The sequence below is a fragment of the Nocardia sp. CNS-044 genome (assembly GCF_059570515.1).
Map to the genome: position 1 here is coordinate 1 of NZ_JCANSX010000013.1, position 55,593 is coordinate 55,593.

Genomic DNA, 55,593 nt, shown 5'->3' on the forward strand with positions numbered 1-55,593 from the left:
TCCCGAAGTGCGAGGCAGATCACCCACGTGTTACTCACCCGTTCGCCGCTCGTGTACCCCGAAGGGCCTTACCGCTCGACTTGCATGTGTTAAGCACGCCGCCAGCGTTCGTCCTGAGCCAGGATCAAACTCTCCGTTGAAGACTCACAATCACACCCAAAAGGTGCAATCAGATCTAAACTAGAGTCCGAAAACCTAGCAAAACAATCGCCAGCCGGAAATTAGCTGACTTAAATGTCCAGCCCTCCACACGGGGGGTGAAGAGCCGGAACCAAATTTCAAAATTTGGCACTGACATTCATCGACACACTATTGAGTTCTCAAAGAACAGGCGCACACCCGTCCGCGCCGGTCTCACCCGGTGCTTCTGAGAGGCAACTTTCCCAGCCTAACCGGCCTCTCGTCTGGAGTCAAGTCCATTCGATTGTCCTGGTCCTTGCGGGCCGTCAGGCGCTCCTCGTACTACCTCGTGTCCCGGTCCACGCTCAGCCTCTCGGCTTGGCGTCTCGGCTCCGGGTCGGTGTCCGTGTCGCTCTGACGTTGAATAAGTTACGCGGCGACGAACGCGGCGTCAAATCCGCACTACACCGATGTAATTCCGCAGGTCAGAGGCTTGCAATGGGGCAGAAAACGGGCTTGGGCCACACGAATGTGACCCAAGACACCAAGATCAACTGGCGGTGGCCCGCCGGACGCCCGCGATATTGCGCTTACCCCTGCGCACCACCAACCAGCGTCCGTGCAGGTAGTCGCCCTCGGCGGGGGTCCATTCGAGGTCCGAGATCTTCTGGTTGTTGACCGACGCGCCGCCCTCGTTGACCGCGCGACGGGCGGCGCCGCGGCTCTCGGACAGCCCGGTGGCGACGAGCAGATCGACGATCGTGTCCAGCTGACCGGGCGCGACCTCGGCCAATTCGCCGTCGACCGCGGCCTCGCGCAGGGCGGCGGCCAGCGTCGGCTCGTCCAGTTCGCGCAGCTCGCCGCGGCCGAAGAGGGCCTGGCTCGCCAGCTGGACGGCGCGGGTGTGCTCCTCGCCGTGCACCAGCGTCGTCATCTCGGCGGCGAGCCTGCGCTGGGCTTCCCTGGCGTGCGGACGTTCCTCGGTCGCCTTCTCCAACTCGGCGAGTTCCTCGCGGGTGAGGAAGGTGAACCAGCGCAGGTAACGGACTACGTCGGCGTCGGCGGTGTTCACGAAGTACTGGTACCAGGCGTACGGGCTCGTCATCTCCGGATCCAGCCAGAGGCTGCCGCCGCCGGTGGACTTACCGAACTTCTTGCCGTCCGCGGAGGTCACCAGCGGCACGGTGAGCGCGTGCACCGATTCCCCGTCGACGCGGCGGTTCAGCTCGACGCCCGCGATGATGTTGCCCCACTGGTCCGAGCCGCCGACCTGCAAGCGGCAGCCGTAGTTGCGGCGCAGCTGCAGGTAGTCGTTGGCTTGCAGCAGCATGTAGCTGAACTCGGTGTAGGAGATGCCCTCGCCGTCGAGGCGGCGCTTGATGGTGTCGCGGGCCAGCATGACGTTGACCGAGAAGTGCTTGCCGACGTCGCGCAGGAAGTCGACAGCGGTGAGCTGCCCGGTCCAGTCCATATTGTTGGCGATGACCGCGCCGGTGGGCGAATCGTCCAGGTCGACGAACCGCTCGAGCTGGGAGCGGATCCGCTGCGCCCACTCGGCCACCGTGTCGGTCGAGTTCATGGTGCGTTCGCCGACGTCGCGCGGGTCGCCGATCAGGCCGGTCGCGCCGCCTGCCAGGACGATCGGCCGGTGACCGGCTCGCTGGAAACGCTTCAACGCCAGCAGCGGGACCAAGTGGCCGGCGTGCAGGCTCGCCGCGGTCGGGTCGAAACCGGCGTACAGCGTCAGCGGCCCGTCGGCCAGCGCCGCGCGCAGGGCGTCGAGGTCGGTGGACTGCGCGATCAGTCCGCGCCAGGTCAGTTCGTCGATGATGTCGCCGCTCACGCCGTCCCATCTTTCCGCACCGCTGTCCTGCGCCGATGCGCAGGTACCGGGGGCGATTCTCCGCGACGCAGAGCGGCAGGGCCAGGGGATTACCGAGGACTATCGCGCCTCCACAGCCGAATCCAGACCCGCCCGCGCGCACTCGGGCACGAACACCGACTTCGGTACCTGTCCAACACAGCCGTTTCGGCCATGGCGTCTCCGGCGATATCCCGCCCGACGCATCCGCGACTGCCGAGTCGGGCTCGCGGCGGCAGCTGCTACGCCGCCCACACGACAATTCCGGCGATCGACAGGAACATCTGTCGATCGCCGGAATTGTCGAATTGCTCAGCGGGACAACCGATCCCGCAGTGCGGTCAGGCTTTCGCGACGCTCCAAGGCCAGCCAAGCGAACACCGCTGCGAGAACAAGGGGGAAGACGGAGTACGAAGGCGCGTCCATGACGAACGCCTGGGTGGCCGCGGCGAAGACCATGGTGATCGACAGTCCTGCGGCGGCCGCTCCGGCAAGGCGCGGGACGAGCAGGCCGATGCCGCCCGCGACCTCGACCAGGCCTGCGAAGTACATGAACCAGTCGCCGAAGCCGATCGCGTCGAAGATCCGCACGGCGTCCGCTTGGGCGACGAACTTCGGGATGCCGGAAGCGAGGACGAAGAACAAGCCGAGCAGGATTTGCACGGTCCACAGGATGCGGTTGCGGACCGCGCCGGGACGGGTGGTCGGGGCGGTGGCGGTGAGGGCGGTCATGTCCGTGTCCTTCGGTTCGGTCGCGCCGGGCGCGGCGGGTTCTACCGATAAGACGGCGGGCTCGCGACCAATTAATCGCTGCCGGACGAAGTCCGCTGATTCAGCGCACCGCCGCGCCGAACCCGTCCACCCGCGCCGGGGACGACCGCGGGGGCCGCGGCGGCGAGAGGCGCCCGCGGACTGCGCCGGTACGCCGAGACCGCGGGCGAGGGCGGCAGCCAGAACCGCCACGGACGATCGGCGGCCGTGCTGACGCCGACGCGCGGACCGCTGGCGATCTGGGCGTCGTCGACCGCGCCGTCGAGTTCCAGCCGGATCGGCGAGGCCGGATCGAACAGCGGCGTGCCGTAGTCGGCCATGGTGATGCCGAGGACAGTGCCCAGATTTCCCGGCCCTCGACCCAGATCGCTGTCGGAGCGCGCCGCGGGCCGACGGGAACGCGCGACATCCAATCCCTCGACGACCTCGCCCGCCCGGACCAGTACCGCGCTGGCCGTGCCGTCGGGTCCGCTGGTCACATTGATGCAGGTGTGCATGCCGTAGCTGAGGTACACGTAGAGGAAGCCCGCGGGGCCGAACATCACCGCGTTGCGTTTGGTCCGCCCGCGCCCGGAGTGCGAGGCCGAGTCCGGCCACGGCCCCGCCGGATCGCCGCCGTACGCCTCGACCTCGACGATCCGGACGGCCACCGGCCCCGACCGCAGCGTTGCGCCGAGCAGGCGACGGGCGGCGGCGGGCGGTTCGACCACGAGATCATCGACAGACACAGCGGCCATTCTCCTCGACCGCACCGACAGCCGCCCAACCGCTGGTCAATCGCCGCGCGGTGAACGCGGCCCGGACAGCAGCGGAAGCACTACACACTCGTTCGGCCGGAATTTCGCACGCCCCACGCGGGCAAGCCGTCCGATCGGGTGCCGCGCTGAAGTCGTCGGCGCTGGGGCATCCCGCACCGCCACACCGCGAACTCGCCTAGGCCCTGTCTCGAAGTCTCATCCGGCACCCGGCCGGACTTCGAGACAGGGCCGAGCGGAACCTTGGCGCGCACCGCTACGACGGGCCGATGCGGGACCGCCGCGCGCTCACCGCGCACCACTCTGCCTTCGCCGCCACCGAGCACTCCGGCACCGCCACACCGGGACTGCCCGGCGGAACCCAGTGCATGTCGCCACAGCGAGTGGACGCAATCCCGCGGTTTTCCGACCGTCCGCGCTTCGATCGCTGGCACTGGTCCGAGTCGTGCAACCGACGCGGATGGCCCCATCGACGCAGTCGGCACCGTGGGGCCCGAGCAGCATTCGGTCGACCCGCGACAAGCTACGCGCTCAGCCCAGCGTCGACGTGCCCAACGTCAGTCCTTTCAACTTCCCCGGGTTGACCTGGAAGCGCAGGTTTTCGATGCGGCCGTCGATCAGGTCGTAGGTGAATGCCGCGACCGGGACGCCGCCGATGCGGGCCAGCGCGCCGACTTCGCCGTTGATATGGGCGAGTTCGAGGGCAATGCCCGCCGACTCGGGTTTGGCGAGCACGCCGAGGATCCAGCGGGCGACGTGGTCGGGGCCGTGTAGCGGACGGCGGGCTGCGGTGACGACGCCGCCGCCGTCGGACCAGCACGTCACGTCGGGGGCGAGCAGGTCCATCAGGGCGTTGAGGTCGCCGCCCGCGCAGGCCGCCATGAACTGCTCGGTGACGTGCGCGCGTTCGGTCGTGTCGGTGTCGAAGCGCGGGCGCCGGGACCGCACGTGGTTTCGTGCGCGGTGCGCGATCTGGCGGATCGTGGCCTCCGGCCGGTCCAGGGTCTCGGCGATCTCGGCGTGGCTGTAGCCGAACACCTCGCGCAGCAGGAACACCGCGCGCTCGATCGGAGTCAGCGTTTCCAGGACCACGAGCATGGCGGTGGAGACGGTGTCGGCCAACTCGGTGCGCTCCGCGAAATCGGGTGTGGTGAGCAGGGGTTCGGGCAGCCAGGGCCCCACGTAGCTCTCGCGGGTGGCTGTGGCCGAGGTGAGCCGGTTGAGCGACAGGTTGGTGACGGTGCGCACCAGGTAGGACTTGGGGTGACGCACCTCGGACCGATCGGCTTCGTGCCACTTCAGCCAGGCGTCCTGTAGGACGTCCTCCGCGTCGGTGACGGTGCCGAGCATCCGGTAGGCGGTGGCGAACAGCAGCCGCCGGTGCTCGACGAAGGGATCGGATACCTCTGTCATCAGCCCATGCTCCTTGGTGCGGGACCGAGTCGGCAAACCGGTCAGTCTTTTGTGCGGGTCGCCCGGCCACCGCGCGAGAGCTGCACCGCGACGGTCATCCTCTTGCTGAGCCGGAAGGCCATCGGCGGTGTGCTGCTGACGGTCTCCTTGTACAGCGCCGCGGCGCGTCCAGTGAGGTGGAAGCGGCGCGGAGTATCGTCGGCGTTGGTGAACTGGATGACCGCGTCGCGGCGGCCGAGGCTGACCGGCTGGTGGAAGTATCCGAAGCGGAACGGCCGAACCCGCTTGCCGCGCAGCTCTTTCGCGATGGCGTCGGCGGTGTAGGCGGCGGTCGGCATGCCGCTCTGGCAGGTGCCGTGGATCGTGCCCCAAGTCTGGCGGACCGCGGCGGCGTCGCCGATGGCGCGAATGGTGGGGTGCGACACCGACTTCAGCGTCGGATCGACGACGATCAGCCCGCGTTCGTCGGTCTCGATGCCCGCCCGCGCGGCGAGGGGCGATACCCGCACGCCCGCGGTCCACAGCGTCAGGTCGGCGGGAACCAGTGTGCCGTCGGCCAATTCGACGGCGTCGGGCAGCACCTTGGTGACCGACTGGCCGGTGTTGCGGGTTATAGCGAGCCGGTCCAGCGCGCGGTGCAGGTAGACGCGGGCCCGCTCCCCCATCATCGCGCCGGGCTCGCCCGTGCTGATCAACGTGACCCGCAGACCGGGGTGCCGCTCGGCGATCTCGGCGGCGGCTTCGATGCCGGTGAGTCCTCCACCGCAGACGGCGACCGAACCGCCCTGGGCCGCCACCGCCGCGAGCCGTCCGGCGAACCGGTGCGCGGTGCGCGGATCGTTCAACGTCCAGGCGTGTTCGGCGACCCCAGGACCTTGTCGGTGTCGGTGGCGCTGCCGAGCGCGTAGACGAGTTCGTCGTAGGGCAGCACGCGATCGCCGTCGACGGTGACCAATCGCGCCTCGGGATCTACGGAAGTGACCCAGCCACGGACGAATTCGACGCCGGTGCCGTCGAGCATCTCGGGGATCCGGTGGTCGGCCAGTTCCTGCCCGGCGGCGATCTGGTGCATGCGCAGCCGCTCGATGAAGCGATCGGACGGATTGACCAGCGTGATCCGCACGGGCAGGCGGCGGGTGCGGCGGGCCAGCCGCACCGCGGTCAGCATCCCCGTGTAGCCCGCGCCGAGGATGACGATGCGGTGTTCGGTGTTCATGGCGGTTGCTCCGATCCGTTGCACGGTCGCTGGTTGGTGACGACCATGGGACAGACGACCGGCGCCGAACGTGACACCCAAGCAAGTGACCTGTGTCACACACCGCTCAGGGCTGGATCCAGGGTCGAAATGGGGACGCTCCCCGATGTCGCCGCGAGCGTGAAATTCCTACCGTCGGTGCATGTCTTCGGTTTCCCGCCCGCGTCGATGGCGGCGGTTGTTCGTCGTTCTCGCGTCCTTCGTCGTCGTCGTGCTCGCCGCGATCGGCGGCTGCGTCAGCTGGGTGTACGTGGACGCGGCGGTCTCCACCGTCGGTCGCACGGAGTTTCGCAACGAGCTCGCGGTGCCACCGCTGGCCGAGTCCCGCGTCGAGCCCGACGGGACGCGCCTGTTCGAGCTCGACATGCGCGCGGGCAGTAGGGAATTCCGACCCGGCCAGGCCACGGAGACCTGGGGTTTCAACGGTGACTACCTCGGACCGACGCTGCGCGCCCGGCGCGGCGAACAGGTTCGGGTCCGCGTCCGCAACGGCTTGCCCGAGGCCTCGACGGTGCACTGGCACGGCATGCACCTCCCGGCGGCCATGGACGGCGGCCCGCATCAGATGGTCGAGGCGGGCGCGACGTGGACGCCGCAGTGGACGGTGGACCAGCCCGCCGCGACGCTCTGGTACCACCCGCATCCGCACGGCGCGACGGAGGATCACGTGCGCCGCGGCCTGGCCGGGATGTTCCTGCTGGACGACGAGCTGACCGAAACCCTGCCGCTACCAAAGAATTACGGCGTCGACGACCTGCCGGTCATCGTGCAGGACGTGACCTTCCGCGGCGCGCGCTTCGAGGACACCCACCGGATCTTCCGGGAGGTCGGCTTTCTCGGCGAGCAGACGATGATCAACGGCACATTGGCCCCCTACCGCGAGGTCGGCGACGAACTGATCCGGCTGCGACTGCTCAACGCCTCCACCGCGCGCGTCTACACCTTCGGCTTCGACGACGCCCGCGCCTTCTCGCTCATCGGCACGGACGGCGGCCTGCTCGAACGCCCCGCCACCCTGCACGAGCTGCCGCTCTCGCCGGGCGAGCGCGCGGAGATCGTGGTGCGCATGCGCCCCGGTGAGCGAACGGTGTTGCGCAGCAACAAGTTGAACGCGGGCCTCGGCTTCTGGACCCAGCGCTTCAACGGCGGCGACGACACGTTCGACCTGCTGGAACTGCGCGCGGCGGCGACTCTGCGCCCGTCCCCCGCGCTGCCCACGACGCTGGCGCCCGCCGCCACGCCCGACGGCGGCGACTCGGTGACCGAACGCCGCTTCGAACTCGACCTGAGCGGCATCAACGGACAGCCGATGGCGATGGACCGCATCGATTTCGCCGTCACCCGAGGTTCCACGGAGACCTGGATCGTGCACAACCGCGACGGCATGCCGCACAACTTCCACATCCACGACGTGCAGTTCCGGGTGCTCGCGGTCGGCGAGAACGCGCCGCCGCCGCACTTGACCGGCCCGAAGGACACCGTCTTCCTCGCGCCGAACGAGACCGTGCGGCTCGCGGTGCGCTTCGACGGCCCCGCCGATCCGGACACGCCGTACATGTACCACTGCCACCTGCTGTGGCACGAGGATCTCGGCATGATGGGACAGTTCGTCGTCGTGGAGCCCGGTGGCGTGCCCGGACGTCCCCCGCACCGGCACGGCCATTGACCCCCTTGCCGCGCCGGGTGCGTCGGCGGTAAATTCATCACACAGTGAATTCAACACTCGATGAATTGAGGCCGTCATGTCTCATCCCTCGTCGTCTCCGGCCGTCGAGATCCGGAACCTGACCGTTCGGCGCGGCAAACGCGAAGTCCTGCACGACATTTCGCTGACCATTCCGCGCGGCTCGATCACCGGGCTGCTCGGACCGTCGGGGTGCGGCAAGACCACGCTGATGCGCTGCATCGTCGGCACCCAGATCGTGGCGTCCGGCGAGGTCACCGCGCTCGGCCTGCCCGCGGGGTCCGCCGAACTGCGCAGGCGCATCGGCTATGTCACCCAGGCGCCGAGCATCTACCCCGACCTCAGCGTCCGCGACAACGTCGCCTACCACGCCGCGCTGTACGGCCGCGATCGCGACGACACCGACACCGCCATCGCCGCCGTCGGCCTGCTCGAACACGCCGACCAGCGCGGCGACGAACTCTCCGGCGGCCAGCTGACCAGGGCCTCGCTGGCGTGCGCGCTGGTCGCCCAGCCGGACCTGCTGGTGCTGGACGAACCGACCGTGGGGCTCGACCCGGTCCTGCGGGTGGATCTGTGGAAGCAGTTCCACGAGCTGGCCGCCAACGGGACGACGCTGCTGGTCTCCAGCCACGTCATGGACGAGGCCGAGCACTGCGACAAGCTGCTGCTGATGCGCGAAGGCGACGTCCTCGCCCAGCTCAGCCCCGACGAACTGCGCGAACAGACCGGCGAGCAGAACCTCGAACAGGCCTTTCTCACTCTGATCACGATGGGACGAGCCGCATGACCACCACCATCGCCCCGGCCCGCTGGACGCTGCGCCCGTACGCCGCGACCACCACCCGCATCCTGCGCCAGCTGCGCAACGACCACCGCACCGTCGCCATGATCCTGGTGGTCCCCGCCCTGCTGATGACGCTGCTGTACTTCATCTACGCCGAGGCGCCGACCGCGCCGCACCAGCCGCTGACGCTGTTCGACCGGGTCGGCATCAGCATGCTCGGCATCCTGCCGTTCATCGTGATGTTCCTGATCACCGCGATCGCCATGCAGCGCGAACGCACCTCGGGCACCCTCGAACGGCTGCTCACCACACCGCTGTCCAAGCTCGACCTGCTCGGCGGCTACGGCACTGCCTTCTCGCTGGCCGCGGCGGCGCAGGCGACCGTCGCGTGCCTGGTGTCGTTCGGACTGCTCGACCTGGAGGCGGCGGGCAACCCGGCCTGGGTGGTGCTGATCGCGGTCGTCGACGCGATCTGCGGTGTCGCGCTCGGCCTGCTGGCAAGCGCGTTCGCGCGCACCGAGTTTCAGGCGGTGCAGTTCATGCCGGTCGTCGTCGCACCGCAGATCTTCCTGTGCGGCTTGCTCGTTCCGCGCGACCAGCTGCCGAACTGGCTGGAACCGATCAGCAATCTGATGCCGCTGAGCTACGCGGTCGATGCGCTGCAACAGGTTTCGACCAACCCAGAGGCGACCGCGGAGATGTGGCGCGATCTCGCCATCGTCGCCGCCTTCGCCGTGGTGGCGCTCGCGCTCGGTGCGGCGACCCTACGCAGGCGGACCGCATGAGCGAGCGAATCACGTGGCAGCGCGCTTCGCGCACGCCGGAGCCGAGCGCCAGCGAGGCGCAGGTATGAGCGATGAAGGCGTCGCGGCGCACAGCCCAGACTCGAAACGGCGGGCCGCGCCCCGACGCCGAGCGTCGAAGAGCCCGGAAGGGAAAAGCGTCTCGCGGGACGACGCGGCGCCGCGATCACGCGACGAGTCCGGACGTGCCGATGCGATCGAAGCCGAAGAGCGGCAAGGGCGTTCGGGACGGCGGCCGGGCAGATCCGGCGCGCGGGAGGCGATCCTCGCCGCCGCACGCGCTCGATTCGCCGAGGCGGGCTTCGACAAGACCTCGATCCGGGCCGTCGCCGCCGACGCCGGAGTGGATCCGGCGCTGGTGCACCACTACTTCGGCACCAAACAGCAGTTGTTCGGAGCGGTGGTCGAGCTTCCGACCGACCCCGAAGTGATCCTGACCGTCATGGAGAACGCGCCGATGGACCAACTCGGCGCGACGATCCTCGGTGCGGTGGTCGGCGTATGGGACTCCCCCGCCGGTCCCGGCATCGTCGCCGCGGTGCGCGGCCTGCTCACCGGCGGCGATCCGGTGCTGGCCCGCACCTTCGTGCTGGAGGTGGTGCTCGAACGGGTTCGCAAGCGCATCGCCACCCCGGAGGACGACGGACGCGCGCGGGTGGCTCTGGCCGCCTCGCAGCTGATGGGTGTGCTGGTGGCGCGCAAGATCATCGGCGTCGAACCGCTGGCCTCGATGCCGATAGCGGAACTCGTCGCCGCCGTCGGCCCGACGCTACAGCGCTACCTGACCGGCGACATCGGCTCGGCCGCGAACGAAGCCGCGGCGTGCGGCGAGACGGTCCCCGGGCGACTGCCCGCGACCCCGTCGTCGTCGTGACGTGCACTCAGGCGGTGAACGCCTCGTGCTCGGCCTCGGTGACGTCGCGCGCCTCGTCGATCAGCAGCACCGGAATCCCGTTCTCGATCGGGTAGGCGCGGCGCAGGCGCGGGTTGTAGAGCAGTGCGGCGCCCGCGGCGTCGCGGACCAGCAGCAGCGGGCCCTTGTCCTGCGGGCAGGCGAGCAGGCTCAGCAGGGTGGCGTCCAACGCGGTTTCCTCGGGCATGATCGAGAACCTACCCGACCGGTTCGCCCGCTTCGACGGCCGGGCGACGGCGGAACGAGATGTGCCGATGACCGAAGAAACTCGCCACCGCGACCAGTCCCATCACCACCACCGCGGAGGGCTGCGCGGGCAGGTGCAGCACCGTCACGGCCAGGTAGAGCAGCGCCGTGTTCAGCGCGAGCCCACCGGAGTTGACCGCCACGAACCCCGCGAAATCGCGCAACACGTGGCCGCGCACCCGGAACACGAGGGTGCGGTGCAGCACGAACGCGACGGTGATGCCGAGGGCGTAGGCGAGCGGGACCGCGGCGAGCGGCGCCCATCCCGCGTCCGGCAGCATGGTCAGCCAGCCCACGGTCAACGCCATGCCGAAGACCGTGTTGAACGCGCCGATCAGCGCGAAGGCGACCTCCTGCCGCCGGACCAGCCGCAGCAGCAGACCCGAAGCGGCCGTGTCGGTCGTCGCGACCGAACCCTGGTCGGTGCTCACGCGTTCGCCTCGCGCGCGCTCACGAGACCACGTCCGCGAGCTCGCGCTCCGGCTCGCCCGCGGGCCGTTCTTCGGTCTCCGCCTCGTCGTCGCGCCGCCGCGACCGCACGTACATCCACTGCAGCATGCCGAGACCCGCGAGCCCGGCCACCATGGTCGCGATGCCGATCTTCCAGCCCGGCGGACGCCAGGTCAGCACCAGTTCGGCGTCCTTCGTGCCCGCGGGAACCTCCACCGCGACGAAGGATTTGGCCACGGTGGTGATCGGAATCTGCTTGCCGTCCAGGGTGACTCGGTATCCGGGCCAGCCGAGGCGGGCGAAGACGACGCGTCCGCCCTGCTCCGAGCTCACCCGGACGCGGCTGGTGGTGTCGGTCTCCGCGATCGACGTGGCCGTCACGTTCTTCGTGTCCGAGACCCGCCCGTTCACGGTGGACGCCAGACCGACGACACGTTCCAGCACCGCGATGTAGCGCTCGTGGCCCGGGTAGTCCACCCACTTCCAGCCCTCGGGAGCGGCTTGGTCGCGCGCGTCGGGGTACAGCGCGCGCTGCAACACCACCCGATCGAGCTTCATCAGGTCGACCAGCGGGCGGCCGGTGCTCGGCTCCGGCGCGAACACCCTGCGGTAGGCGTCCGGGCAGACGCTGCTGTCCCAGCGCATGCACAGCAGCTCACCGAAGTAGAAGTGCCCGGTGGGCGTGTAGCCGTTGACGTACTTCAGCTCCAGCGCCCTGGCGTAGTTGCCGAAGACCAGGGAGCCGTAGGCGGCGTCGATGTCGCGGTCGGCCGGTTGCAGCAGGCCGCGCTCGCCGAGCTGAAGGGTGGTGCCGGTGAAGTCGGGGTACTTCGCCATCGCCTCGGTGCGGTCGGCGGGCAGGTTCCACGGCATCGGCGTCGGCTGGGCGGCGCTCACCTGGAAGTAGGCGATCGGGAACATGGCGACGATGGTCAGCGCACATGCCGCGGCGATACCCCGCTCGCGGGCGAGCCACACCACTGTGGCGCCCACCGCCGCGATGGCGAGCGCGGCGGCCACGTGCCAGAGCGCGTGGTGCGGGTCGGCCGAGAAGGACCGCACCCACAGCGCCAGGATCAGCACACCGGCCGCGAGACCGCGGTTCTTCCAGTTCTGGAATGTCCCGTAGCGGCCGAGCAGGACGCACACCAGCACCAGCAGACCGATGGCCAGCATCGGCAGTACGCGCACCGGCCAGCGCAGCGGACCGATCGAGCCCGGTCCCGCGGTCCACATCAGCATGATCATGGCGAACAGCGCGACGGCGCTCAGCTCGCGCCACGACTCACGGGCCCGCTTCCAGTCGATGAACGCCAGCGCCGGGATCAGGAACCACGCGATGTAGGTCAGCGGCATCGGCTGCACGTAGCCCCACCAGGAGGTGAAGGCGGGCAGCGAACTGGGCAGGCTGGCGTTGAGCGATTCCGACCACGGCACGGTCAGGAACTGGTCGTTGTTGATCTGCGCCGTGCCGCGCCAGGTCACCTTGGCCGAGAGCATGCTGGGCAGGAAGGTCAGCAGTCCGGCCAGTCCGGCGCACAGCGAGACGGCCGTCAGCCGCGCGACGGGCTGCCACTTGCGTTGGTACACAAGCTCGCCGACGGCCACCGCCAGCAGCATCAGCGCCGCCTCCACGGCCGGGAAGATGTACTGCGTGGAGATCGTCAGGTACAGGAAGACGAAGACCGGAATCGGCCCGCCCAGCCCGCGGGTGTAGCGCACCGACGACGCCCACGCGTGCACCAGCCAGGCGGTGCCGGTGAGCGCGGTCATCCAGCTGGCCTGATCGAAGAACAGGAAGAAACCGGACAGCGGGAACGCGATACCGGCCACCGCCGACCAGGCCGGGCGCGCGCCGTAGACCAGGCAGATCCGGTAGACGCCGGTCGCGGCGAGAATGGAGAAGATCAGTTTGACGACGGTCGCGTACAGCGCCACGTTGTCCACCGAGGGCGCGATCAGATCGATCAGCAACTGCGGCGGATTGAACAGGCCCGCGTCGTCCATCGTGTTGTTGCCCGACATCCACTGTTCCGGGACCATCACCGGGAATTGGCCGTCGCGCAGCGCGCGGCCGAGACCCACCCACAGCGCGGTGTATTGGGATTCGGTGTCGTCGGTGAAGTAATGCCGGACATTGGCGAGCAGCACCGCCGCGTATCCCGCGATCACCCCGATCACGGTGATGGCGGCCCAGCGATGGACGTCCCGTCGCGAGTGCGGCCGCGAGTCGAGTACTGCACTGTCGGTCACGAGTTCCAGACCCTACAGCCCAAGGCAGCGCTTGGCATCGGCCGCCGAGGTGTTGATGATGGTCTGATGAACTGCAACGGAAGGCCTTGTTCGCACCGTGCTAGAGTTCACCGCGGCTCGGGGCCCGCTGTCCAGCGGGCAGTACCGGCACGCACCGTCATCGAAAGTTGATCCAGCTGATGCCGATTCCCTCCGCTCGCCCGTACCGCTCCGACCCCGTCGCGAACGGACGTCCCGGCGTCGACCGGCCGCACGGCATTTCCGTTGTGGTGCCGGTGTATCGGGGTGAGAACACCATCGGCGGACTGGTCGCCGAGCTGCACGCGCTCACCGCGGGCGCCGAGACGCCGGGCGGTATCGCGTTCACGGTCGAGGAAATCATCCTCGTGCACGACAACGGGCCCGATCGCTCCGATGTCGTCCTGCAGGAGCTCGAGCAGACCTACCCCGAGGTGCGCACCGTCTGGCTGAGCCGCAATTTCGGTCAGGACGCCGCCACCATCGCCGGAATGTCGGCCGCGCACGGCGACTGGATCGTCACCATGGACGAGGACGGTCAGCACGATCCGCGCTTCATCGGCGCGTTCCTCGACGCGGCGCTCACCGGACGCGCGGACCTGGTCTACTCCAAGCCGACCAACACCCGCCCGCACGGGTTCCTGCGCAATCTGACCTCGCGCGGGGCCAAGATCGTGCTGGCGACGCTGTTCGCCTTCCCCGATTCGACCAGGTTCGAGAGCTACCGGCTGATCCGCGGCGACATCGGCCGCCAGCTCGCCGAGGTCGCCTCCAACGGCGTGTACCTCGACGTGGCGCTGACCTGGGTGGTCGGCAAGGTCGTCCAGGAGCCGGTGGTGCTGCGCGCCGAGGGCCGCGAGGAGTCCGGCTACAACTACCGCAGGCTGTTCTCGCTGTTCTGGAAGATGGTGCTGTGCAGCGGAACACGCGGCCTGCGCCTGGTCAGCATGCTCGGCGTGACGCTGGCGCTGGCCGGTGTGGTGATGGCCGCCGTCGTCGTGTACGAGGCGCTGACCACGGACGGCTGGGCGCCGGAGGGCTGGGCCTCCACGATCGTGGTGCTGCTGCTGTGTTCCGGCGCGATCCTGTTCTCGCTGGGCCTCATCGCCGAATACCTCGGCGTCGCCCTGCACATCCTGGTGGGCAAACCGCTGTACCTCACCGTCGACTCACCGACGCCGCGCCCGCGAGACGCGCGGGAACTGACCACCACCACGAGCAGGGGGACCGACCGGGTTGAGCACTGACCGCGTCATCTTCAGCCGCCCGTTCCGGGCGCGCCGGGAACTGGCCAATCTGGAGGCCGTGCTGGCCTCCGACCACAGCCATGGCGACGGGCAGTTCACCGCGTCGGCCACCGCGAAGCTCAAGGCCATCACCGCCGCGCCGCACGCGCTGCTGACCACCTCGTGCACCTCGGCGCTGGAAATGGCGGGTCTGCTGCTCGAGCTCGGCCCCGAGGACGAAGTGATCGTGCCGAGCTTCGCGTTCACCTCGACGGCCACCTCGATGGCGCTGCGTGGGGCGACTTGCGTCTTCGCCGACATCGACCCCGCCTCGGGCAACCTGGATCCGGAATCGGTGGCCGCCTCGGTCACCGAGCGCACCAAGGCCGTGGTGGTCATCCACTACGGCGGTGTGGCCGCCGATATGGAAGGGCTGCTCGCGCTCGCCGCCCAGCACGGCTTCGCCGTCGTGGAGGACAACGCGCACGGGCTCGGCGGCCGCTGGCGCGGACGCCCGCTCGGCACCATCGGCACGCTCGGCACGCTCAGCTTCCACGACACCAAGAACGTGCACTGCGGCGAGGGCGGCGCGCTGCTGCTCACCGACGAGATCCTGATGGCGCGTGCGGAAATCATCCGGGAGAAGGGCACCGACCGTGCCCGCTTCCTGCGCGGCGCGGTGGACAAGTACTCCTGGCAGGACATCGGTTCCAGCTACCTGCCGAGCGAGCTGAACGCCGCGGTGCTCGACGCGCAGCTCGACGAGTTCGACACGATCCAGTCCGGCAGGCATCGGGTGTGGGACGCCTACGCCGCGGGGCTGGCGGACTGGGCGGCGCGCAACGACGTCCGGCTCATGACCGTGCCCGAGGATCGCGCGCACACCGCGCACCTGTACTACCTGCGCACGCCCACCGAGCAGCGCCGCGACGACCTCATCGCGCACCTCGGGAGTCTCGGCATCTCGGCTCCGTTCCACTACGTGCCGTTGGACTCCAGCCCGGCGGGTCTGAAGCTCGGCCGCACGCCGCGGCCCTGCGTGCGCAGCGCGGAGTTCTCCGGAACCGTTGTGCGCCTTCCGCTCTGGCCGGATCTGCGCGACGAGCAGGTGGCCAGGGTGATCGAGGCGGTCACCGCCTTCACCGTCTGATCCGCCCGCGCTGCCGTCACCTCGACTTCCGGCACAGCGCCTTTCGGTCGACGGTCTCAGGCGGACAGCACGTACAACTTCTCGCGGCCGCCCGCGATCAGCGAGCGCTGGGCGATCCGCGGCTCGTAGCGGCCGAAGAACTCGTCCAGGGTCGCCTCGGTGAACCGGTGCGCCTGGCGGCCGTCGCCCGCGTTGGTGAACCGTCGACCGACGGTGGCCAGGATCCGGTTGCGGCTGGTCGCGAGGTTGCGGACGGGTTCGGCGACGATCACGGCCTTGCTCGCGGCCGCGAGCATCCGGTCCAGCACCGGACCCGGTTCGGGTAGGAAGTGGTAGAGGCTGGCCTGCATGATGACGTAGTCCGCCTCCGGCAGCGGAGTGTCGGAGCGCATGTTCCAGACCAGTCCGCGACCGCCCGCGCGGGCGACGCCTGCGACGAAACCCTCGTTGAGGTCGAGCCCGGTGTAGTCGACCGACTTGGCGCGCAGGTAGCGGGTGTACAGCGTCGCAGGCCCGCAGCAGACGTCGACCACCTCGGCGCCGTCGGGCACCAGCCCGGCGATCGCGCTGTACCTGGCCGCGTAGTGGCGGCCGTACAGCCCGCGCATCAGCAGCTCGTACACGGCGCGGTTGCGATAGATGAGGCTTTGACTCACCAAGTACCCCTGAACGGTTGTCGGACGTCGGGTGCGGCCTCCGGCGCCGCGCGGGCGGACCCGCGCACAAACTATGCCAGCCGACGCCGCGGCGCGAATTGTCCGGGTGCGCGTGCCGCGGCCAATCCGGCGGATCTACAACACGTTCCGGCCGCACCGGCGGGTCCGGTGCGGCCGGGACGGGCTCAGTTACCGAAAAGCGCGCGGGCCTCGGTCTCGGTGAGCACTTCGTAGTTCTCGGTCTCGCGGTGGTACCACCAGGTGAGCGGACCCGGTTCCGGCCGCCCGGCCGCCTGCACCGCCCGGGTGGACGGCCGGTAGCTGGAGCTGCGCGGAATCTCGTCGACCACGTACACCAGGTCCGGTCGCTGCTCGGTGTCGAGGGCGCGCATCGCCTCGGTGACGTCCTTCGGCTCCAGGTGGAAACCCGCCCGCACCGACACCGCCGCCACCGCGAGGCAGTGGTCGCCGACCGGAAGGCCGTAGGCGACCTCCATGTCGACGGCGGTGATGTCGTTGAGCACGTCCACGATCGGCTGGCCGAACACCGGGCCGCGCGCGGTGTGGATCACCGTGTCCTTGCGGTCGACCAGCCAGTAGTCGCTGTCGCTGTCGCGGCGGAACAGATTCTCGGTCGGCATCCACGAGTCGCCCGCGGTGAACACCCCGCGCAGGCCGCCCTCGGAGATGTCGACGCCCTCCGAGGCCCGGCCGAGCAGCAGGCCGACCTCGTTGTCCGCGCAACGGCGGGCGAAACCGGCATCGTCGACCAGGATGCCGCCCGTGCTCGGGTCGTAGGCCACCAGTTCGACCTTGGCGGTGCCAGGCACCGGGCGGCCCTTGCAGCCCGCCTTGGCCCCGGTCACGTTGGCGAGCACCACATCGCCCTCGATGGACGCGTAGAACTCCAGCACCCGCGCCGGTTCGAACTGGTCGGTGGTGCGCCGCCACAGTCCGGCGGGCATGCCCGAGCCGATGAACAACCGGATCGGGTGCCGATGCCCGGCGGGGAACACTCCGGCGTCGAGGATGTCGCGCAGCATCGTCCAGGTGTAGGTCACCACCGTGACGCCGTAGCGGTGCACTTCCTCGGCGAACTGCTCCGGGTCGAGCGACCTGGCCAGCGCGATGCGGCTGCCGCCCGCGATGGCGCCGCCGAGGCTGACCAGCAGGCCCGACGAGTGGTGCAGCGGCGCGAGGCAGTACACCGTGTCTTTGCGGTCGAGATCGGCGGTGGTCGCGGTGCCGAAGGCCGACAGCGCCCAGCGGTGGTTGGTGATGTGCTTGGTCTCCAGCCGGTCGCCGGTGCCGGTCACCAGCACGAAGGCCAGCTCGCGCGCCAAGCCCGGGTTGGGGCGGTACCAGGCGGGCACCCGCACCTGGGTGGGATCGATCTGCTCGAGGTCGATCACGTTGTCGCCCAAGGGGATGTCGAGTCCGCGGGCCTCGCCGCCGCCCAACACCAGGGTTCGTGCGCCGCTCCCCGACGCCAGACGCAGGTTCTCCGGATCGACGATCACCGTCTCCGCGCCGGTGAGTTCGATGGCGCGGTTCAGCTCGCTGCCCGGCGCGAGCAGCACCGCCACCGCGCCGAGCCGCGACAGCGCCGCCACCGTCACCAGGGCGCTCGGGCGGGTCTCCATCAGCACACCGACCCGGGTGGCGGGCCGGATGCCGACGGAGATGAGCCCGCGCACCACGTTGTCGATGCGGACTTGCACCGCCGCGTTGGTGTGCACCCGGTCATCGAAGAGGAAGCATTCGCGCAGCGGCGCCCGTTTGGCCTGCTCGGCGAGCAGCTTGCCGAGCGAGATGCGGGTGTTGGGCTGGATCATGCCCAACCGGGTCAACCTGGGCAGCGCCCGCGCTGCCTCGCCCGCCAGCTCGATCGAACCGCGCACGGTGTTGTTGGCGATGCCTTCCAGCGCCTTGCCCATGCCCGCGCCCGCCTCGGCCAGCGTCCCCGCGGTGTGCACCACCCGGGTGGCCGCCGAGCGCGGGCGGTTGGTCGCCACGTGCTCGGACATCCGGAAGATCTCCTCGGGCAGCGGCTTGCCGCCGTCCATCCACTCCACCCACTGGCGCACCAGCGGCCAGGTGTGGTTGGTGGCCATGCTGCCCGCGACCAGACCGAAGTGGCCCGCGACCAGGCTGGCCTCGAAGACCTCCGCGTTCGGCGCCGCGCGCACGATGCCCCGCACCGCGGCGGGCTGGCCGATGTCGTCCACCTCGCCGACGAAGGCGAGAATCGGGCACTTCAGCTCGGCGAGCGAGATCGGCTGATCGCGAATCACGAAGCCGCCGAGCATCATCCGGTTGTGCGCGACGAACTGCTTGAGCAAGTCGGCGGCCGCGGGCCCGGCGTAGGCGACCCAGCCATCGCTGTTGAGGAAGCGGCGCTGGCGCTCCTTGGGCAGCAGCGCCTCGCGGTCGTGCAGCTGGCGCAGAAAGTCGATCCTGGCCTTGGCGGTCTTGACCGGGTCGAGCATCTGAAAGCCGAGCCGCACCATCGAATCGGTGATGGGCAGCCGCGTCACGACGTGATCGGCGAGGAAGTCCGCCACATCGGAGACCAGCCCGTACGGCAGTCCGAACGGTATGCCCGCGACGATGTCGACCGGGCTGCCGAAGGTCACGATGCTCTCGACGCCCTTGCCGAAGCGGTAGGCGGTGGTCTGGTAGGCGAACATGCCGCCCTGCGAATAGCCCATCAGGTGCACGTCGCTGCCGGTCGCCTCGCAGACCGTGTCGATGGCGCTGCTCACCGCGAGCACATGGTCGGCGAGATCACGCTCCCAGCCACCCTCCTCGCTCGCCGGGGAACCGAAATCGACCACCCAGCAATCGATTCCGCCGCGATGCAGAATGCCGACGGCGCCGCCCTCGGCGTTCACGTCCCAGATGTCGGCGTTGACCATCAGCGGCGGCACCAGTACCGCGACCGGACGACCGGGCGTGGCATCGTCGGGGAAATAATGGCGCAGCCGATACATCCTGCGCCGCTCGACCACCTCGAAGGGCGACGACTCGACATCGTGGGTGAGTCCACCGAAGCGGATCACCTCCAGGCCGTTCTGCGCGGTCGCCATCAACCGCTGCACCGAACCCACCAATTCCTTACCGAAGTTCACCATCGCTCCTGGCCCTACCCTGCAATGTGCCCACACGACCTCCGCGCGCTCGGCGCGAAGAGACACCTTCCGACCCCCGGAGAAGTATGCCGTCCACGCGTATAGACGAGCTTCCCACATCGGGGTGACCTCATGTGTCGGCTGTGACAGGTTCCATGGCAGGTGAGCGCGGTCACCGCCCCATGACGTGGATATACATGCTCTCGAACGGCTCGGGGCTCACGCTGAGATCACCGCGGAACGGATAGTCCATCGCCGCGATGAGGAAGATCATCGCGCCGAGGAAGAAGGCGAACAGGCCGCCGAGCATCAGATGCGCGCCGCGGCTGAGGCTGAACATGCACAGCAGCACCAGGTTGACCGCGCCACCGACCAGGATGACCCACCACAGCACGTCGGGCATGCCGCCCGCGGTGGCGTTGATCCGGTGTCTGCGGTCGGAGTCGAAGCGCGCGAACTGTTCGATGGTCGCGGCGTGCACGATCTCCTGCGCGGTGGTTTGCGGCTCGAAAGCCAGCAGGTTCACCTGGAACCGGGTCACCAGAGCCGTGCCGCCCATCGGCTCGCGCCCCTCGCGCAGCGCGGGCCACGCCTCGGTGAGCACGTTGTCGGCGTAGTCGATCAGATCCCGCTGGAGCTGGGTGCGCTGCGGCTCGGGGTAGGCGCCTACCTCGCGGTAGAGCGTGCCGAGCGCGGCGGCCTCGTCGGCGACCAAGGACTGTGCGGTGTCGTAGGACTCGTAGGTCGCCGCCGCGATCAGGCCGAGTAGCAGGCCGTAGAACACGCCGCCGACGGTCAGCACCATCGTGACGGTCTCGTTCTTGCCGGGTTCGGGCCCGAAGATCCGGATCACGTACTTGCGGGACACCAGGATGCCCGCGGAGGTGAGCAGCACTGCGGTGCCGGTGATGATGAGGAAGACCAGCCAGATGGGCAACACGTAGATCCACGTGAACATGGGACAAGAAGATAGCCAGCCGCCCGCGAATCGTCGGCGAATCAATCATTCATCCCAGGATGTTCGCGCGCGTCGCCGTGTCGTTATCTGCCGTTACTCGATCGAACGCATGTCGTAACCATCCGAATCCGTTCGGGCGAATTCCGCGAATTTTGCTGCGCCGCAACACTTCCGCGACCTACCATCAATGCCGTCTGGAAACACACTGTCTCGCAAGTCTTTTCCACGCGAATGTCTCTTCTTTCGCAGGCCTTTCCCGGTCTGCTGATCTGCCGTGCCCAAGAAACACCATCGACCGTCCCGGTGACCCCTCGAGGTGAGGACCACGCATGACCATCGAAATGCCAGTCCAAACGGAAAACAACGTTCGCAAGAGCCTGAGCACGGGCGCCGCGCACCAGCTGGCGCACACCACCAAATCCGAACCGCAGATGCAGGGGATCAGCTCGCGCTGGCTCACCCGCACGCTGCCCTGGGTGCAGGTCAACGGCGGTGTATACCGGGTCAACCGGCGCCTGACTCACACCGTCGGCAACGGTGAGGTCGAATTCGCCGTCGACGGCGGACAGGCCCGCGTGATACCGCTGGAACTCCAGGAACTTCCGCCGTTGCGCGGATTCGACGACGAGGAAACACTGGGCGCGCTCGCGCGGCGTTTCGAACAGCGCGATCTCGAACCCGGAACTGTCGTCACGGAATTCGGTAATCCGATGAATCAGGTCATCCTGATCGTGCACGGCAAGCTGGCCAAAATCGGCGCCGGTGAATTCGGCGAGCAGACCAAGGTCGGCATGCTCGGCGCAGGTGACTATTTCGGTGACGAAACCCTGCTCGATACGTCCGCCATCTGGCCGGTGACCGTCAAGACGGTAACCAAAACCACCATGCTCGTGCTGCCCCGGCAGGCGCTCGACGAAATGGTCGACAGCGCACCGGCATTGCGCGAGCGACTCGAACGCGTCGCGGCCGCGCCCGCTCATCGGCAGAATTCCAAGGGCGAGGCCGACATCGAGATCTCCTCAGGCCACGACGGCGAGCCGCTGCTGCAAGGCACGTTCGTCGATTACGACGCCGCTCCACGAGAATACGAGCTCAGCCTGGCGCAGAGCGTGTTGCGGGTGCATTCCCGCGTCGCCGATCTGTTCAACGATCCGATGAATCAGGTCGAACAGCAGTTGCGCCTGACCATCGAGGCGCTCTACGAACGCCGCGAATCCGATCTGGTGAACAATCCCGATTTCGGCTTGCTGCACAACTGCGACCTCAAGCAGCGCATCTACACCGAGTCCGGCCCGCCGACCCCGGACGACATGGACGAGCTGCTGAGCATGCGCCGCAGCACGAAAATGTTTCTGGCGCACCCGAAAGCGATCGCCGCGTTCGGCCGCGAATGCACCAAGCGCGGAATCTATCCCGACCCGGTGGATGTCGACGGACACCGGGTGCCCGCGTGGCGCGGCGTGCCGATCTACCCGTGCGGCAAGATCCCGGTCAGCGAGAACGGGACCACCTCGATCCTCGCCATGCGCCTCGGCGAAAAGGACCAGGGCGTGATCGGACTGCACCAGACCGGAATTCCGGATGAGTTCGAGCCCAGTCTGAACGTGCGCTTCAAGGGCATCGACGACCAATCGATCATCTCCTACCTGGTCAGCTGCTACTACTCGGCCGCCGTGCTGGTCCCGGACGCCCTCGGGGTGCTCGACAATGTCCTGGTCGCCCGGCAGGCGGACTAGCCGGGGTGATGACCGATGTCGGTGCTCTCCCGCGCCGCCGCGCCCGCCGCCACGCACGATCTGGCCGCCGACGTCGTGGCGCTGCTCACCAGCACGGACAGCGCGGCGCCCGCCGAGCTGTTCGCCGAAGCGGTAGCGGAATCCGCTGCGCTGCCCGATGTTTCGAGCCAGCCGTGGCCAGCAGCCGGGTTCACGCCGGTCCGGCTGCTCGGCCCGAGGGGGCTCGGGTCGGGCGCGCTGCGGCTGCCCGTCGATCGCACCGCCGGACCGACCACGCCGTACCTGGCGCCGGACGGTGTGGCGATCGGCCCCTCCACACCTGACGCCGCTCCGGTCGCGGACGGCGTCGACGAGACCCCGTCCGGTCCGCCGGACGGGAACGCCGCGGACTCCGTCGGCCCGGCGCAGGGGGCCGGTCCGGCGGAGTCGCGGCGCCCACCGATTCCGTCCGGCCCTGCGGTACGGGTCACCGGGCGGGCCGCCGCACCGGCAAGCAACGGGCATGCGCCAGCCACACCAGCGTCCGAGCCGGACCGGCCATGGGCTCGAATTCCTTTGGGGCCGACAGGTTTGGGTACCGCGTCCGCGGCGGTGCGTCCCGCGACGGCCGCGCCGCCGCGGGCGCGGATCGGACCGTCCGGGCTCGGCACCGCCTCGACGCAGGTCGGCAGCGGCTCCCGCATTCCGCCGCTCTACTGCCCGCCTCCCCTGCGCGACGATCCCGTGCTCGCGGAGGCGGTGAACGAGGGCCTGCTGGCCTGGGCCGAGGACATCGGCCTTTACGAAGGCAGGCTGGACGACCTGCGCAAGGCCGACTTCGGACGGCTCGTCATGCTCGCCCACCCCGACTGTTCCCACGCCGACCAGTTGCTGGCCGCGGCCAAATGCGCGGTCTCGGAGTGGTCCGTGGACGACTACTACTGCGAGGAGGATGCCGACGACCGAGCTCCCGATGGCACCCCGTCCAGCCCCGAGGCCGAGCTCGGTCCGCGGCTCGAACTGTGCATGGCCGTCATGGATCCCGCGCATCTGCCCGCGCGCTACGCACCGCAGCTGGAGCGCGCGCTGCAGGCAGATCCGATCCTGCGGGCCTTCCGCACCTCGTTCGAGCACCTCGCGCAGTACGCCGGCCCGGCGCAACTGGCCAGGCTGCGCACCGAGATCGGCGGCTGGTTCATCGCACTTGGCGCCGAGGCGGGCTGGCGGGGCGCGGGCCGGATGCCACCGGTCTGGGAATACCTCACCAACCGCCAACCGCACAGCTTCCTGCCGTGCATGGCGCCGATCGACGTGCTCGGCGGCTACGAGCTGTCGGCGGCGGAATACACCCACCCGGCGATGCGGCGGGTGACGACCACCGCGGCGCTCGCCGCCCAGATGGTCAACGATCTGTACTCGATGGCACGCGAAGACCTTTCCAACGGAAGGGAATTCAACCTCCCCACGGTGCTTGCCGCCGAAGAGCGGTGCTCCCGTAGAGAGGCGGTGCTGCACACCGCGGCGGTCCACGACGAACTCGTGCACCGCTTCGAACGCGAGGCCGCGCCGCTGGCCGCCGGCGGATCGCCGGAACTGCGACGCTTCCTCGTCGGACTGTGGGCATGGATGGGCGGCAACCGCGCCTGGCATGCCGACAGTCGTCGCTACAAAGATGTCGGATAGCCGGTACCGCAACGAGAGAGGATGATCACGCATGACCATGCTCAACCCCCAGGCCGAGGCCGTGCTGCGCACCAACTACCAGAAATCCGTTGCGGCGTACTGGAACGACAACCCCAACGACGACCGGGTCAACACCAAGCTCGGCGAGGTCGACGGGCTCTACCACCACCACTACGGCATCGGCGACCCCGATCTCTCGGTGCTGGAAGGTCCCGAGAACACCCGCCAGGAACGGATCGTCGAGGAACTCCACCGGCTCGAGACCGCGCAGGCCGATCTGCTGCTCGACCACCTCGGTGACGTCCGCCCCGGCGACCGATTGATGGACGGCGGATCCGGCCGTGGCGGCACCAGTTTCATGGCCAACCAGCGCTTCGGCTGCCAGGTGGACGGTGTCACCATCTCCGAGTACCAGGTCGGCTTCGCCAACGACCAGGCCGCGCACCGCGGCGTCGCGGACAAGGTGAAGTTCCACTTCCGCAACATGCTCGACACCGGCTTCGACAGCGGCGTGATGCGCGGGATCTGGACCAACGAGACGACCATGTACGTCGACCTGTTCGACCTGTTCCGCGAGTTCTCCCGGCTGCTGGAGCCCGGCGGGCGCTACGTCTGCATCACCGGCTGCTCCAACGACGTCACGGGCGGGCGCTCGTCGTCGGTCAGCTGGATCGACGCGCACTACGGCTGCATGATCCATCCGCGCAGCGAGTACTTCCGGGCGCTCGCCGAGAACGGCCTGGTGCCCATCGACGTGGTCGACCTCACGGCGGCCACCATCCCGTACTGGGATCTGCGCACGAAATCCGAGCTCGCGACGGGTGTGGAGAAGCCGTTCCTCACCGCGTACCGAGAGGGCAGCTTCCAGTACCTGCTCATCGCCGCCGATAAGGTGGGGAGGTGACCGAGACCCTCGCCCAGCCGTTGACCGACCGCGAGGCCCTGCCCGTCGAGCTCGTGGACGAGGCGGGCCGCGCGGTCGGCGCGTGCCCGGTCTCGGAGGCGCACCAGGCGCCTGGGCGGCTCCATCGCGCGTTCTCCGTACTGCTCTTCGACTCGGCGGGACGGGTGCTGCTCCAGCAGCGGGCCGCCGTGAAGACCCGCTTTCCGCTGCTGTGGGCCAACACCTGCTGCGGACATCCCGCGCCCGGCGAGCCGGTGGCGGCCGCGGCGGCGGTGCGGCTCGCCGAGGAGCTCGGGCTGGCCACCACGCTCACCGAGGTCGGCGTCTTCCGATATCACGCGCGGGACAGCGCCACCGGCCGCGTCGAGCACGAGTGGGACCACGTGCTCATCGGGCTACTCGACGCCGGCGTGCCGCGGCCCGACCCCGCCGAGGTCGCCGCGTACGCGTGGATCCAGCCGGAGGAACTGCGCGCGGCGCTCGCGGAGGATCCGACGAGCTACACGCCGTGGTTGGCGGATGTGTTGGAGATCGCCGACGCGGCGCATCACGCGGGGCGCGCGGCCTCGCACTGATCGAGGAGTAGCCGCGCCCACGTGCGGCGAAGTCATGGCCCAGCCCGCAAGTCGTCGGGCTGGGCCTTTCCATTCGTCGACCTTCCCGAAAGGGAGTCGAGCAGTTGGATGAGCGTCTGGCGGTCGTCCGCGGCTAGACGGTCGGTATAGGGCGCGAGGGCCGCGCGGATCTCCTCCTGCACCCGTTGCGCGAGTTCGCTGCCCGTCGGAGTGATGAACACGTCGACCACCCGGCGATCCTGCGGCGACTTGCCTCGTGCCACGAGGCCTCGGCGCTCCGCCCGTTCGACGAGGCCGGACATCGTCGACTTGTCCAACCCCAGGAACGCCGCCAGATCGGTCATGCGCGGTCGGCGGTCACGCAGCAGGCCGAGCAACCGCAGTTGGGTGAGGGACAGATCGTGCTCCGAACCGATGCGGGTGAGCACGGCCATCACTCGGAACGACGTCCGGACGAGAGCGTCCTCGAGCGCGTCCTCGGATTCCATACGGGCATCCTACTTGACATGGTTTGTATTACCAACCAAACTCGATTTAGTTTGTAATACCAATCAAATACGAGGAGTTGCCATGCACGCCGCCGTTGTCACCAGCTTCGACGCCCCGCCGCAGTACGGGGAGTACCCCGGCCCGGTCGCCCAGGGGGACGAGATGGTCGTGGATGTTCTCGCGGCAGGTCTGCACCAACTGGTCAGGGCTCGGGCGAACGGCACGCACTACAGCAGCACCGGCACGTTCCCGTTCGTCCCCGGCGTCGACGCCGTCGTACGGGACCAGCACGGAAATCTCAGGTACACGGTGGTGGACGACGGCGACCTGGGCACGCTCGCCGAGCAGACCGTCATCGACCCGCGCCGCAGCGTGCTACTGCCGGACGACGCCGACCCGGTGCGCATCGCCGCCGCGATGAACCCGGCGATGTCGTCCTGGGTCGCGCTGCGCCGCCGCATCGCGTTCCAGCAGGGTCGATGCGTCCTCGTTCTCGGCGCCACCGGCAGCGCCGGCAGCATGGCGGTGCAGATCGCCAAACGGTTCGGCGCCGCGTACGTGATCGCCGCGGGACGCGACGCTTCCCGGCTCGCCGCACTGCACGACCTCGGCGCGGACGAAACGGTGAGCTTCGAGGAGGTCGACCGCGCCGCCGAAGTCGACGTCGTCATCGACTACGTGTGGGGAGAACCGTCCGCCCGAGCGATGACCGCGATGATCACCGCTCGCCGCGACCGCAGCGCTCCGCTGGACTGGATCCAGATCGGATCCATCGCCGGTCAGACGATTCCCATCGACTCCGCGCTGCTGCGCGCGTCCCGGCTGCAGATCTGCGGCAGCGGAATCGGCTCGGTACCCGCACGCGACTTCCTCGCGGAGCTGCCGGAACTCGCCGTCGCGGTGCACAGCGACGCGATCGCCGTGCGGGCCCGTCCCGTGCCCCTCGCCCAAGTCGGCGAGACGTGGAACGCCCAGACCGACGACCGCATCGTCTACGTCCCGTAGCGCACCAGGACACGCACACCCGGCCGAAGACCCCCGCCGGTCGGCCCACCACGACGAAGGTCACCCCTCGGTCGGCACCCCGGGCAGATAGGTCGGGTGAACGAAGGTCACCTTCGATCGGTCTGGGGCGGCATGAAGGTGGCCTTCGGTCGGTTTCCGCGCCGACCACCGTGGATGCGGCACCGAGCCCGATCCCGCGAGACCGTTCGCCTTCCTTGCCGATCTCGAGATGCTGAACGTTGTGGCGGGTGCGCACTTCGAATCGACATGCGTTGATGCGCATATCTACGTAGCGGCATCTTCTCAGTTTCCGGTGCGGCTGCCGGGTCCTGATTGGAACTCGTCTCAGGCGGCGCCGAGGCTCCGGTCCAGAAGCTTGGGGAAATCACAGGATCGGCACAGGGTCAGTCCAGGGGCGGGCCCGATGCTGGAGGCGTACGGAAATACGGGGGCGATTGCGAGGTACGCGGCATGGTGGAGATCGAGGTCACGGGAACGACAGTGACGGTCAAGGTGCTCGGCGGACATCGACTGCTCGCACTGCGCGACCAATTCAGTTTCGACCTGCGCGATATCACCGAAGTCGCGCCCGCCGAGGTCGATCTGCGGCCGCCGTGGGTGCGCGCGCCCGGCACCTTCTTCCCCGGCGTGATCGCCGCGGGCACCTTCCGCGGCAAGGGCCGCAAGGAATTCTGGGACACCCGTTTCGACGGCTCCGGCGTGCGCGTCGAGCTCAGGGGCTCGGAATTCACCCGGCTCGTCCTCGATGTCGCAGAGCCCGCCGACATACTGGGCGCGCTGCGCACCGCCGCGGCGGCCTGACCTACTCTCCTCCCCCGCCGGTTCCCGAGAGTGGGACCGGCGCGGTCGAATCGTTGATCGCCGCCCAATCGCGTAGCGGTCCGGCGGCGTGCTGTGCTCGAGGCAGGATGGGCGCGCCAGATGGCCGTGTTCCGGACCCTTAGTCTGGGTAAGGAGCAGAAAAGGAAACCTCGATGCCGACACCTCCGACAACGCAGTTCGTGGACCGGCGCTTCGTCGGCCTCGTCGCCGAATTCGACCGGCTCTTCCGCCGCCCGAGCGACGGCGGCGGCGCGCTGACCGTCTATCTGCACGGCGAGCCCGTGGTCGACGCCTGGGCCGGGTTCGCGCGACCGGGCGTTCCGTGGCAACACGACACGCTGGCCGTCGCGTATTCCACCGGCAAGGGTGTCGCCGCCACGTTGCTGCACCGCCTCGCCGAACGCGGACTGCTCGATTACGACCATCCGGTCGCCGAGTACTGGCCCGAGTTCGCCGCGGCGGGCAAAGAGCACATCACCGTGCGCGCACTGCTCAGCCACCGCGCGGGACTGCACCGGCTGCGCGGTCTGCTGCCCGGTGCGCCAGAGCGCTTCTTCGACGACACCGCGGTCACCGCCGCACTCGCCGCCGCCGCACCCGACCCGCGGCACCGCACGACCAGCGGCTATCACGGCATCAGCTTCGGACACCTCGTCGCGGAGCTGGTGCGGCGGGTCGCGGGCGCGGACTTCACCGACGTGCTGCGGACCGAGATCTCCGAGCCACTCGGCGCCGAGGAACTGTGGTTCCGGGTGCCCGAGGCCGAGCGAGACCGCATCGCCGTCAACTTCCCGAAGCTGACCGTCGCCGGGATGAGCTGGGAGAGCGGCGCGCGGATCATGGGTCGCAGCCGCCGCCTCGCCGCCGCCGCCGAGACGACGCCCAGCGGTTTCGCCGAGCTGATGTCGGACCCGCGGCTGCACGATTCGGTCATGCCCGGCGTGAACGGCGTCTTCTCCGCGCGGGCGCTGGCCAGGCTGTACGGAGCGCTGGCGATCGGCGGCAGCCTCGACGGCTACCGGCTGCTCGGCGCGGAGACCATCGACCACATGCGCGAGCGCCAGGTCTTCACGCCCGATTACGTGCTCGCGTTCCGCATCCCGTGGGGACTCGGATTCCACGGCGTACCGATGATGCCGTCCAAGGCCACGCCGATCTCGGCGTTCGGGCACTTCGGGCTCGGCGGTTCCGGCGCGTTCGCGGACCCGGCCACCGGGATGTCGCTCGGGTTCGTCACCAACCGGCTCGGCGGCAGGCTCACCCCGCTCGGTGACGCCCGCTTGGCCCGGCTCGGCGCTCTGGCGCACAACCTCGCGAAGAAAGCGGACTGAACGCCCGGAATCGTAGGATGTCTCGCGGTTCGCGATGGCAGCATGGGGCCATGGAGCTGATCGGGCTGGAACGGATCGAGTCGGCCGCGGCGTTGTTGGCGCCGGTCATCCGCCGGACGCCGGTGGTCGCCTCGCGGGTGCTGTCCGAACGTTGCGGCGCGGACGTCTGGTTGAAATGCGAGAACCTGCAGCGGACCGGCTCGTTCAAACCGCGCGGCGCCTACAACCGGATCGCCAATCTGCCTTCCGAGGACCGGGCGCGCGGGGTGGTCGCGGCGAGCGCCGGCAATCACGCGCAGGGCGTCGCGTGGGCGGCCACCTCGCTGGACATCGAGGCCACCGTCTTCATGCCGATCGGCGCCTCGTTGCCAAAACTGGCTGCCACCAAGGCTTATGGCGCGCGCGTGCGGCAGGTCGGCGACACCATCGACGAAGCGCTCGACGCGGCATTGGATTTCGCCGCGCGCACCGGGGCCACGCTGATCCACCCGTTCGACCACCCGGACATCGTGGCCGGGCAGGCGACCGTGGGGCTCGAGATTCTGGAGCAGCTGCCGGATGTGGGCACGGTGCTCGTACCCACCGGCGGTGGTGGGTTGCTGGCCGGAATCGCGATCGCCCTGCACCGGCTGGCGCCCGATGTGCGGGTGATCGGGGTGCAGGCGGCCGAGGCCGCGGCGTGGCCGGAATCGCTGGCGGTCGGCAAACCGGTATGGGCGGAACGGATGTCGACCATGGCCGACGGGATCGCGGTGGGGCTGCCAGGCGAGGTGCCGTTCGCGCACGTCGCCGCGCACGCGCCGCGCATCGTCACGGTGGACGAGGAGGCGCTGTCCACGGCGCTGCTGCTGTGCTTGGAACGCGCGAAGCTCATCGTGGAGCCCGCGGGCGCGGCGGCCGTCGCAGCGCTGATGAGTTGCGCCGCAGCCGAACTCGAGCTGCGCGGGCCGGTCTGCGCGGTGCTCTCCGGCGGCAATATCGATCCCCTCCTGCTGACCAGGATCGTCAACCACGGCCTCAGCGCCGCAGGACGCTATCTCGCTGTGCGCGTGACGATCTCGGATCGACCCGGCGGATTGTCCGCATTGCTCACCGTGGTGGGCGGGACGGGTGCGAGTGTGGTGGACGTGGTGCACTCGCGCACCGGGACCTGGCTTGCCGTCGACGAAGTCGAAGTAGCTCTCACTCTGGAGACTCGCGGGCCCGACCACCGCGACGAGGTGCTCACCGCGCTCACCGACGCGGGATATACAGTGCGCGTTCAGGATTGATGCCACCACGAAGGGACTCGCGGAGCTTTCGACGCTTCGCAGAGCTTCCCACTGTGCACAGCTTCGCAGAGGTCGGACCGCATGCGAGGCGGGCCTCGAGTCTGCGAAGACGGCGTCGCGACCACCCTCGCGGGATCCCCATAGGCGGTGGTGCATCGGCTGAAACCGGTGGCCTGGACCGGGTCAGTGCGACCCGCCGAGTTCGAGGGCGAGCACGCCCAGGATCACCATCGCGATGCCGCCGACCTGCACCAGGGTGAGTCGTTCGTTCAGGAAGAGAACCCCGATGACGGCGATGGCGGCGACCCCCACCGCCGACCAGATGCCATACGCCACTCCGATGGGCATGCCCCGCTTCAGCGCCTGTGCAAGGAAGAAGAACGCCGCGCCATAACCGATGACCACCACGATGGACGGAACCAGCTTGGTGAATCCCTCGGAGAACTTCAACGAAACGGTCGCGGTCACCTCGGAGGCGATCGCCAGCGCGAGCAGCAGCAAGGTCATGGCGGCAGCCTAGTGCCGCTGACCGCGCGGCTGCCCGGCTGCTGAGGAATGCAGGATCACCCTGATTCGGAAGGAGCTCGACGATGGCGACGGACACTGAACCCGGAGATCGACCCGCTCATCCGGTGCGGGTGGCACGGGATCTCGCGACGTTGGGTACCCGCGTCGGCGACCTCGCCCGGGCGATCGCCGCCGCGATAGCACGGGTCGAGCAAATGGCAAGCAATGCGCCCGACCACGCCGTGCAGCTTCGCGAATGGTGCCGGGAGATGGACCGGCAGCTGGATGGGCTTTATCAGTACCGCAAACAGCTGCTGGCCCGCAGCAGGCACGTTCTCGCAGAGAAGCATGCTGCCGACGCGCCCGCAGTGACTCTTCCGCCATCGGCGACCAGCCAACCGTCGTCGACAAGCTATGACGCGGCGACGATGGCCGACAGCCTCGGCAATCCCCCCATCGTGCACCGCGCCTACCCGGGAATGCCGGATCAGCATGATTGGCTCGAAAATCTCCCGTCCAGCCTCCACGACGGTCGCGACGGATTCGAGTTACGGCTCGTCCGCGACCTCGCCGCAGTCGGCGTCCGCGCGTACACTCTCAGCCCGCTGAACAAGTTGAGGCCGTTGCCGCAGGCGATCCCGGTGTATCTCGACTGGCTCGAACATCTCGATGAACGAATCCCCGGCCCGGAAGGTCGCGGAGTTGCCGGGACTCGTGCACCCCACAAGCTGGCCATCCACACGGACCTGATCAGCAATCTCGACGACCGCTCCGGCCGGGGAAACGCCCATGCCATCCGACTACTCACCGAGCAGTTGCGGCGCAGCCCAGCGCTTGATCACTTCCAGCGCTACAGCGCAGCCCGCGCGTTGGCCACCGTCTCCGGACCTCGCGAATTCGATCTGATCGCCGGCCTCATCGCCGAACAACCCGAACCAAACGAGATCGTGGCCGGACTGCTCACCTATTTCGGACGCGGCAAAGACCCCCGCGCGCTGGCGATTGTCACGTCTTACCTGCATGATCCGCAGACCCGGAACTACGCGATCGAAGTCCTCGGCCGGATCAAGGCACCCGGTACGCGCCACCTGATCGAGCCGTTCCTCACCGACCCCAGCTCCTACACCCGCAAGCTCGCCACTCGCGTGATCAAGAAACTTCCCGAGGAGATCTGACGACGCCCAGCGGAGCACCGATGGCGACCGTTGCCATAGCTCACACGGCTGCGCGGCCTCGTGAGTCGGCGGACAATGGGAGGGTCCGTCGACCGAGGGATGTGATGACCCGTGGTGGAAGCGTTCCGGATCGGTCTGATCGTGTTCGTGGCCGTGCTGTTGGCGGCGGGTTTCGGGGTGTTGCTGCCGCTGCGCGTGCGCAGGAGGCGGGCTGCTGGTCAGACGTTCAGTGAGTGGGGTACACCGCACGGCTGGCGGTTCGAGATGGCGCCGCTGGTGCCGTGGACCGCGCGGCTGCCGGGGCGCAATCCGACTGGGCTCGGTGCGACGCTGACCGGGGAGCTCGGGGGCCACCAGGTCACCGTGGCCGACTACTCCTACCAGACCAGCGCCTGGAACGGCCAGATCGTCCACACGACCACCCACCGCTTCGTTGTCGTGGTGGTGCTGCTGGAACGGCCCTATCCGCCGGTGGCGGTCGTCGATGTCGCGGCGCTCTCCGAGCCCGGCAGCGCCCTGTTCAGCGACGTACCTGTCACCACCGGTCATCGCGATTTCGACCACCGTTTCCGCGTGACCGCAGTGGACACGAACTACGCCCGCCTGCTCGTCGGCCCCCAACTGATCGCCGCCCATCTGGAGGGCGTCGTCCCCCGCTGGAGTCTCGCGGGCCACGAGCTCCTCAGCTACCAAACCGGCCGCCTCGGCGACCCCGACGCCATCCCGGACCTCGCCGCACCCGTCCTCCACCTGGCCACCCTGATCGAACGCCGCGCCCACTGACGGCGGCGAGGCAGTCCGCGTCTGACCACCCAGCGGGACCATTCGTCCGAAGTCGCCTGTTCGAGTCCGGCCATCCACCGTCTGACTCGCAGCGCGGCGACCCGCCCGGGCAAAGCAGGGGCGGCATGCGATCCGCGCGCGACTTCGAATCCAGCCCTGTCGAGGCAGCGTCGGACAGCGGCGTTCATGGCGGCCGCGTCGGCCCCGGGTCCGTAGACGAGCGCCGCACTGTGTTCAGGGCAGCCCTCTGTTAGAACAGTTTGGTGGTGGGAGAAACATGGTTCGAGCAGCGGTCCTTCGGCGTTCGCTGCGAGTGGGGTGTGGCGGGGGCGCTCGCGCTGACGCCGGGCAGCGCGTGTGTGGTGGTCGTCGACGTGCTGTCGTTCACGACGTCGGTCAGCGTCGCGGTCGACGCCGGTACTCGCGTCTTTCCGTTCCCTTGGCGCGACGATCGCGCGACGGACTTCGCCGAAGCCCAGGACGCGGTGCTCGCCGTCGGCCGCCGCGTCGTCACCGAGCAGCGGCCCTGGTCGCTGTCGCCCGCGGCGCTGCGCCGCGCCCCGACGGTGCCTCGACTCGTCCTTCCGTCTTTCAACGGTTCGGCCATTTCCGCTGCCGTCACCGGGATTCCAGTGCTTGCCGCATCGCTGCGCAACGCGACCGCCGTCGCCCGATGGATCCGCCGACAGGGTTGGGGCACAGCGGATCGGCCCGTCGCCGTGATCGCAGCGGGCGAGCAATGGCCCGGACGCGACGCGTTGCGTCCGAGCATCGAAGATCTGCTGGGCGCCGGAGCGGTCGTCTCCGCGTTGGCGAGCGCGGGCGCGGGGCCGTTGTCGCCCGAATCGACCATCGCCAGAACGGCTTTCGAATCGACCGGCGATATCGGCGCCACCTTGGCGGACTGCTCGTCCGGTCGCGAACTCCGCGATGGTGGCTTCGCCGAAGACGTCGCCATCGCCGGTGAGGTCGACGTCAGCGACTCCGTCCCGCTCCGCACCGACGGCGCATTCGCCCCCGCCGAGTGACCCGGCTACGGCGCAAAACCTCGAGCTGGCCGACGACGGGCTGGTGACGCGATTGCACGGGGCGTCGTCACACCGACACGACCTTTTCGTGAGGACACACCGGGTGTCGTGCACACCAGGGGAACCAGCAGGCGGCCTACCCCGTCCAACTCCGAGACAGAACAATCCCTGCTCGAGAGGAGTCCCCGTGGCGATCATCGCCGGGCACGAGTCGCGCTCCGACCGTCCCCCACCCCGTTATCCTGGGCACATGAGTATCCAGGACGCCGACGTGAGCCTTGCGGAGTTCGAGGTACTGGAGCGTGCGTCGTCGGAGGAGGTATCGGTCGAACTGATCAACGGAAGGATCTACGTGGTACCCGTTCCCGACGGCGAGCGCGACGAGTTCGCCGCGACGATTCGCAACCAGATCCTGAGTTCGACCGGGCTCGAGTTCTTTCACGAGCGTGGCCTGCGTATCCCCGCATACCGCGAGGGCCGCTCGCGAGTCGACGGAGCGGTCGCGCCACGGGGCTATTTCCGGGCCGAGCCATCGTGGGCCGATGCGTCCGGCGTCCTGCTGATCGTCGAGATCACGTCCGGCCGCGACCGCGATGCCGAGGTCGATCGCGTCGAGAAGCGCGACGCCTACGCACAGGCGGCAATTCCGGTGTACCTCCTGGTCGACCGCCATCACGGCGAAGTGACCGTCTTCTGGGCACCCGATCACGGCCAGTACACTCAACAGGCAACCGCCAAATTCGGTGCGCCGCTACACCTTCCGGCACCATTCGACTTCGAACTCGACACGGCCGAATTCCTCTGAACAGCGACGGTGGCGGGCCGCTCACGACGCCCGCCGCTGGCCCCGCTTCCGACACGGGCCGACGCTCGGTTCAGCCATGTGCCGACGGGGGACGAACCGTCCGACTGAAGTAGACGTCAGCGAGGCCGTCCCGCTCCGCACCGACAGCGCATTCGCCCGCGCCGACTGACCCGGCGGCCGGTCGGACGGCATGCCGATCGGCCGCCGGTCGAAACGCTCAGTGCAACCAGGTGCGGGCGGCCGCGGCCGCGGCGCGGACCTCGTCGAGCTGGAGGGCGACCTGGGTGCCCGCGGTGCCGCCGCGGGCATTGCGGGAGGCGATGGAGCCCTGGACGGTGAGAACCTCGCGGACCTGAGGGGTGAGGGCCGGGTCGATGGCGGCGAATTCCTCGTCGGTGAGTTCGTCGAGGCCGACGCCGCGGTTCTCGGCGGCGCGGACGCACGCACCCGCGGCCTCGTGCGCAACGCGGAACGGGACACCTTGGCGCACAAGCCATTCGGCGATGTCGGTGGCGAGGGTGAAACCGGCGGGGGCGAGTTCGGCCATCCGGTCGGTGTGGAAGGTGAGGGTGGAGACCAGGCCGGCGATGGCGGGCAGCAGCAGCTCGAGCTGGGCGACCGAATCGAACAGCGGTTCCTTGTCCTCTTGCAGGTCACGGTTGTAGGCCAGCGGCTGGGCCTTGAGGGTGGCGAGCAGACCGGTGAGGTTGCCGATCAGACGACCCGCCTTACCCCTGGTGAGCTCGGAGACGTCCGGGTTCTTCTTCTGCGGCATGATCGAGGATCCGGTGGACCAGGCGTCGGCGAGCGTGATGTAGCCGAATTCCGGTGTGCTCCAGATGATCACCTCTTCGGCCATCCGGCTCAGGTCGACGCCGATCATGGCGAGCACGAAGGCCGCCTCGGCGGCGAAATCCCGCGCGGAGGTGGCGTCGATCGAATTGGCCGCGGCCGCATCGAAATTCAATTCGGCGGCGATCGCCTCGGGATCCAAGCCGAGCGAGGAACCCGCCAGCGCACCGGAGCCGTACGGCGATACCGCTGCCCTGCGGTCGAAATCGCGAAGCCGGTCGATGTCGCGCAGCAGCGGGTGCGCGTGCGCGAGCAGGTGGTGCGCGAGCAGCACGGGCTGGGCGGCTTGCAGATGGGTCTTGCCCGGCATCACCGCGTCGGGGTGGGCGGCGGCTTGGGCGACCAGCGCGTCGACCACGTCGAGCACGCCCGCCGCGATCCGGCGCACGCCGTCGCGCAGCCACATCCGGAACAGGGTCGCCACCTGGTCGTTGCGCGAGCGTCCCGCGCGCAGCCGGCCGCCGAGTTCGGCGCCGACGCGCTCGATCAGCCCGCGCTCGAGCGCGCCGTGCACGTCTTCGTCGGATTCCGCGGGACCGAAGGCGCCGGACGCGACGTCGGCGGCCAGCTGATCCAGACCGGTCAGCATCCCGGCGAGATCGGTCTCCGACAGCAGCCCCGCCTTGTGCAGCACCCGGGCGTGCGCCTTGGACGCGCGGATGTCGTAGGGAGCCAGCGCCCAGTCGAAGTGGGTCGACTTGCTCAGCGCCGCCATCGCCTCCGCGGGTCCGGACGCGAAACGTCCGCCCCAGAGGGCACCGGTGTTCGTGCTGCCGCTCTGCGTCATCGTGTGCTGTCTCCTCGGTGGGGTCGGTCGGGCGGTGCGGATCTCGAACACGTCGGCCCCTACGGTAGCCGGGGCCGACACCGCCGCGATGGGTGCGGGCCGCCGGACCGGGCGGGACGACAGACCCGCTCGCCCGCGGTGTGTGAAACGTCCATCAGACGCGGCTGCGCGCCCGTGTTCACGACGAACGAGGGCCGACGCGTCGGCGTCGACCCTCGTTGCCGGGATGCTCGCTTACTTCTGGTTCAGGTCGCGGCGCGCGGCGACCTTCGAGGACAGGCCGTGGATCTGCACGAAGCCCTTGGCCAGCGACTGGTCGAAGGTGTCGCCCTCGTCGTAGGTGGCCAGGTTGAAGTCGTAGAGCGACTGCTCGGACCGGCGGCCGTTGACCACCGCGTTGCCGCCGTGCAGAACCATCCGGATCTCGCCGGAGACGTGCTGCTGGGTGTCCTGGACGAAGGCGTCCAGCGCGCGCTTGAGCGGGGAGAACCACAGGCCGTCGTAGGCCAGCTCGCCCCAGCGCTGCTCGACCTGGCGCTTGTAGCGGCCCAGCTCGCGCTCGATGGTCACGTTCTCCAGCGCCTGGTGCGCGGTGATCAGCGCGAGGGCGCCGGGCGCCTCGTAGATCTCGCGGCTCTTGATGCCGACGAGACGGTCCTCGACCATGTCCAGGCGGCCGACGCCCTGGCGGCCCGCGCGGTGGTTCAGCTCGACGATCGCCTGGAGCACGCTGACCGGGCGGCCGTCGATCGCGACCGGCACACCCTTGTCGAAGGTGACGATCAGTTCGTCCGGCGCCTCGAAGTTGACGGTCGGGTCGGCGGTGTAGTCGTAGACGTCCTTGGTCGGCGCGTTCCACAGGTCCTCGAGGAAGCCGGTCTCGACGGCGCGGCCCCACACGTTCTGGTCGATGGAGAACGGCGACTTCTTGGTGACGTTGATCGGGAGGCTGTTCTCCTCGGCGAAGGCGATGGCCTTCTCGCGGGTCCACGCGTAGTCGCGGACCGGGGCGATCACGTTCAGGTCGGGCGCGAGCGCGCCGATGCCGACCTCGAAGCGCACCTGATCGTTGCCCTTGCCGGTGCAGCCGTGCGCGACGGTGGTGGCGCCGTGGAACTTGGCGGCCTCCACCAGGTGCTTGACGATGAGCGGGCGGCTGATCGCGGAGACGAGCGGGTACTGGCCCATGTACAGGGCATTGGCCTGAATGGTGGGCAGGCAGTACTCGTCGGCGAACTCGTCGCGGGCGTCGACCACGATCGCCTCGACGGCGCCGCAGTCCAGCGCGCGCTGGCGCACCACGTTCATGTCCTCGCCGCCCTGGCCCAGGTCGATGGCGACGGCCACGACCTCGGCGCCGGTCTCCTTGCCGATCCAGCTGATCGCGACGGAGGTGTCAAGCCCACCGGAGTAGGCGAGTACGACGCGCTCGGACATGTCTGTGTGCTCCTCGGTTTCGTGCGGGTGTGTCTCGGGGCGCCGCGTCGGCGGCCCCCGGCCGGTCGCGCCGGCGCGCAGGTCAGGCGGCCCGCGCCCTTCTACAAATGATTATGCATGACGATGCAATCCCATTCAGAACCGGGGTGCCCGCGCCCTCACCGCAGGCATTCCCCGCCGTCGGGGACGCATTCCGTGTCACTCTGGAGGACGGTACCCAGCCGACCGGGCCGAAGGACAGACGACATGCTCCAGCTCATCGCGCAGGAATTCTCCACCCTCGGCAACGACGTGCTCGACATCGGTCGTGCCGTCGTCGACCTCGTCCAGGACATCATCGACATCACCACACCGAACCAGGGTCCCGGCACCGGAGGCGGGCAGTATCCCTTCGCCTGACGGGCGGCGGAATTCCGCATCCCACCAGGGGTGACGCGCAGGTGATCGCCTCGCCCGCCGCGGGTGATGCGCGCGGCCACTCGGCTGAGGCAGTGTCGCGGGAGGCGCAGTCGGCCGAGGAAGGAGCCGATCCATTGCGGCGGCGAACCAGGAAGACAACGCGCACACCGATCCGGCCCCGGCCGCCGATCCGCTTTCGAGCTGGCGCGACGGCCACGTCAAACAGGCCATCCTGGATTTCGTCGGTCGGGTGACCGCCGGGCCCGACGCTGTTCCGGCCGAGGATCGGGTCGCCGTCTTCGACAACGACGGCACGCTGTGGTGCGAGAAGCCGATGCCCATCCAGCTCGACTTCATCCTGCGCCGCTTGGTCGCCATGGCCGAGCAGGACCCGGAGTTGCGCTGTCGTCAGCCGTGGCAGGCCGCGGGGGAAGGGCTCCACGCGGGTCGTGACAGCGCGGAGGCCGTCACGGACGACTACCCCGGAACCTTCCCGTGGAAGTTCACCGGCGGCACCCTGCACCGGGTGGCCGTTGACATCAGCGGCGAACCCTACGTCGACCTCGAACGCGAAGCCGTCGCCATGCTGTCCCGCGAGTGACAGCGGGAGACCGGTGCCCGTCCAGATCGTCTCGACACGCCGCCTGCACGCCGAGCTCGCCCCGCTGGTGTTCGTCGCCGCCGGGGCGGGCCTGGGCTTGGCGGTGCCGGGCATCGACCGCGAACCACAGATCCCGCTAACTCCTACTCACCCATCCCATGGGTCAATTAGCGGCACGCCCATCGGGCCGAAGTCTTTGACGTTTCGCGTGACGACCGTCATGCCGTGCTCGCTGGCCGTCGCGGCAATCATGGCGTCGCGTTCGGGGCGAGGGTCCGGCACGTGCAGCTGCGCGGCGCGGCGCGCGGTTGCCAGGTCCAGGTCGAGAATCCGGCCCGCGAATGCGTCGAGCACCTTGTCCTCCAGCCACATTCGCAGCCGCTTTCCCTGGGTCGAGTCACGTCGTTCGACCCGGCCGATGCCGACCTCGATTTCCATCACAGTGATGACGCTCAAATACAGCTCCGATGGCCTTCGCCCCGCGACCCAGGCCCGAACCGACTGATCCGCCACCTGCGACGATTTCCGCAGCTCACTGATGACGTTCGTGTCGAGCAGGAATGTCACAGCGTCGGCGCCTTCAGCTCGATACGCAGCGGAGCCGGATCGAAGTCGATATCGTCGTCCTCCATGCTCAACCGAGTCACCAGGTCCTGACTGTCCGCCCGCAACCTCCGATACTCCTCGATCGAGAGCAGCACGAAGGCATCTTCGCCGCGGTCGGTGATCACGACAGGACCATGGGACGCAGCGCGCTTGGCCGCACTGACGTCGCGGTTGAACTCACGAGCACTCATCGTGGTCATCGACACCATCCCTAGGTAGGTACATACCTACATTAGGGGATATCCCTTCGATACACCAGATCGTCATCCGCGGGACAGCGCTACCCGATCGAGCGGAGCGGAAGCGGCACCTCGGTAGCGCTGTGCCTGATCCGAACGCAGCGCGCCGGGAGATCAGCGGGGCGGGTGGCTACCCGAGCGAACTTCTTCGACGGTGCGGCCGATCATCTCGTGCACCGTCGCCGTCATGCGTTCGCGAGTGGTGGGTTTGGCGATGACCATGCGTGTGCCGAAAGTGACGTAGCGGCCGTCACCGTCGAAGTCCGTGATCTGGAAGTCCTTGCGGCCCTTGATGTGCCGGTTGTCGGCGCTGCCCCAGGGGTAGACGCCGACGTGGATGGTCGCGCGGACGGGGCGAGCGAAGAACTTCTCGAACTCCTCGCGCGGTGTCGGCCGCCACGCGTCGCGCACCGCGGGAGGCGGGCCCTCCAGTTCTTCGACCGGGATCGTCATCGGTTCGCGCTGTCCCGCAGGGTATTCCGGCAGCACATCGACGATCGCGCGAGCCACTCGGGCGGCGGGCAGGAACGTCAGCGTCACGTCGCCGTACCCGTCGCCGCTGTGTTCCTGCACGGCCAGCGCGCCGTGCTCGTCGTGCACGCCGGCGTGGGCGCGCAACTCACGGTCCCGCCGGACGCCGAGGTACCCCGCCAGCTCGATGCGCGCCTCGGGCGCGAACAGCACGTGCACCGCCCGCACCAGGTCGTCGTCGAGCTGCGGCCGCACCGCCAGCGCGGCCGCCTGCCGCAACCGCAGGCTGTCCGAGCGGTACTGGGTGGTGAACTGGTGGCGCAACGGATAGGGCAGCACGTCGCGGCCCGTGGATTCCCACAGCGTCCGGAATTCGAGCGCGGTGAACCGCCACTGTCGCACGGTATTCATGATCTCGCCCCATTCGGCCGCGTCGTCCGTGACTGTGCGGCCTGTCGAAAAACGCTCGTGCACAGGCGAACAGCGCTTCGTCTCACTCCCCGATCACCGGGGGCACCACCTTGGGCAGGTCCTTCAGCCCGGTCAGTTCCTCACCGTGTTCCCTGCTGATCAGGTAGTCGGGGATGCCCTTGCTCGACTCCTCCTCGGAGCGCCCGCCGCGCGCGCCGGGCGCTCCGAGACCGCCCAAACCACTCATCGCCGCGCGAGTCGCCGGACTCGCCGCCGAAGCCGGAGCGCCGGTGGTGGCCGTGAGCGGCACCCCGCGGATGGAGCCGCCGGGCGAGGGCACCCCGGGCGTGCCGCCCGGACCTGGCGGACCCGGGGTTCCCGGCCCCGGCCCGGGGCGATCGGGCAAGCCGGTCGGGTTCGTCGTGGGGGTGGACGCCGGAGTAGTCGACGCCGGATTCGTGGACGCCGGATCGGTCGAGGTCGGATCGGTTCCGCTCGGGTTTGTTTGATCCGAGTTGTCCGGGTCGTCGGTGGGGGTGTCCGGGTCCGGTTCCGGTTGGGTGCCGCCGCCCGGGCCGGGGCCGCCGGGGCCTGGTCCAGGGCCGCCCGGGCCGGGACCGGGACCGGTTGGCGGCGGATTATCACCGGGTTGCACCGGGTTGTACGGCTGCGGAAGGACCGGCACATTCGTGTCCGATTCCCGGATGACCGGAGCGAACACCGTCGTCAGCACCCGCAGCGCCTCGGCCTTCGCGGTGTCCTGCGCTTCGGAGTTGCTGCGCCAGCCGCGACCCGCGATCCACGAACGCGCGTTGTCCGTGAAGGACCGGTCGTCCGGTGCGTGTGGAACCAGCAGCTTCGTCGGTTCCAAACCTGTTTTGAGTTCGGCGAGTTTGTTGCTGGTGAGGATCGCCGCGTTGGGCAGCTGCGCGCCGTGGGTGGCGTAGTCGCGCACCCCCGCGACGGCGGCGTCGCTCGACGCGCCCTGCCACACTCCGTCCTCGGTCAGCCGGGTGATAGCGGCCGTGAAGGTGTTGAGCGAATCGCGAGCGCGATCGCCGACTGCCTTCCAGGCGGTGATCAGATCGCCGACGGCCGTCAGATTGATCGCGTCGACCTTGGTGCGCAGTGTGGCGACATCGTCCTTCTCGAACTCGTCCTGTTTCAGCACTTCCTGCGGGTGGAACGCGCCCTCGAAACCGGCATCGTCGGCTTTGCCACGGACATCCTCACGCTGCCGGTTGAATTGCCCCTGAATATCTCCCGGCCTGATCCCCGGTTCCCGCTCTTCGCCAGCGATCCAATCGGTCAGACCTTCCAGCATGGCGGAGCCCATATCCCCTGCGCTCCAACTGAACATGCCGCCGTTCATGCCCGTCACTGTGGGTCCCCCACGGAATCGATGATCGCGGTGATCGTCGCCGAATTCGTGTAGTCCTGGTTTTTGAGGCGCGCGATGGACATGGCCATGATGTCGCGCATGTCCGTAACTACTTCAACATCTTTCGTAATGATCGAATCGATCGAATTGTCAGTACCCGTGGCCTGCTTGCGGAACTTCCCGGCCAGCATGTCCGCCATGTCGAATCTACCGAAACCAGAGACGTTCTCACAGCGCCGGGCAAGCTTACGCAGCTCATTGAGGTCGTTGAGACGCTGTGTGCAGGCAGCTATCACATTAAGTGCCGCGGCCTCGTCATCGAGGTATAGCTCCCCGGCTCGAGCTTGCTCGGAAAAGCGCTGCCACAGCGACGCGGTTTCCTCCGCCATCGACTTACCCCCCGTTCATTTCGGTAAAACTGGAACGATCGACTCCCCAGCCCGATACAGAACCGCGCACGGATCCTCCGGGTTGTCTTCCGAAACATTGCCAAGGATCTGCAATTGCAGGACACCGCCCTGCGAAGTAGGGAACACGACATCACAGTCCAGATGCTTGGAAGCTCCCGCTACCCTGAACTGTCGGCCCTGTCGCCCAGCAACGGTGACATCTTGGAAATCGACGTTACCGGGCTTCTTTTCGAACTCCGCCACGGTCCGCCACGTCGAGTAGACCGTAATCGAGTACTTCTTCGCGTTCCAACTACAGATCTCCCACCCATGCTGATGCACCCCCGCGATCCCGCTCTCCTCCGTCGCCGGATCGACCCCAGCCGACCGCAACACATCATCGGGAATTCCGGTGCACGGGTTGAACAACGGCGCCTCCGCGGCGCTGGTACTGGTCGACGGTGACCCCTCGGTCGTCCCACCACAAGCAGCCACAACAGAGACGATCGCCGCCGCGACAACGACTCCCGCGATCCTGCGCGCCATGCCCTCCCCTTCGATCGCCGACTTCGACACCCGACTCTATCAGCCCACCAGCCCCAACCCCGACGGCCCGAACCCACCTCCGCGGTTCCGCGGCAAGGCGGGCGACCCGAACCACGGGCTGGTCGCTACGGTTGTTCCAATACGTCGAATGGAATGGTCGCCTCGACTGGATCGTCGAGGAGCAATACGCGTCGATGGACTGTGTGGGCAGCGTAGCGGCGACCGGACCAGTCGAGAAAGTATTCCTCGATCTCTTCGATGCGTTCTTCCTTCTGGTCCCGCCGGACGATCAGGTAGCGGGGAATGCCTGCTGTTGCGTACTGAATTCGCTTGTCGTTGATATCGGCATCAATGGTCGACTCGGAGGTGACCTCGACCACCAGCAGGATGTGCTCGCGCACGGTGTTGACGTCGTACGGTTCGCAGTCCCGGATACAGATGTCGGGGTAGCGAATGTTCAACCGCCGATCCGCCGTTGCGGATTCCGCGTCGGCGAATCGTGCGGCAACGTCGGAGTCCACCAGCATGCACGGCCCGCCGCCGCGCCGGGCCGCTTCCAGGATCCCTGCCAGCCGCCGGACCACCCGGCTGTGCACCGGGCTCCGAGCTACCAGCCGGACCACGCGCCCGTCGACGATCTCGATGTCACCGAGCTCGGCAGTCGCCCCTTCGGCGAACTCCTCGGCCGTCACACGCACGTCGAGAGCGCTCACACCGGACATCATTGCAGTTCGAATCGGACCCGACCACGGACTTGCCTTTCGCGGTGGTCCCGCCTGTGCTGATTGGCGTCCGCTTGCGAATCGGACCGAACCGCAACGGTCCTCGTGCGCGAGTGAATCTTGCAGCGCCCCGCAGGCGCGACAGGATCGCCTGGGTGAACTCAATACCTTCGGCGGCCATCAGCGCGGCGGGCTCGGACTGGCTGCCGCCCCGAATGCGCGAAGGGTAGCTCGATGATGCGCGACGCCGACCAGCGCGGGTACGGGCGACGCGGGGCTTGGCGGGTGCGATTGTGTTCGCGCACGACCACACCCGCGCCCGCTCAGGTTCGCGAACTCATGCATGTGGAACCTGCTGTCGGCTGAATCGTGATCGCTCGACAGGTTTCCTGTAGGATCAGCGCCCGAAGGGGGTGCAGTCCAATGTTCCGCTATAGCAATACGTTCACATGCTGCCGCAGCGATCGAACAGCGATCATTCGAGCCGATGCGGATGCTGCCCGGGCGCTCCGGACCAGGCATGGATGATTTCACCGTTGACCTCTCGAGTCTCGCGGGATTCGATTTAGACCTGCAGGATCTCGGAACGACCTTCTCGTCGAACGCCTCGCGTTTGCTGTCAGGTGTGCACCTGCCTGCAGGGTCGACTGGACTAATGGCTGATCTCGCGCCGTCGTTCGACAAATTTCAGAGTGTGGTGTCCGCAGCACAGCAGGCTGATTGGAGCGCAATCGGCGCTCTGTGCGCGAATCTCGCGACGGCGGCTACCAAGTACCAAGCGACCGACGACACCTTCGCGACCGCGATATCGGCGACGTCGACGAACCTCTTAGGGGAATCAGGTACGGCAGGTACGGCAGGTGGGCGTGAAGGCGTCAGCCGATTCGGCGCTCTGCAGCTTCCCAGCTTGCCCGAGGTTCCAGAGAACCAGTACATGATTCTGCAGGTGGTCAGTGCGAGTGTCGACCTAATCTCCAATTATGACGATCGACTCAGCGAAGCGGTCGGTGTCAGGCCGACATCTGCCTATCTTTCCCCGTTGGTAGCCGACTGGGAGGCTCTGCAAGCGATCGGCAAGCGGATCGACCTTCTCGGCATCAATGACTACGTCACCTCGGAGAATCTCGGCAACGGAATCAGATGGCTGCAAAGCAAGTGGTCTGGGGACGCGTCGCAGGCATTCAGCGCAAGCGTGACCACCCTGGGCCAGTCGATGGCTGGGCGAAGCACCGACCTCGAGATCGTGGCCAAGATCGTCCAGAACGCAGGCGAATGTCTCGAGCGGCTGGTCTACAATCAGGCGATAGGCCTGACTGCGGGAATTCTGCAGCCGATGACCTATTTTGGAATCACCTTCCCTCTCGGCATATGGGCGCCGTATATGAACCAGCCGATCAGAGAAACGATCAGGTCGGAAATCGCAGCGGCAGTCGAGGCACTGAAAAGATCGGCCGAGTCGAGGCAAAATGCCGTAGTGGCGATTGTCGAAAAGATCTCCCGAACCTTGGAATACTCACCTGGGCGGACGGCTCCGGCATTCAACGTAAGTGAATTCGAAATACCAAACAGGGTGGTCGTCGATGTGGGTTCCGTTAGATACGGCTTCGGTGACAATATCTGGTGGGAAGAGAGTATCGACTCTGCTATTCGACTAGCCACTTCCGATTAGTCTTTGCATCCTTCCGCAGGATCACGGTATCGCAATTGAAAACGAAAGAGGCAATGACAACGATCATCAGAGGGCTCTGATGGCTCCCGAGATCCCGGGACGGCCACCGTTTCCGCCCGCGGATGAGGGGCAAGGCCCACACGGTTCCCAACCATGGTATAGCAGATACGACGACTATAAGTTCCTGGATACAGTGATCATTGCGTCGGCTGGTGCGGACGCTGCGGGCCTGCCCAATGCTGGTCGTCATCTGAAACACTATCTCGGGAACACAGGTAAAGATCTTACCCTCGACCCGGATACGATTATGAATGACGACCCTGGACTGAAGCGGCGCGTCGACACTATAATTACCACACTCGTACGGAGCATCGCCGCGAGATCGGTAATAACTGGCGGCGACCGCGTGACTGCATCGTTCCAGTCGGGTTGGGAAGACTACACATTCACGAATAGAGATTGGTATCTCGCGATAGGTTCGATCGAAGCGTGCGCCTGTGGGGCTCTCACGGTCTATGAGCTGAATGCAGAACACGCAGAGCCTCGTATTACACTCGATTATCAAGTCCACCTATATGATCGCTACAATTGGGATGGAACGAAGAAGACGGAGATTGCTGGCGCGGAATGGTCTGATCGCGAGCTCGGCGCATTGCATACGGCTGGATTGGCGAAGGAATTCGATATGTACGGATCATCGACGATCAAGCACTACGAGGGGCCCCTACCTGCGAGTGGCTCAATCGACTTGCCTGCTGGGCCCGGGCACACTCCACCGCGATGACATGCTCACAGACCCGGATCCGGGAGGTATTCCGATGACAGCCTCGTGGTGGGCGCTTCGCGTTCTGGTCGTCGGCGTGATTGCTGCGGTATCGCTGGCCGGAACTGGATGCGGAAGCATCATCGATCGTGCGGCGGCGCCAGATGTCGAGACCTCGACCAGTCCAGAACTGGTACAAGAGGCACTCGAATTCGGTGGTTGGGTGATTCCCGCTGGCGGGAAGATTCTCTTGGTCGAAAGGCGGATCGTCCGCAACAGAAAGTATCTGATCGCCCTGCAGACGTCCCCCACCGATCTCGACTGGATGTTGGAGAAGTCCGGATTCGAAGCCTCTTTCGAAAAGGCGTATCCGCCTTTTCTCGCGGAGACGATTGCAGGGCCCGACCTAATGTCGTCGCCGAATGTTCGGTCAGCCCGGGATACGCTCGTTTCGTCGCCAGGAAAAGGTACGATCCGTCAAGTCGCGGTAGATGATCGTAGTCAGGATATTCGAATAGTCCACCTCGAGTTCCGCAGAGTATGACAGGCTTCGCCGAGTTGTCGGGCGAAACCACCAAGCCACCGCTGAGATCCTCCTTTTCAGTGGAGATGGTTTCGCATCCGGTCACTTCAGTCGCGGTGGCATGCCGCATCTCGGGGGGCGGATTCATCTTCGCATAGATCATCAGACCGATGAAAACCACTGGCAGGAGTATGACAACAGCAAGTGCGCTGTATGCGGTGAACCGCCCTAGCTTTCGCCTCCATCGCGTTACCGGCATGTGTAGGCTCCGTTTAGCAATTCGGAGGTTTTCGCGCACGAGCCCTCGTTCATCGCGAGGTATTCATACGGACCTAACCCTCCCCGCACGCGAATTTCGCAACCAGCACCAGCTTTTCGCCGCGGGATACTTCGTCGCGTTGGGTGTCCGACAGTCCGTCGGCTGTGCGTAGGGCGACTCCGCCGGCCACGCGATTGACGCTGATGTGACAACCGTCCGCGTATTTACCGTAAACAAGCCAGTGGACGCCCGGCGGACCAGGCCTGTCCATGTCGTCGAGTCTCGTACCAGGGGAGACTATGCGGTCCTGTGGTCGGTCGATCATGGGCCCGATGAAGACCTTCGAAACGACCAGGCGGTCGAGATTGGCCTTAGTGGTCGAGACGGCTTCGTATCCGGTCACTTCGGTCGCGGTGGCATGCCGCATCGCCGGGGGCGGGTCCAGCTTCGCACGTATCGTGCCCCAGATAAACAGGCCAATCAAGGCTGCGGGCACGATTACGACGACGGCAAGGATGCTGAATCCGGTGAACCGCCCGAGCTTACGCCTCCATTGGACTATCGACATGTGTAGGCTCCGTCTATCAGTTCGGAAGCTTTGACGTAAAAAAGCACAACGCCGCCCTCATCTGCCTGGCCCGGCGCCGCTGCGACGTCCTCTACGCCATGCTCAAAACCAAACAGCCCTACCAAAATCCGCTGGCCCCAGCATCGACGTGATGCCACGATCACGTGACATCACGTCATGACGACCTACGCTGAGAGGACGACGCCGCATGACCACGGATCTCCGCATCCGTTTCGCTGTCGACGATGAGGTGCTCTCGCGCCTCCACACCGACGCATTCGGCGGTGACCACGAGCCGAGCCCTTGGACAGCGCGCCTGGAACGGCACAGCAGGTCATGGGTCGGTGCGTTCGTCGGCGACCAGCTTGTCGGGTTCGTGCACGCGGTCTGGGATGGAGGTCGGCATGCGTTCCTCCTCGACACCATGGTCGCCCCCGACTTCCAGCATCAGCGCATCGGAACCAGCCTGGTCACGACACTCGTCAGCGACCTACGCGAACTCGGTATCGAGTGGCTCCACGTCGACTACGAACCACACCTCAACAGCTTCTACCGCGACAACTGCGGGTTCCGAACCACCAACGCCGGCCTACGACGACTGAACTGACACCGAACGCCACCACGGCACAACCAACCACGACCGATCCAGCTTGACCAACACCATAGGGACACCCCCCCAATTCGCCCTGCGCCCAAGCAGATTGAGATCCGCGCCCTCGACTCTACCAGGAGTTGCCATCGGAAGATCTGCTTGTGAGCTGGGCCCCGATACGGGACCCTGCGATCGCACAGCCATCCGATGTCAACCGAGGGCGATTCACTCGTCGTAGTGATAACGGCAGGAGATGATGACAACGACATCGTCATCAGCTCGGTACACCAGGCGGTGCTCCTTGGTAGCCCGACGAGACCACCACCCGGACAGGTTCTGTCGCAACGGCTCCGGCTTGCCTATTCCTTCGGCATTGCCGTTGCGGCGAATGTCCTCGATCAACCGGTTCACTTTTTTCGGAGTGGCCCGGTCCTCGGACTGCCAGTGGAGGTAATCCTCCCACCCGTTGGCGTCGAACAGAACCTTGCGGCTCATGCCTCGACACTTCCGTCATCGGTCAGGGGGCGCGGTTCGACCAGACCGCGCTCCACGTTGTCAATGGACTCCATCAGACGACGAGCATTCGCCCGACTACCCAGCAAGTAGGCCGTCTCTTTCAGGGCCTCGTATTCGCGCAGACTGATGACGACAGCAGGCTCTTTGTCACCACTGCGGGTGATGACGACCTCGTCGTTGTCCTCGGTGGCCGCATCGAGCACTGCCGCGAAGTTGGCCCGCGCCTCGGTGGCGTGCATAGCGCGCATGATGACCTCCACTCTGCGGCTCTGCCTACAAGCAGGCCCCACCACGTACTCAATTCGGTACAGACTTTGCCGTCTTCCATAGTTCGAACGGGTGCACTACTACTACGACGATGATCACGCCGCGGGGCCGATCAGCCGAGCCTGTCCAGGTCGACGAGGTCGGCGTTGCCGTGCTTGCGCAACTCCGACTCGGCGGTGCTGGTGCGCCGAAACGGATCCCCCTCCCCGGTGGTGAGCAGCCCTCGCAAGCTGCCGGTGACATAAGCACCCCAGGCGTTGGAACATACCTCGTAGCATTCGCCCGTCGGCACCAAACCCACATGGGTGAAACGCAGTTCGGTGCCCTCGGGGGTTTCGGTGATGTCGAAGACGACGTCGGTGTTCTCCCACTCGGTGGTGTCGGCGACGAACGCGAGCCACGAGTCGGTGACATGCCAGACCAAGCGGCGGCCAGGCACGGATTCGGTGGTCGTCATTGTGCAGCGATGGATGCCGGGTACCTCGAAAAGGTAGCTGTCGCCGACGGTTCCGGTGCTGCCCTCGATGGTCTCCGACCACCAGGCCCACACATCGTTGATGGCGGCGAACACCTCCGCGGGCGTCTTGTCGACGGCTATGGTGACGGTGAAATCGTTGTCGCTCATTGTCTTTCCTTCCCGCTCAGCCGTCCAGATGCCGGCGGAGCGCGTCCAGCGGGCCGTCCCAATCGCGTGCCAGGGCGGCCAGGAATTGTTGTGCCACCTGCATCGGTGCGGAGTCGAGGCGATAGCGCACGCGGCGCCGTTCACCGGGTTCGGCGATCACCAGACCCGCATCAGCCAGCAGGGCAAGGTGTTTCGCGATCGCCTGACGGGTGATGGGCAGACGATCGGCGAGGTCGGTCGCGGTGGCCGGTCCGTGCGCGGCGAGCGCGGCCAGCACCGACCGCCTGCTCGGATCGGCCAGCGCGACGAAGACCCGTTCGGCGGTGGCCTCCAGTTCAGGCCGCATCGAGGTACTCGACGAGCTCACCCAGCTCGCTCTTCCAACCATCGACGTTGCCCTCGAACGCCACCTTGTGCGCGTCGTCGGGCAGCTGCGCGAACCCGGACTCCACGACGGTGAGGCGGGTGCCGTCGCCGTGTGGTTCGAGGGTGAACTCCACGTAGGTGCGCCGCGGGTCGTCGTCGGGCAGCCCGTGGATCGGCCAGGTGTAGCCGAACACCGTTGGCTCCTCGACCCGCTCCACCCGCATGTGCGCCGCCGCGCCCTCGGTCCAGGTCATCCGCACGTCCCCACCCGGCCGCAGGTCGATCTCGGCGGTGTCGCCGAACCAGCTCGCCAGCCCCTCGGCGGTGGTGAGGGCCGCCCACACCTTCGCGGGCGGGTGGGTGAGCTCGATGGTCCGGGCGATCTGATCAGGGAATCCCATAGCGCCTCCTATATAGCAACCAACTGGTTGCATCAGACTATAGCAACCGGGTGGTTGCATCAAGGGGCGAAATTCCTACTGCGGTTCGCAGCATCTATCCAGCATTGGCAGGCGCCCGCCGAGCCGACCCGCCCGATCGAGAAGCTGCGCGCGGAGACCGTGCCGACATCGGGATGAAGTCGTCCCCCTCGGGCCGATCCGACAGGGAATCGAGGACGAATCGCAGAACTCGGGATCAGCAGGCGTCGCTGTGTGCCGGACTACCGCACTGCCCGATCACGCCGAGCAAACCGCGGCGCACGGGGTAGTGCGGCGGGGCGCTGCACTTCGGCTCGGCGGTGCTAGATTTCTGCGAATGTGCTTCAGGGCAAGGCTAATCGGGGGTATCGGCCTTGCGGTCGTCATCGGGATTTCCGTCGGCGGCTGCGCTTCCCCGAGGCAGACGAACTCCCTCGAGACCATCTCGACAACTATGAGGCGGGAGGCGACCACTTCGCGGTCACGATCGACCCCGAACGCCACGTCGTCTACGTCGCCAACCGCTACCACCGGACCGTGACGGCCATCGATACCGGAACGAGCGCCCTCGTCGCCACGATTCCGGTCGGCGACAACCCCCTGGCGTTGGCGGTCGACCCGAACACCCACCACCTCTGGGTCGTCAACGGGAACGACGTCACCGTCGTCGATACCGGCACCTACACCGTGACCGACACGATCACGGTCACCGACGACCCGCAGGGCATCGCCATCGTCCCTGGGACTCGCACGGCCTACGTGACCGATCTCGCGGCGCACTCCGTCACGCTCATCGACACCGAAAAGCGTTCCCTGTCAGGGACTGTCTCGCTGGGGCGTGACGTATCCGCGGCGATTGCGGTCGATCCGGCAGAGCACACCGTCTACGTCACCAATATGACGGACAGCGTCACCATGATCGACACCGAGAGCCGCCAGGTCACCGCGTCGCGCCGCGTGCGCCGGTCCGGAAGTTCCTCCATGGGTGGTATCGCCGTCGACCCGACGACCCATCATGTGTACATCCCGTTCGCCGAGCCCCGCCCGACCATCGAAGTTCTCGCGCCCGAGTAAGCGAAAACCGCAGCCACTCAGGCGAGTTGTTCGATGCGGGTGGCGAGTTCGGCGCCGGTCAAAGGTTCGCGGGCGATGACGGCGATGGTGTCGTCGCCCGCGATGGTGCCGACGATGTACGGGAGGGCGGCGCGGTCCAAGGCGCTGGCGAGGTAGTGGGCGGCGCCGGGTGGGGTGCGTAGGACGGCGATGTTGCCGCTGGCGTCGGTGGAGACGAGCAGGTCGCCGAGGAGTTTGGAGAGGCGGTCGGTGCCGCCGGTGACGCCGCGGACGGGGCTGCCGTCCTCGGGGACGACGTAGACGCCCGCGCCGCCGTCGGCCGCGCGGAGTTTCACCGCACCCAGTTCGTCGAGGTCGCGTGAGAGGGTCGCCTGGGTGGCCTCGATGCCTTCGGCGGCCAGCAGCGCGGCCAGTTCGGTCTGGCTGCGCACCGCGTGCGCGGAGAGCAGTTCGATGATGCGCGACTGTCTGCCCGCGCGGGTGCGGGCGATCGCGGGGCCCTTGCCGGGCACCGTCGCATCGATGCTCATGCCTGCGCCTCGCTGCCGCTCGGCTCCGGCATGCGCGATGCGCGCTGGCACATGATTCGCTCACTCCATTCGCTCATGCCGCCACTTCGCCGACGCTCGGTTCGGGCGTGCGAGGCGCGCTGACAGGTCGTTCGCTCGCTCATCGTCGCCTCCCCCCGCACCCCGGCGGTGCGTCGCCCGGTCACGCCGCACCGCCGCGTCTGCCCAGCAACCACACCAGCAGCGCCTTCTGCGCGTGCAGCCGGTTCTCTGCCTCGTCCCAGACCACGCTGTGCGGTCCGTCGAGCACCTCGTCGGTGATCTCCTCGCCGCGATGCGCCGGAAGGCAGTGCAGCACAACGGCATCGGGTTCGGCGTTGGCCAGCAGGGCGGCGTCGAGCCGGAACGGGCGGAACGGGCCGACCCGATCGAGCCCGTCGTTCTCTTGACCCATGGAGGTCCAGGTGTCGGTGACCAGCGCGTCGGCGCCCGCGGCGGCGGCCACCGGGTCGTCGGTCACGGTGATCGTCGCGCCGGTCTCGGCGGCCCGCTTGCGCGCGGCCTCGAGGATCCACGGCAGCGGCTCGAAACCCGTTGGCGCGGCGATGGTCACGTTCAACCCCGCGGTGACGCCGCCGAGCAGCAGCGAGTGCGACATGTTGTTCGCGCCGTCACCGAAGTAGGTGAGGTTGCGCCCGGTCAGGTCGCCCTTGCGTTCGCGCAGGGTGAGCAGGTCGGCGAGCACCTGGCACGGGTGGAACTCGTTGGACAACGCGTTCACCACCGGAACCGTTGCCGCCGAAGCCATTTCGTCCAAGCGGACCTGCTCGAAGGTGCGCCAGACGATGGCGTCGACATAGCGGGAGAGCACCCGCCCGGTGTCGGCGAGAGTTTCCTCGCGCCCCAGCTGGGTGTCGCGGCCGTCGACCACCACCGCGTGCCCGCCGAGCTGGGCGATGCCCATCTCGAAGGAGAATCGGGTGCGGGTGGAGTTCTTCTCGAAGATCACGCCGACCCCGCGCGGCCCCTCCAGCGGGCGCTGCGCGAAGGGGTTCTTCTTGAGCGCCGCTGCCAGCGTGAGGATTTCGGCTTGTTCGGCGGGCGAGACGTCGTCGTCGCGCAGGAAATGCCGCAGCTCGCTCATTACGGGGTCTCCTTCGCGTCCGCCGCCGCGCCGTCCAGGATCAGCGGCAGGTCGGCGACGAAATTGTCGGACTGGGTCTCGGTGAGCACCAAGGGCGGCGCCAGCCGGATGACATTGGGCTTCGGCGCGTTCACCAAGTAGCCCGCCTCCCTGGCCCGCGCCTCGACCTGCGCCGAAACATCTTGGGTCAGTACGATTCCCAGCAGCAGACCCGCACCGCGCACGTGATCGACCAGCGGGTGCTGGAGCAGTTCGATGCCGTCGCTGAGCCGCTTGCCGACCGATTCGACGTGGGCGAGCAGATCGGTCTCGTCGATGGTGCGCAGCACCGCGAGCGCGGCCGCGGCGCACACCGGGTTGCCGCCGAAGGTGGTGCCGTGCAGGCCCGGCGTGAGCAGCTCGGCCGCCCGGCCGTTGGCCAGCACCGCGCCGATCGGCATACCGCCGCCGAGGCCCTTGGCCAGCGTGATCACGTCGGGCACGATGCCGACGGCCTGATGCGCGTAGAACTTTCCGGTGCGGCCGATGCCGGTCTGCACCTCGTCGAGCACCAGCAGCGCGCCGTGTCGCGCGGTGATCTCGCGCGCCTTGACCAGGTAGTCGATCGGCGGGACCACCACGCCGCTCTCCCCCATCATGGGTTCGAGGAACACCGCGGCGGTCTCGTCGTCGACCGCCGCCTCCAGCGCGGCCGCGTCGCCGTAGGGCACGTGCACCACGCCGGGCGGCATCGGCTCGAACGGCGCCCGCTTGGACGGCTGGCCGGTGAGCGCCAGCGCGCCCATGGTGCGGCCGTGGAACGCCTCCTCACAGGCGACGATCTTGGTCCGCCCGGTCAGCCGCGCGATCTTGAACGCGGCCTCGTTGGCCTCGGTGCCGGAGTTGCAGAAGAACGCCTTGCCCTCACCGTCGCCGAAATGCGCGAGCAGCCGCTCGGCCAGTTCGATGACCGGTTCGCTGGCATACAGATTCGAGACGTGACCGAGGGTGCCCAGCTGCTGGGTGACCGCGGCGAGGATCGCCGGGTGGGCGTGGCCGAGGCTGTTGACCGCGATACCGCCGAGGAAATCGACGTAGCGCTTGCCGTCCGCGTCGTAGACCACCGCGCCCGCGCCGCGCACCAGCGCGACCTTCGGCGTGCCGTAGTTGTTCATCAACGCGGCGGACCACCGCTGCTGCAATTCGTCGACAGTACTCATGATTTCGTTCCGTTCGGTGCGCCGGTCCCGGCCGGGGCGGGCGTCACCATCGTTCCGATTCCTTCTCCGGTGAACAGCTCGAGCAGGACCGAGTGCGGGACCCGTCCGTCGATGACGTGCGCGGTCGGCACCCCGCCGAGCACGGCGCGCAGGCAGGCTTCCATCTTGGGCACCATGCCCGCGTCGAGGCTCGGCAGCAAGGCGGCCAGCTCGACGGCGTCGATGCGGCTGGTCAGCGAGGAGCGGTCGGGCCAGTCGGTGTAGAGGCCCTCCACGTCGGTCAGCACGACCAGTTTCTCGGCGCCGATGCCCTCGGCGAGCGCGGCGGCGGCGGTGTCGGCGTTGATGTTGTGCACCACGCCGTCCGCGTCCGGCGCGATGGTGGAGACCACCGGGATGCGCACGGCGCCGATCAGGTCGAGCACCGCGTCCGGGTTGACCTCGGTGACGTCGCCGACCAGGCCGATGTCGGTCGCCTCGCCGTCCACGTCGACGGTGCGCCGGGTCGCGGTGAACAGTTTGGCGTCCTCACCGGAGATGCCGACCGCGTAAGGCCCGTGCGCGTTGATCAGCCCGACCAGCTCGCGACCGACCTGACCGAACAGCACCATCCGCACCACGTCCATCACCTCGGGCGTGGTGACGCGGAAGCCGCCGCGGAATTCCCCTTGCAGGCCGAGCTTTTTCAGCATGGCGCTGATCTGCGGGCCACCACCGTGCACCACCACCGGGTGCACGCCGACGGTGCGCAGGAACGCCATATCGGCGGCGAAGGCCCGCTTGAGCTCGTCATCGATCATGGCGTTGCCGCCGTACTTCACCACGACGATCTTGTCGCGGAACTTCTGCAGCCAGGGCAGTGCGTCGGCGAGGACGTGCGCCTTGTCCAGTGCCGAGAGTTCGTGGATCGCGGAACCGGTCATGAGCTGTAGGCCGAATTCTCTTCGACGTAACCGTGCGAGAGGTCGGTGGTGCGGACCATGGCCGTGCCGTCGCCGACGTTGAGCTCGATCAGCACCGCGATGTCCGCGCCGGACAGGTCGACCTGGCGGGCGCCGGGCGCTCCGACGCTGTCGACGCAGACCGGATTGCCGTTGAACGACACCGAGATTCGGTTCGGGTCGAGGGTGATCGGCGCGATGCCGACGGCGGCGAGCACCCGGCCCCAGTTCGGGTCGGAGCCGAACAGCGCGGTCTTGACCAGGCTGTCGCGGGCCACCGCGCGCGCCGCGATCAGCGCCTGTTCCTCGTCGACCGCACCGGTGACGGTGATCGTCACCCGCTTGGTGACGCCCTCGGCGTCGGCCATCAGCTGGGCGGCCAGGTCGTCACAGACCGCGAGCACCGCGGCGTCGAGTTCGTCCTGCGCCGGGCTGACCTCACTGGCGCCGTTGGCGAGCAGCAGCACGGTGTCGTTGGTGGAGCAGGAACCGTCCACGTCGAGCCGATCGAAGGTGAGCCGGGTGGCGTTGCGCAGCGCCTTGTCGAGCTGTTCGGCGCTCACCGCGGCGTCGGTGGTCAGCACGACGAGCATGGTGGCCAGCGAGGGGGCGAGCATGCCCGCGCCCTTGGCCATGCCGCCCACGTTCCACTTGTCGCGGTGATGGAAGGCGGCCTCCTTGGGCACGGTGTCGGTGGTCATGATGGCGTAGGCCGCGTCCGCGCCGCCGGACATGCCGCCGCCCATCTCGTGCA

At 67.7% G+C, this 55,593-nt stretch carries 57 protein-coding genes, 1 rRNA gene and 1 pseudogene (1 of these 59 only partly in view); 24 read left to right on the plus strand and 35 right to left on the minus strand.

The annotated features are described in order from the left end of the window. The 7 genes from T333_RS32265 to T333_RS32295 form a co-directional block, all read right to left on the minus strand. A 16S ribosomal RNA gene (locus T333_RS32265) occupies positions 1-140 on the minus strand; the annotation flags it as partial. Between the two features lie 530 nt (positions 141-670). Beyond that, on the minus strand, positions 671-1,963 hold the full coding sequence (gene tyrS, locus T333_RS32270; RefSeq protein ID WP_496426857.1) for a tyrosine--tRNA ligase: 1,293 nt from the start codon (positions 1,961-1,963) through the stop codon (positions 671-673). A gap of 330 nt (positions 1,964-2,293) precedes the next feature. Next, positions 2,294-2,713 (minus strand): DoxX family protein, encoded by a 420-nt coding sequence (locus T333_RS32275; RefSeq protein WP_355003968.1) that lies wholly within the window; start codon positions 2,711-2,713, stop codon positions 2,294-2,296. Between the two features lie 71 nt (positions 2,714-2,784). Further along, positions 2,785-3,489 (minus strand): DNA-3-methyladenine glycosylase, encoded by a 705-nt coding sequence (locus T333_RS32280; RefSeq protein WP_496426858.1) that lies wholly within the window; start codon positions 3,487-3,489, stop codon positions 2,785-2,787. 549 nt (positions 3,490-4,038) lie between these two features. Continuing rightward, complete coding sequence (locus T333_RS32285) at positions 4,039-4,920, minus strand: RNA polymerase sigma-70 factor (RefSeq protein ID WP_496426859.1); 882 nt, start codon at positions 4,918-4,920, stop codon at positions 4,039-4,041. 41 nt (positions 4,921-4,961) lie between these two features. Further along, positions 4,962-5,765, minus strand: coding sequence for an NAD(P)/FAD-dependent oxidoreductase (locus tag T333_RS32290; RefSeq protein ID WP_496426860.1), 804 nt, complete (start codon positions 5,763-5,765; stop codon positions 4,962-4,964). Further along, positions 5,762-6,136 carry an FAD-dependent oxidoreductase gene (locus T333_RS32295; protein WP_496426861.1) on the minus strand — a complete coding sequence of 125 codons (375 nt, stop codon included), beginning with the start codon at positions 6,134-6,136 and terminating at the stop codon, positions 5,762-5,764. The genes T333_RS32290 and T333_RS32295 overlap by 4 nt, the downstream gene beginning before the upstream one ends. A 181-nt stretch (positions 6,137-6,317) precedes the next feature. Between T333_RS32295 and T333_RS32300 the strand changes: the two genes are divergently transcribed. The 4 genes from T333_RS32300 (at position 6,318) to T333_RS32315 (ending at position 10,323) form a co-directional block, all read left to right on the plus strand. Continuing rightward, complete coding sequence (locus T333_RS32300) at positions 6,318-7,841, plus strand: multicopper oxidase family protein (RefSeq protein WP_355003972.1); 1,524 nt, start codon at positions 6,318-6,320, stop codon at positions 7,839-7,841. Between the two features lie 76 nt (positions 7,842-7,917). After that, entirely contained in the window at positions 7,918-8,649 is a 732-nt protein-coding gene (locus tag T333_RS32305; RefSeq protein ID WP_355003973.1) for an ABC transporter ATP-binding protein, read from the plus strand. After that, positions 8,646-9,431 (plus strand): ABC transporter permease, encoded by a 786-nt coding sequence (locus tag T333_RS32310; protein ID WP_355003974.1) that lies wholly within the window; start codon positions 8,646-8,648, stop codon positions 9,429-9,431. Before T333_RS32305 ends, T333_RS32310 begins: the two co-directional genes overlap by 4 nt. A 64-nt stretch (positions 9,432-9,495) precedes the next feature. Then, on the plus strand, positions 9,496-10,323 hold the full coding sequence (locus T333_RS32315; RefSeq protein ID WP_496426862.1) for a TetR/AcrR family transcriptional regulator: 828 nt from the start codon (positions 9,496-9,498) through the stop codon (positions 10,321-10,323). A 7-nt stretch (positions 10,324-10,330) separates the two neighbouring features. Here the strand turns inward: T333_RS32315 and T333_RS32320 are convergent, their stop codons facing one another. Genes T333_RS32320 through T333_RS32330 form a run of 3 tightly spaced genes read right to left on the minus strand, consistent with a single transcriptional unit; the run spans position 10,331 to position 13,311 of the window. After that, positions 10,331-10,549: a Trm112 family protein gene (locus T333_RS32320; protein WP_067793020.1), complete on the minus strand. Its 219-nt coding sequence runs from the start codon at positions 10,547-10,549 to the stop codon at positions 10,331-10,333. A gap of 10 nt (positions 10,550-10,559) precedes the next feature. Beyond that, a complete protein-coding gene (locus T333_RS32325) occupies positions 10,560-11,039 on the minus strand; it encodes a GtrA family protein (RefSeq protein ID WP_496426863.1) in 480 nt (159 codons plus the stop codon). A 19-nt stretch (positions 11,040-11,058) separates the two neighbouring features. Continuing rightward, a complete protein-coding gene (locus T333_RS32330) occupies positions 11,059-13,311 on the minus strand; it encodes a putative glycosyltransferase family protein (protein WP_496426864.1) in 2,253 nt (750 codons plus the stop codon). Between the two features lie 179 nt (positions 13,312-13,490). Between T333_RS32330 and T333_RS32335 the strand changes: the two genes are divergently transcribed. Continuing rightward, positions 13,491-14,576 carry a glycosyltransferase family 2 protein gene (locus T333_RS32335; RefSeq protein ID WP_357255929.1) on the plus strand — a complete coding sequence of 362 codons (1,086 nt, stop codon included), beginning with the start codon at positions 13,491-13,493 and terminating at the stop codon, positions 14,574-14,576. Beyond that, positions 14,566-15,705 (plus strand): dTDP-4-amino-4,6-dideoxygalactose transaminase, encoded by a 1,140-nt coding sequence (rffA, locus tag T333_RS32340; RefSeq protein WP_357255931.1) that lies wholly within the window; start codon positions 14,566-14,568, stop codon positions 15,703-15,705. The genes T333_RS32335 and rffA overlap by 11 nt, the downstream gene beginning before the upstream one ends. Before the next feature lie 56 nt (positions 15,706-15,761). Here rffA and T333_RS32345 read toward each other — a convergent pair whose 3' ends face one another. From T333_RS32345 to T333_RS32355, 3 genes are all read right to left on the minus strand, one after another. Next, complete coding sequence (locus T333_RS32345) at positions 15,762-16,361, minus strand: class I SAM-dependent methyltransferase (RefSeq protein ID WP_357255933.1); 600 nt, start codon at positions 16,359-16,361, stop codon at positions 15,762-15,764. 185 nt (positions 16,362-16,546) lie between these two features. Continuing rightward, on the minus strand, positions 16,547-19,495 hold the full coding sequence (locus T333_RS32350; RefSeq protein ID WP_496426865.1) for an acyl-CoA synthetase: 2,949 nt from the start codon (positions 19,493-19,495) through the stop codon (positions 16,547-16,549). Between the two features lie 169 nt (positions 19,496-19,664). Continuing rightward, complete coding sequence (locus T333_RS32355) at positions 19,665-20,450, minus strand: bestrophin-like domain (protein WP_357255937.1); 786 nt, start codon at positions 20,448-20,450, stop codon at positions 19,665-19,667. A 329-nt stretch (positions 20,451-20,779) separates the two neighbouring features. Here T333_RS32355 and T333_RS32360 point away from each other — a divergent pair, with 329 nt between their 5' ends. From T333_RS32360 to idi, 4 genes are read left to right on the plus strand one after another with little or no spacing between them, the layout of a single operon-like run. Next, a complete protein-coding gene (locus T333_RS32360) occupies positions 20,780-22,186 on the plus strand; it encodes a family 2B encapsulin nanocompartment shell protein (protein ID WP_496426866.1) in 1,407 nt (468 codons plus the stop codon). 15 nt (positions 22,187-22,201) lie between these two features. Continuing rightward, positions 22,202-23,848, plus strand: coding sequence for a family 2 encapsulin nanocompartment cargo protein terpene cyclase (locus tag T333_RS32365; protein ID WP_496426867.1), 1,647 nt, complete (start codon positions 22,202-22,204; stop codon positions 23,846-23,848). 31 nt (positions 23,849-23,879) lie between these two features. Further along, positions 23,880-24,752 carry a geranyl diphosphate 2-C-methyltransferase gene (locus T333_RS32370; RefSeq protein WP_355003984.1) on the plus strand — a complete coding sequence of 291 codons (873 nt, stop codon included), beginning with the start codon at positions 23,880-23,882 and terminating at the stop codon, positions 24,750-24,752. Next, positions 24,749-25,327: an isopentenyl-diphosphate Delta-isomerase gene (gene idi, locus T333_RS32375; protein ID WP_355003985.1), complete on the plus strand. Its 579-nt coding sequence runs from the start codon at positions 24,749-24,751 to the stop codon at positions 25,325-25,327. Before T333_RS32370 ends, idi begins: the two co-directional genes overlap by 4 nt. A gap of 32 nt (positions 25,328-25,359) precedes the next feature. On the opposite strand, the gene T333_RS32380 is transcribed toward idi, so the two are convergent. Then, the gene (locus T333_RS32380) at positions 25,360-25,815 is read right to left on the minus strand and encodes a MarR family winged helix-turn-helix transcriptional regulator (RefSeq protein ID WP_355003986.1); all 456 of its coding nucleotides are present in this window, start codon (positions 25,813-25,815) and stop codon (positions 25,360-25,362) included. Between the two features lie 82 nt (positions 25,816-25,897). Between T333_RS32380 and T333_RS32385 the strand changes: the two genes are divergently transcribed. From T333_RS32385 to ilvA, 4 genes are all read left to right on the plus strand, one after another. After that, positions 25,898-26,821, plus strand: a complete 924-nt coding sequence (locus T333_RS32385) for a zinc-binding dehydrogenase (RefSeq protein WP_496426868.1) — start codon at positions 25,898-25,900, stop codon at positions 26,819-26,821. 471 nt (positions 26,822-27,292) lie between these two features. Next, entirely contained in the window at positions 27,293-27,643 is a 351-nt protein-coding gene (locus tag T333_RS32390; RefSeq protein WP_355003988.1) for a hypothetical protein, read from the plus strand. Positions 27,644-27,816: 173 nt separating this feature from the next. After that, positions 27,817-28,995 (plus strand): serine hydrolase domain-containing protein, encoded by a 1,179-nt coding sequence (locus T333_RS32395; RefSeq protein WP_496426869.1) that lies wholly within the window; start codon positions 27,817-27,819, stop codon positions 28,993-28,995. Between the two features lie 50 nt (positions 28,996-29,045). Then, a complete protein-coding gene (ilvA, locus tag T333_RS32400; RefSeq protein WP_496426870.1) occupies positions 29,046-30,266 on the plus strand; it encodes a threonine ammonia-lyase in 1,221 nt (406 codons plus the stop codon). 183 nt (positions 30,267-30,449) lie between these two features. Here the strand turns inward: ilvA and T333_RS32405 are convergent, their stop codons facing one another. Continuing rightward, on the minus strand, positions 30,450-30,773 hold the full coding sequence (locus T333_RS32405) for a DMT family transporter (protein ID WP_355003991.1): 324 nt from the start codon (positions 30,771-30,773) through the stop codon (positions 30,450-30,452). A gap of 83 nt (positions 30,774-30,856) precedes the next feature. Between T333_RS32405 and T333_RS32410 the strand changes: the two genes are divergently transcribed. From T333_RS32410 to T333_RS32425, 4 genes are all read left to right on the plus strand, one after another. Beyond that, entirely contained in the window at positions 30,857-31,948 is a 1,092-nt protein-coding gene (locus T333_RS32410) for a HEAT repeat domain-containing protein (RefSeq protein ID WP_496426871.1), read from the plus strand. Positions 31,949-32,059: 111 nt separating this feature from the next. After that, a complete protein-coding gene (locus T333_RS32415) occupies positions 32,060-32,731 on the plus strand; it encodes a hypothetical protein (RefSeq protein ID WP_355003997.1) in 672 nt (223 codons plus the stop codon). Between the two features lie 266 nt (positions 32,732-32,997). Then, on the plus strand, positions 32,998-33,759 hold the full coding sequence (locus T333_RS32420) for a 2-phosphosulfolactate phosphatase (RefSeq protein WP_496426872.1): 762 nt from the start codon (positions 32,998-33,000) through the stop codon (positions 33,757-33,759). 250 nt (positions 33,760-34,009) lie between these two features. Beyond that, a complete protein-coding gene (locus tag T333_RS32425) occupies positions 34,010-34,564 on the plus strand; it encodes a Uma2 family endonuclease (RefSeq protein ID WP_496426873.1) in 555 nt (184 codons plus the stop codon). Positions 34,565-34,781: 217 nt separating this feature from the next. Here the strand turns inward: T333_RS32425 and argH are convergent, their stop codons facing one another. Both argH and T333_RS32435 read right to left on the minus strand, forming a co-directional pair. Further along, complete coding sequence (gene argH, locus T333_RS32430; protein WP_355004000.1) at positions 34,782-36,203, minus strand: argininosuccinate lyase; 1,422 nt, start codon at positions 36,201-36,203, stop codon at positions 34,782-34,784. 234 nt (positions 36,204-36,437) lie between these two features. Continuing rightward, positions 36,438-37,640: an argininosuccinate synthase gene (locus T333_RS32435; protein WP_141812801.1), complete on the minus strand. Its 1,203-nt coding sequence runs from the start codon at positions 37,638-37,640 to the stop codon at positions 36,438-36,440. Between the two features lie 246 nt (positions 37,641-37,886). On the opposite strand from T333_RS32435, the gene T333_RS32440 reads away from it, so the two are divergent. Further along, on the plus strand, positions 37,887-38,039 hold the full coding sequence (locus T333_RS32440) for a hypothetical protein (RefSeq protein WP_355004001.1): 153 nt from the start codon (positions 37,887-37,889) through the stop codon (positions 38,037-38,039). A gap of 229 nt (positions 38,040-38,268) precedes the next feature. Then, positions 38,269-38,472: pseudogene (locus tag T333_RS32445) on the plus strand (haloacid dehalogenase-like hydrolase); the annotation flags it as partial. A gap of 315 nt (positions 38,473-38,787) precedes the next feature. Here the strand turns inward: T333_RS32445 and T333_RS32450 are convergent. The 7 genes from T333_RS32450 to T333_RS32480 all read right to left on the minus strand — a co-directional run bounded on the left by T333_RS32450 (position 38,788) and on the right by T333_RS32480 (position 43,408). Continuing rightward, the gene (locus tag T333_RS32450) at positions 38,788-39,207 is read right to left on the minus strand and encodes a type II toxin-antitoxin system VapC family toxin (protein WP_496426874.1); all 420 of its coding nucleotides are present in this window, start codon (positions 39,205-39,207) and stop codon (positions 38,788-38,790) included. Next, positions 39,204-39,446 (minus strand): type II toxin-antitoxin system Phd/YefM family antitoxin, encoded by a 243-nt coding sequence (locus T333_RS32455; RefSeq protein WP_355004005.1) that lies wholly within the window; start codon positions 39,444-39,446, stop codon positions 39,204-39,206. Before T333_RS32455 ends, T333_RS32450 begins: the two co-directional genes overlap by 4 nt. Positions 39,447-39,599: 153 nt before the next feature. Next, positions 39,600-40,367 (minus strand): ESX secretion-associated protein EspG, encoded by a 768-nt coding sequence (locus T333_RS32460; protein WP_496426875.1) that lies wholly within the window; start codon positions 40,365-40,367, stop codon positions 39,600-39,602. An 82-nt stretch (positions 40,368-40,449) separates the two neighbouring features. Next, a complete protein-coding gene (locus T333_RS32465; protein WP_496426876.1) occupies positions 40,450-41,739 on the minus strand; it encodes a hypothetical protein in 1,290 nt (429 codons plus the stop codon). A gap of 5 nt (positions 41,740-41,744) precedes the next feature. Next, the gene (locus T333_RS32470; RefSeq protein ID WP_496426877.1) at positions 41,745-42,137 is read right to left on the minus strand and encodes a hypothetical protein; all 393 of its coding nucleotides are present in this window, start codon (positions 42,135-42,137) and stop codon (positions 41,745-41,747) included. A 15-nt stretch (positions 42,138-42,152) separates the two neighbouring features. Beyond that, positions 42,153-42,683 (minus strand): DUF3558 domain-containing protein, encoded by a 531-nt coding sequence (locus T333_RS32475; RefSeq protein ID WP_496426878.1) that lies wholly within the window; start codon positions 42,681-42,683, stop codon positions 42,153-42,155. Between the two features lie 125 nt (positions 42,684-42,808). After that, positions 42,809-43,408, minus strand: coding sequence for a Uma2 family endonuclease (locus T333_RS32480; protein ID WP_496426879.1), 600 nt, complete (start codon positions 43,406-43,408; stop codon positions 42,809-42,811). A gap of 484 nt (positions 43,409-43,892) precedes the next feature. Here T333_RS32480 and T333_RS32485 point away from each other — a divergent pair, with 484 nt between their 5' ends. Together T333_RS32485 and T333_RS32490 are read left to right on the plus strand one after the other, a co-directional pair. Further along, entirely contained in the window at positions 43,893-45,074 is a 1,182-nt protein-coding gene (locus T333_RS32485; RefSeq protein WP_496426880.1) for a hypothetical protein, read from the plus strand. Between the two features lie 818 nt (positions 45,075-45,892). After that, on the plus strand, positions 45,893-46,381 hold the full coding sequence (locus T333_RS32490) for a hypothetical protein (protein WP_496426881.1): 489 nt from the start codon (positions 45,893-45,895) through the stop codon (positions 46,379-46,381). 311 nt (positions 46,382-46,692) lie between these two features. Here the strand turns inward: T333_RS32490 and T333_RS32495 are convergent, their stop codons facing one another. Then, the gene (locus T333_RS32495; protein ID WP_496426882.1) at positions 46,693-47,187 is read right to left on the minus strand and encodes a hypothetical protein; all 495 of its coding nucleotides are present in this window, start codon (positions 47,185-47,187) and stop codon (positions 46,693-46,695) included. 208 nt (positions 47,188-47,395) lie between these two features. On the opposite strand from T333_RS32495, the gene T333_RS32500 reads away from it, so the two are divergent. Then, a complete protein-coding gene (locus tag T333_RS32500) occupies positions 47,396-47,794 on the plus strand; it encodes a GNAT family N-acetyltransferase (RefSeq protein WP_496426883.1) in 399 nt (132 codons plus the stop codon). Between the two features lie 210 nt (positions 47,795-48,004). Here the strand turns inward: T333_RS32500 and T333_RS32505 are convergent, their stop codons facing one another. The 5 genes from T333_RS32505 to T333_RS32525 all read right to left on the minus strand — a co-directional run bounded on the left by T333_RS32505 (position 48,005) and on the right by T333_RS32525 (position 49,954). Then, positions 48,005-48,274, minus strand: a complete 270-nt coding sequence (locus T333_RS32505) for a Txe/YoeB family addiction module toxin (protein ID WP_496426884.1) — start codon at positions 48,272-48,274, stop codon at positions 48,005-48,007. After that, positions 48,271-48,534, minus strand: a complete 264-nt coding sequence (locus T333_RS32510; protein WP_496426885.1) for a type II toxin-antitoxin system Phd/YefM family antitoxin — start codon at positions 48,532-48,534, stop codon at positions 48,271-48,273. Before T333_RS32510 ends, T333_RS32505 begins: the two co-directional genes overlap by 4 nt. A 140-nt stretch (positions 48,535-48,674) precedes the next feature. Then, positions 48,675-49,187 (minus strand): SRPBCC family protein, encoded by a 513-nt coding sequence (locus tag T333_RS32515; protein ID WP_496426886.1) that lies wholly within the window; start codon positions 49,185-49,187, stop codon positions 48,675-48,677. Positions 49,188-49,203: 16 nt separating this feature from the next. After that, a complete protein-coding gene (locus T333_RS32520; RefSeq protein WP_355004020.1) occupies positions 49,204-49,533 on the minus strand; it encodes an ArsR/SmtB family transcription factor in 330 nt (109 codons plus the stop codon). Continuing rightward, positions 49,523-49,954, minus strand: coding sequence for an SRPBCC domain-containing protein (locus T333_RS32525; protein WP_357255980.1), 432 nt, complete (start codon positions 49,952-49,954; stop codon positions 49,523-49,525). The genes T333_RS32520 and T333_RS32525 overlap by 11 nt, the downstream gene beginning before the upstream one ends. Before the next feature lie 357 nt (positions 49,955-50,311). On the opposite strand from T333_RS32525, the gene T333_RS32530 reads away from it, so the two are divergent. Then, the gene (locus tag T333_RS32530) at positions 50,312-51,046 is read left to right on the plus strand and encodes a YncE family protein (RefSeq protein WP_496426887.1); all 735 of its coding nucleotides are present in this window, start codon (positions 50,312-50,314) and stop codon (positions 51,044-51,046) included. A gap of 17 nt (positions 51,047-51,063) precedes the next feature. Here T333_RS32530 and T333_RS32535 read toward each other — a convergent pair whose 3' ends face one another. From T333_RS32535 to argJ, 5 genes are all read right to left on the minus strand, one after another. Continuing rightward, positions 51,064-51,576 carry an arginine repressor gene (locus T333_RS32535; protein ID WP_496426888.1) on the minus strand — a complete coding sequence of 171 codons (513 nt, stop codon included), beginning with the start codon at positions 51,574-51,576 and terminating at the stop codon, positions 51,064-51,066. Positions 51,577-51,757: 181 nt separating this feature from the next. After that, positions 51,758-52,699, minus strand: coding sequence for an ornithine carbamoyltransferase (gene argF / locus T333_RS32540; protein WP_496426889.1), 942 nt, complete (start codon positions 52,697-52,699; stop codon positions 51,758-51,760). After that, a complete protein-coding gene (locus T333_RS32545) occupies positions 52,699-53,898 on the minus strand; it encodes an acetylornithine transaminase (RefSeq protein ID WP_496426890.1) in 1,200 nt (399 codons plus the stop codon). The genes argF and T333_RS32545 overlap by 1 nt, the downstream gene beginning before the upstream one ends. Next, on the minus strand, positions 53,895-54,821 hold the full coding sequence (argB, locus tag T333_RS32550; protein WP_496426891.1) for an acetylglutamate kinase: 927 nt from the start codon (positions 54,819-54,821) through the stop codon (positions 53,895-53,897). The genes T333_RS32545 and argB overlap by 4 nt, the downstream gene beginning before the upstream one ends. Then, a protein-coding gene (argJ, locus tag T333_RS32555; protein ID WP_496426892.1) for a bifunctional glutamate N-acetyltransferase/amino-acid acetyltransferase ArgJ crosses the window boundary here: on the minus strand, positions 54,818-55,593 show its 3' portion. It continues 445 nt past the right edge of the window; the window shows 776 of its 1,221 coding nt (coding positions 446-1,221); its start codon lies beyond the right edge, outside the window — the gene reads right to left on this strand; it ends in the stop codon at positions 54,818-54,820. Before argJ ends, argB begins: the two co-directional genes overlap by 4 nt.

What these genes read in the sequence shown, in the direction of transcription:
- argF (WP_496426889.1), bottom strand. Translation starts at nt 52,699, where the DNA reads ATGAGCGAGCTGCGGCATTTCCTGCGCGACGACGACGTCTCGCCCGCC.
- T333_RS32470 (WP_496426877.1), bottom strand. Translation starts at nt 42,137, where the DNA reads ATGGCGGAGGAAACCGCGTCGCTGTGGCAGCGCTTTTCCGAGCAAGCT.
- T333_RS32490 (WP_496426881.1), top strand. Translation starts at nt 45,893, where the DNA reads ATGACAGCCTCGTGGTGGGCGCTTCGCGTTCTGGTCGTCGGCGTGATT.
- T333_RS32315 (WP_496426862.1), top strand. Translation starts at nt 9,496, where the DNA reads ATGAGCGATGAAGGCGTCGCGGCGCACAGCCCAGACTCGAAACGGCGG.
- T333_RS32515 (WP_496426886.1), bottom strand. Translation starts at nt 49,187, where the DNA reads ATGAGCGACAACGATTTCACCGTCACCATAGCCGTCGACAAGACGCCC.
- T333_RS32285 (WP_496426859.1), bottom strand. Translation starts at nt 4,920, where the DNA reads ATGACAGAGGTATCCGATCCCTTCGTCGAGCACCGGCGGCTGCTGTTC.
- T333_RS32480 (WP_496426879.1), bottom strand. Translation starts at nt 43,408, where the DNA reads ATGATGTCCGGTGTGAGCGCTCTCGACGTGCGTGTGACGGCCGAGGAG.
- T333_RS32335 (WP_357255929.1), top strand. Translation starts at nt 13,491, where the DNA reads ATGCCGATTCCCTCCGCTCGCCCGTACCGCTCCGACCCCGTCGCGAAC.
- T333_RS32505 (WP_496426884.1), bottom strand. Translation starts at nt 48,274, where the DNA reads ATGAGCCGCAAGGTTCTGTTCGACGCCAACGGGTGGGAGGATTACCTC.
- T333_RS32380 (WP_355003986.1), bottom strand. Translation starts at nt 25,815, where the DNA reads ATGGAATCCGAGGACGCGCTCGAGGACGCTCTCGTCCGGACGTCGTTC.
- T333_RS32465 (WP_496426876.1), bottom strand. Translation starts at nt 41,739, where the DNA reads ATGAACGGCGGCATGTTCAGTTGGAGCGCAGGGGATATGGGCTCCGCC.
- T333_RS32300 (WP_355003972.1), top strand. Translation starts at nt 6,318, where the DNA reads ATGTCTTCGGTTTCCCGCCCGCGTCGATGGCGGCGGTTGTTCGTCGTT.
- T333_RS32360 (WP_496426866.1), top strand. Translation starts at nt 20,780, where the DNA reads ATGACCATCGAAATGCCAGTCCAAACGGAAAACAACGTTCGCAAGAGC.
- T333_RS32350 (WP_496426865.1), bottom strand. Translation starts at nt 19,495, where the DNA reads ATGGTGAACTTCGGTAAGGAATTGGTGGGTTCGGTGCAGCGGTTGATG.
- T333_RS32305 (WP_355003973.1), top strand. Translation starts at nt 7,918, where the DNA reads ATGTCTCATCCCTCGTCGTCTCCGGCCGTCGAGATCCGGAACCTGACC.
- T333_RS32495 (WP_496426882.1), bottom strand. Translation starts at nt 47,187, where the DNA reads ATGTCGATAGTCCAATGGAGGCGTAAGCTCGGGCGGTTCACCGGATTC.
- T333_RS32535 (WP_496426888.1), bottom strand. Translation starts at nt 51,576, where the DNA reads ATGAGCATCGATGCGACGGTGCCCGGCAAGGGCCCCGCGATCGCCCGC.
- T333_RS32410 (WP_496426871.1), top strand. Translation starts at nt 30,857, where the DNA reads ATGGCGACGGACACTGAACCCGGAGATCGACCCGCTCATCCGGTGCGG.
- T333_RS32275 (WP_355003968.1), bottom strand. Translation starts at nt 2,713, where the DNA reads ATGACCGCCCTCACCGCCACCGCCCCGACCACCCGTCCCGGCGCGGTC.
- T333_RS32365 (WP_496426867.1), top strand. Translation starts at nt 22,202, where the DNA reads ATGTCGGTGCTCTCCCGCGCCGCCGCGCCCGCCGCCACGCACGATCTG.
- T333_RS32525 (WP_357255980.1), bottom strand. Translation starts at nt 49,954, where the DNA reads ATGGGATTCCCTGATCAGATCGCCCGGACCATCGAGCTCACCCACCCG.
- T333_RS32460 (WP_496426875.1), bottom strand. Translation starts at nt 40,367, where the DNA reads ATGAATACCGTGCGACAGTGGCGGTTCACCGCGCTCGAATTCCGGACG.
- T333_RS32355 (WP_357255937.1), bottom strand. Translation starts at nt 20,450, where the DNA reads ATGTTCACGTGGATCTACGTGTTGCCCATCTGGCTGGTCTTCCTCATC.
- T333_RS32500 (WP_496426883.1), top strand. Translation starts at nt 47,396, where the DNA reads ATGACCACGGATCTCCGCATCCGTTTCGCTGTCGACGATGAGGTGCTC.
- T333_RS32440 (WP_355004001.1), top strand. Translation starts at nt 37,887, where the DNA reads ATGCTCCAGCTCATCGCGCAGGAATTCTCCACCCTCGGCAACGACGTG.
- T333_RS32405 (WP_355003991.1), bottom strand. Translation starts at nt 30,773, where the DNA reads ATGACCTTGCTGCTGCTCGCGCTGGCGATCGCCTCCGAGGTGACCGCG.
- T333_RS32545 (WP_496426890.1), bottom strand. Translation starts at nt 53,898, where the DNA reads ATGAGTACTGTCGACGAATTGCAGCAGCGGTGGTCCGCCGCGTTGATG.
- T333_RS32295 (WP_496426861.1), bottom strand. Translation starts at nt 6,136, where the DNA reads ATGAACACCGAACACCGCATCGTCATCCTCGGCGCGGGCTACACGGGG.
- T333_RS32390 (WP_355003988.1), top strand. Translation starts at nt 27,293, where the DNA reads ATGGTGGAGATCGAGGTCACGGGAACGACAGTGACGGTCAAGGTGCTC.
- T333_RS32435 (WP_141812801.1), bottom strand. Translation starts at nt 37,640, where the DNA reads ATGTCCGAGCGCGTCGTACTCGCCTACTCCGGTGGGCTTGACACCTCC.
- T333_RS32520 (WP_355004020.1), bottom strand. Translation starts at nt 49,533, where the DNA reads ATGCGGCCTGAACTGGAGGCCACCGCCGAACGGGTCTTCGTCGCGCTG.
- T333_RS32385 (WP_496426868.1), top strand. Translation starts at nt 25,898, where the DNA reads ATGCACGCCGCCGTTGTCACCAGCTTCGACGCCCCGCCGCAGTACGGG.
- T333_RS32280 (WP_496426858.1), bottom strand. Translation starts at nt 3,489, where the DNA reads ATGGCCGCTGTGTCTGTCGATGATCTCGTGGTCGAACCGCCCGCCGCC.
- T333_RS32425 (WP_496426873.1), top strand. Translation starts at nt 34,010, where the DNA reads ATGAGTATCCAGGACGCCGACGTGAGCCTTGCGGAGTTCGAGGTACTG.
- T333_RS32475 (WP_496426878.1), bottom strand. Translation starts at nt 42,683, where the DNA reads ATGGCGCGCAGGATCGCGGGAGTCGTTGTCGCGGCGGCGATCGTCTCT.
- argH (WP_355004000.1), bottom strand. Translation starts at nt 36,203, where the DNA reads ATGACGCAGAGCGGCAGCACGAACACCGGTGCCCTCTGGGGCGGACGT.
- T333_RS32455 (WP_355004005.1), bottom strand. Translation starts at nt 39,446, where the DNA reads ATGACCACGATGAGTGCTCGTGAGTTCAACCGCGACGTCAGTGCGGCC.
- T333_RS32485 (WP_496426880.1), top strand. Translation starts at nt 43,893, where the DNA reads ATGCGGATGCTGCCCGGGCGCTCCGGACCAGGCATGGATGATTTCACC.
- T333_RS32320 (WP_067793020.1), bottom strand. Translation starts at nt 10,549, where the DNA reads ATGCCCGAGGAAACCGCGTTGGACGCCACCCTGCTGAGCCTGCTCGCC.
- T333_RS32395 (WP_496426869.1), top strand. Translation starts at nt 27,817, where the DNA reads ATGCCGACACCTCCGACAACGCAGTTCGTGGACCGGCGCTTCGTCGGC.
- ilvA (WP_496426870.1), top strand. Translation starts at nt 29,046, where the DNA reads ATGGAGCTGATCGGGCTGGAACGGATCGAGTCGGCCGCGGCGTTGTTG.
- T333_RS32310 (WP_355003974.1), top strand. Translation starts at nt 8,646, where the DNA reads ATGACCACCACCATCGCCCCGGCCCGCTGGACGCTGCGCCCGTACGCC.
- T333_RS32370 (WP_355003984.1), top strand. Translation starts at nt 23,880, where the DNA reads ATGACCATGCTCAACCCCCAGGCCGAGGCCGTGCTGCGCACCAACTAC.
- argB (WP_496426891.1), bottom strand. Translation starts at nt 54,821, where the DNA reads ATGACCGGTTCCGCGATCCACGAACTCTCGGCACTGGACAAGGCGCAC.
- T333_RS32510 (WP_496426885.1), bottom strand. Translation starts at nt 48,534, where the DNA reads ATGCACGCCACCGAGGCGCGGGCCAACTTCGCGGCAGTGCTCGATGCG.